This is a genomic window from Streptomyces lavendulae subsp. lavendulae, from assembly GCF_002803845.1.
Classification (GTDB): Bacteria; Actinomycetota; Actinomycetes; order Streptomycetales; family Streptomycetaceae; genus Streptomyces; species Streptomyces lavendulae.
Window position 1 is genome coordinate 1,375,746 of sequence record NZ_CP024985.1, and the last position, 56,577, is coordinate 1,432,322.

Annotated in this window: 48 protein-coding genes and 4 pseudogenes (2 of these 52 running past the window's edge); 20 read left to right on the forward strand and 32 right to left on the reverse strand. The window is 72.6% G+C overall.

Annotated features, from left to right (window positions below):
• Positions 1-801: the end of an excinuclease ABC subunit UvrA gene (locus tag SLAV_RS06165; protein WP_078950756.1), read on the forward strand. Its footprint begins 1,632 nt before the window's first position; the window shows 801 of its 2,433 coding nt (coding positions 1,633-2,433); the start codon falls outside the window, past its left edge; its stop codon occupies positions 799-801.
• A 10-nt stretch (positions 802-811) separates the two neighbouring features.
• Here SLAV_RS06165 and SLAV_RS06170 read toward each other — a convergent pair whose 3' ends face one another.
• From SLAV_RS06170 to SLAV_RS06185, 4 genes are all read right to left on the reverse strand, one after another.
• The gene (locus SLAV_RS06170) at positions 812-1,465 is read right to left on the reverse strand and encodes a hypothetical protein (RefSeq protein ID WP_234333968.1); all 654 of its coding nucleotides are present in this window, start codon (positions 1,463-1,465) and stop codon (positions 812-814) included.
• 125 nt (positions 1,466-1,590) lie between these two features.
• Positions 1,591-2,331: a succinate dehydrogenase/fumarate reductase iron-sulfur subunit gene (locus SLAV_RS06175; RefSeq protein ID WP_030241604.1), complete on the reverse strand. Its 741-nt coding sequence runs from the start codon at positions 2,329-2,331 to the stop codon at positions 1,591-1,593.
• Complete coding sequence (locus SLAV_RS06180) at positions 2,328-4,280, reverse strand: fumarate reductase/succinate dehydrogenase flavoprotein subunit (RefSeq protein ID WP_030241607.1); 1,953 nt, start codon at positions 4,278-4,280, stop codon at positions 2,328-2,330. The genes SLAV_RS06175 and SLAV_RS06180 overlap by 4 nt, the downstream gene beginning before the upstream one ends.
• Before the next feature lie 2 nt (positions 4,281-4,282).
• Entirely contained in the window at positions 4,283-4,987 is a 705-nt protein-coding gene (locus tag SLAV_RS06185; RefSeq protein WP_030241609.1) for a succinate dehydrogenase, read from the reverse strand.
• Between the two features lie 95 nt (positions 4,988-5,082).
• Between SLAV_RS06185 and SLAV_RS06190 the strand changes: the two genes are divergently transcribed.
• Entirely contained in the window at positions 5,083-5,961 is an 879-nt protein-coding gene (locus SLAV_RS06190; protein ID WP_030241612.1) for a LysR family transcriptional regulator, read from the forward strand.
• Positions 5,962-6,004: 43 nt separating this feature from the next.
• Here SLAV_RS06190 and SLAV_RS06195 read toward each other — a convergent pair whose 3' ends face one another.
• Positions 6,005-6,655, reverse strand: a complete 651-nt coding sequence (locus tag SLAV_RS06195; RefSeq protein ID WP_030241615.1) for a TetR/AcrR family transcriptional regulator — start codon at positions 6,653-6,655, stop codon at positions 6,005-6,007.
• A gap of 105 nt (positions 6,656-6,760) precedes the next feature.
• On the opposite strand from SLAV_RS06195, the gene SLAV_RS06200 reads away from it, so the two are divergent.
• A complete protein-coding gene (locus SLAV_RS06200) occupies positions 6,761-7,831 on the forward strand; it encodes an FAD-dependent monooxygenase (protein ID WP_051841544.1) in 1,071 nt (356 codons plus the stop codon).
• A 94-nt stretch (positions 7,832-7,925) separates the two neighbouring features.
• Here SLAV_RS06200 and SLAV_RS06205 read toward each other — a convergent pair whose 3' ends face one another.
• From SLAV_RS06205 to SLAV_RS41760, 3 genes are all read right to left on the reverse strand, one after another.
• Positions 7,926-10,085: a putative bifunctional diguanylate cyclase/phosphodiesterase gene (locus SLAV_RS06205; protein WP_030241620.1), complete on the reverse strand. Its 2,160-nt coding sequence runs from the start codon at positions 10,083-10,085 to the stop codon at positions 7,926-7,928.
• A 149-nt stretch (positions 10,086-10,234) separates the two neighbouring features.
• Positions 10,235-11,065, reverse strand: a complete 831-nt coding sequence (locus tag SLAV_RS06210; protein ID WP_030241622.1) for an SAM-dependent methyltransferase — start codon at positions 11,063-11,065, stop codon at positions 10,235-10,237.
• Positions 11,066-11,457: 392 nt separating this feature from the next.
• On the reverse strand, positions 11,458-11,607 hold the full coding sequence (locus tag SLAV_RS41760; protein WP_208754733.1) for a hypothetical protein: 150 nt from the start codon (positions 11,605-11,607) through the stop codon (positions 11,458-11,460).
• Between the two features lie 312 nt (positions 11,608-11,919).
• Here SLAV_RS41760 and SLAV_RS43070 point away from each other — a divergent pair, with 312 nt between their 5' ends.
• The 3 genes from SLAV_RS43070 to SLAV_RS06225 all read left to right on the forward strand — a co-directional run bounded on the left by SLAV_RS43070 (position 11,920) and on the right by SLAV_RS06225 (position 13,806).
• A complete protein-coding gene (locus SLAV_RS43070) occupies positions 11,920-12,045 on the forward strand; it encodes a hypothetical protein (RefSeq protein ID WP_256462241.1) in 126 nt (41 codons plus the stop codon).
• Between the two features lie 67 nt (positions 12,046-12,112).
• Positions 12,113-12,883 (forward strand): bestrophin-like domain, encoded by a 771-nt coding sequence (locus tag SLAV_RS06220; RefSeq protein ID WP_030224189.1) that lies wholly within the window; start codon positions 12,113-12,115, stop codon positions 12,881-12,883.
• 188 nt (positions 12,884-13,071) lie between these two features.
• Positions 13,072-13,806 carry a hypothetical protein gene (locus tag SLAV_RS06225; protein ID WP_030224191.1) on the forward strand — a complete coding sequence of 245 codons (735 nt, stop codon included), beginning with the start codon at positions 13,072-13,074 and terminating at the stop codon, positions 13,804-13,806.
• Positions 13,807-13,901: 95 nt separating this feature from the next.
• Here the strand turns inward: SLAV_RS06225 and SLAV_RS06230 are convergent, their stop codons facing one another.
• The gene (locus tag SLAV_RS06230; RefSeq protein ID WP_030224194.1) at positions 13,902-14,402 is read right to left on the reverse strand and encodes a hypothetical protein; all 501 of its coding nucleotides are present in this window, start codon (positions 14,400-14,402) and stop codon (positions 13,902-13,904) included.
• A gap of 353 nt (positions 14,403-14,755) precedes the next feature.
• Here SLAV_RS06230 and SLAV_RS06235 point away from each other — a divergent pair, with 353 nt between their 5' ends.
• Positions 14,756-15,421 carry a class F sortase gene (locus SLAV_RS06235; RefSeq protein WP_030224195.1) on the forward strand — a complete coding sequence of 222 codons (666 nt, stop codon included), beginning with the start codon at positions 14,756-14,758 and terminating at the stop codon, positions 15,419-15,421.
• Positions 15,422-15,541: 120 nt separating this feature from the next.
• On the opposite strand, the gene SLAV_RS06240 is transcribed toward SLAV_RS06235, so the two are convergent.
• Both SLAV_RS06240 and lysX read right to left on the reverse strand, forming a co-directional pair.
• Complete coding sequence (locus SLAV_RS06240) at positions 15,542-16,426, reverse strand: polysaccharide deacetylase family protein (RefSeq protein ID WP_030224198.1); 885 nt, start codon at positions 16,424-16,426, stop codon at positions 15,542-15,544.
• Between the two features lie 91 nt (positions 16,427-16,517).
• Positions 16,518-19,820: a bifunctional lysylphosphatidylglycerol synthetase/lysine--tRNA ligase LysX gene (gene lysX / locus SLAV_RS06245; protein WP_030224200.1), complete on the reverse strand. Its 3,303-nt coding sequence runs from the start codon at positions 19,818-19,820 to the stop codon at positions 16,518-16,520.
• A gap of 60 nt (positions 19,821-19,880) precedes the next feature.
• On the opposite strand from lysX, the gene SLAV_RS06250 reads away from it, so the two are divergent.
• A complete protein-coding gene (locus SLAV_RS06250; RefSeq protein ID WP_030224203.1) occupies positions 19,881-20,342 on the forward strand; it encodes a universal stress protein in 462 nt (153 codons plus the stop codon).
• Positions 20,343-20,478: 136 nt separating this feature from the next.
• On the opposite strand, the gene SLAV_RS06260 is transcribed toward SLAV_RS06250, so the two are convergent.
• Positions 20,479-21,693, reverse strand: a complete 1,215-nt coding sequence (locus SLAV_RS06260) for a CapA family protein (protein ID WP_030224205.1) — start codon at positions 21,691-21,693, stop codon at positions 20,479-20,481.
• A 266-nt stretch (positions 21,694-21,959) separates the two neighbouring features.
• On the opposite strand from SLAV_RS06260, the gene SLAV_RS06265 reads away from it, so the two are divergent.
• The 4 genes and pseudogenes from SLAV_RS06265 to SLAV_RS06280 form a co-directional block, all read left to right on the forward strand.
• Entirely contained in the window at positions 21,960-22,493 is a 534-nt protein-coding gene (locus SLAV_RS06265; protein ID WP_030224207.1) for a sigma-70 family RNA polymerase sigma factor, read from the forward strand.
• A 256-nt stretch (positions 22,494-22,749) separates the two neighbouring features.
• Positions 22,750-23,214 (forward strand): hypothetical protein, encoded by a 465-nt coding sequence (locus SLAV_RS06270; RefSeq protein ID WP_051840050.1) that lies wholly within the window; start codon positions 22,750-22,752, stop codon positions 23,212-23,214.
• A 79-nt stretch (positions 23,215-23,293) separates the two neighbouring features.
• On the forward strand, positions 23,294-24,718 hold the full coding sequence (locus SLAV_RS06275) for a hypothetical protein (protein WP_234333328.1): 1,425 nt from the start codon (positions 23,294-23,296) through the stop codon (positions 24,716-24,718).
• Between the two features lie 82 nt (positions 24,719-24,800).
• A pseudogene (locus SLAV_RS06280) lies at positions 24,801-25,424 on the forward strand (helix-turn-helix domain-containing protein); the annotation flags it as partial.
• A 19-nt stretch (positions 25,425-25,443) separates the two neighbouring features.
• On the opposite strand, the gene SLAV_RS06285 reads toward SLAV_RS06280, so the two are convergent.
• From SLAV_RS06285 to SLAV_RS06305, 5 genes are all read right to left on the reverse strand, one after another.
• On the reverse strand, positions 25,444-26,511 hold the full coding sequence (locus SLAV_RS06285; RefSeq protein WP_234333329.1) for a pentapeptide repeat-containing protein: 1,068 nt from the start codon (positions 26,509-26,511) through the stop codon (positions 25,444-25,446).
• Between the two features lie 153 nt (positions 26,512-26,664).
• A complete protein-coding gene (locus SLAV_RS06290) occupies positions 26,665-27,060 on the reverse strand; it encodes a hypothetical protein (RefSeq protein ID WP_030224217.1) in 396 nt (131 codons plus the stop codon).
• A gap of 27 nt (positions 27,061-27,087) precedes the next feature.
• On the reverse strand, positions 27,088-27,948 hold the full coding sequence (locus SLAV_RS06295) for an Fpg/Nei family DNA glycosylase (RefSeq protein WP_030224220.1): 861 nt from the start codon (positions 27,946-27,948) through the stop codon (positions 27,088-27,090).
• Between the two features lie 98 nt (positions 27,949-28,046).
• Positions 28,047-30,107 (reverse strand): SpoIIE family protein phosphatase, encoded by a 2,061-nt coding sequence (locus SLAV_RS06300; protein ID WP_030224223.1) that lies wholly within the window; start codon positions 30,105-30,107, stop codon positions 28,047-28,049.
• A 7-nt stretch (positions 30,108-30,114) separates the two neighbouring features.
• Positions 30,115-31,818, reverse strand: coding sequence for a DUF6777 domain-containing protein (locus SLAV_RS06305; RefSeq protein ID WP_051840052.1), 1,704 nt, complete (start codon positions 31,816-31,818; stop codon positions 30,115-30,117).
• 151 nt (positions 31,819-31,969) lie between these two features.
• Between SLAV_RS06305 and SLAV_RS06310 the strand changes: the two genes are divergently transcribed.
• The 3 genes from SLAV_RS06310 to SLAV_RS06320 are packed head-to-tail and all read left to right on the forward strand — an operon-like array spanning position 31,970 to position 34,891.
• Positions 31,970-32,872 (forward strand): YndJ family protein, encoded by a 903-nt coding sequence (locus SLAV_RS06310; protein WP_037686021.1) that lies wholly within the window; start codon positions 31,970-31,972, stop codon positions 32,870-32,872.
• A gap of 25 nt (positions 32,873-32,897) precedes the next feature.
• A complete protein-coding gene (locus SLAV_RS06315) occupies positions 32,898-33,440 on the forward strand; it encodes a DUF1990 domain-containing protein (protein ID WP_030224232.1) in 543 nt (180 codons plus the stop codon).
• A gap of 11 nt (positions 33,441-33,451) precedes the next feature.
• Entirely contained in the window at positions 33,452-34,891 is a 1,440-nt protein-coding gene (locus SLAV_RS06320) for a lipase maturation factor family protein (RefSeq protein WP_030224235.1), read from the forward strand.
• Here SLAV_RS06320 and SLAV_RS06325 read toward each other — a convergent pair.
• On the reverse strand, positions 34,877-35,854 hold the full coding sequence (locus tag SLAV_RS06325; protein WP_030224238.1) for an NAD-dependent epimerase/dehydratase family protein: 978 nt from the start codon (positions 35,852-35,854) through the stop codon (positions 34,877-34,879). The genes SLAV_RS06320 and SLAV_RS06325 overlap by 15 nt on opposite strands.
• 171 nt (positions 35,855-36,025) lie before the next feature.
• Complete coding sequence (locus SLAV_RS06330; protein ID WP_167456775.1) at positions 36,026-36,196, reverse strand: hypothetical protein; 171 nt, start codon at positions 36,194-36,196, stop codon at positions 36,026-36,028.
• 332 nt (positions 36,197-36,528) lie between these two features.
• Between SLAV_RS06330 and SLAV_RS06335 the strand changes: the two genes are divergently transcribed.
• Positions 36,529-36,927 (forward strand): hypothetical protein, encoded by a 399-nt coding sequence (locus tag SLAV_RS06335; RefSeq protein WP_030224242.1) that lies wholly within the window; start codon positions 36,529-36,531, stop codon positions 36,925-36,927.
• Between the two features lie 93 nt (positions 36,928-37,020).
• Here the strand turns inward: SLAV_RS06335 and SLAV_RS06340 are convergent, their stop codons facing one another.
• Positions 37,021-38,496 carry an SDR family NAD(P)-dependent oxidoreductase gene (locus SLAV_RS06340; RefSeq protein WP_030224253.1) on the reverse strand — a complete coding sequence of 492 codons (1,476 nt, stop codon included), beginning with the start codon at positions 38,494-38,496 and terminating at the stop codon, positions 37,021-37,023.
• A 292-nt stretch (positions 38,497-38,788) separates the two neighbouring features.
• On the opposite strand from SLAV_RS06340, the pseudogene SLAV_RS41490 reads away from it, so the two are divergent.
• A pseudogene (locus SLAV_RS41490) lies at positions 38,789-39,523 on the forward strand (DMT family transporter); the annotation flags it as partial.
• A 102-nt stretch (positions 39,524-39,625) separates the two neighbouring features.
• Here SLAV_RS41490 and SLAV_RS06350 read toward each other — a convergent pair.
• From SLAV_RS06350 to SLAV_RS06375, 5 genes are all read right to left on the reverse strand, one after another.
• Positions 39,626-40,966 carry a transglycosylase family protein gene (locus SLAV_RS06350; protein WP_030224258.1) on the reverse strand — a complete coding sequence of 447 codons (1,341 nt, stop codon included), beginning with the start codon at positions 40,964-40,966 and terminating at the stop codon, positions 39,626-39,628.
• A gap of 394 nt (positions 40,967-41,360) precedes the next feature.
• Positions 41,361-42,014 (reverse strand): aspartate/glutamate racemase family protein, encoded by a 654-nt coding sequence (locus tag SLAV_RS06360; RefSeq protein ID WP_030224261.1) that lies wholly within the window; start codon positions 42,012-42,014, stop codon positions 41,361-41,363.
• Positions 42,008-42,349 carry a GNAT family N-acetyltransferase gene (locus SLAV_RS06365; RefSeq protein WP_030224264.1) on the reverse strand — a complete coding sequence of 114 codons (342 nt, stop codon included), beginning with the start codon at positions 42,347-42,349 and terminating at the stop codon, positions 42,008-42,010. The genes SLAV_RS06360 and SLAV_RS06365 overlap by 7 nt, the downstream gene beginning before the upstream one ends.
• A 14-nt stretch (positions 42,350-42,363) precedes the next feature.
• On the reverse strand, positions 42,364-42,783 hold the full coding sequence (panD, locus tag SLAV_RS06370; protein WP_030224266.1) for an aspartate 1-decarboxylase: 420 nt from the start codon (positions 42,781-42,783) through the stop codon (positions 42,364-42,366).
• A gap of 445 nt (positions 42,784-43,228) precedes the next feature.
• On the reverse strand, positions 43,229-48,544 hold the full coding sequence (locus SLAV_RS06375; RefSeq protein WP_158740419.1) for a sacsin N-terminal ATP-binding-like domain-containing protein: 5,316 nt from the start codon (positions 48,542-48,544) through the stop codon (positions 43,229-43,231).
• Between the two features lie 353 nt (positions 48,545-48,897).
• Between SLAV_RS06375 and SLAV_RS06380 the strand changes: the two genes are divergently transcribed.
• Positions 48,898-49,527, forward strand: a complete 630-nt coding sequence (locus SLAV_RS06380; RefSeq protein ID WP_051840054.1) for a hypothetical protein — start codon at positions 48,898-48,900, stop codon at positions 49,525-49,527.
• 488 nt (positions 49,528-50,015) lie between these two features.
• Here SLAV_RS06380 and SLAV_RS06385 read toward each other — a convergent pair whose 3' ends face one another.
• The 4 genes from SLAV_RS06385 to SLAV_RS06400 form a co-directional block, all read right to left on the reverse strand.
• On the reverse strand, positions 50,016-50,711 hold the full coding sequence (locus tag SLAV_RS06385) for a DUF6766 family protein (protein WP_030224277.1): 696 nt from the start codon (positions 50,709-50,711) through the stop codon (positions 50,016-50,018).
• A gap of 83 nt (positions 50,712-50,794) precedes the next feature.
• Complete coding sequence (locus tag SLAV_RS06390; RefSeq protein WP_234333330.1) at positions 50,795-51,172, reverse strand: hypothetical protein; 378 nt, start codon at positions 51,170-51,172, stop codon at positions 50,795-50,797.
• Between the two features lie 50 nt (positions 51,173-51,222).
• Complete coding sequence (locus tag SLAV_RS06395; RefSeq protein WP_051840056.1) at positions 51,223-51,537, reverse strand: hypothetical protein; 315 nt, start codon at positions 51,535-51,537, stop codon at positions 51,223-51,225.
• Between the two features lie 14 nt (positions 51,538-51,551).
• The gene (locus SLAV_RS06400) at positions 51,552-51,758 is read right to left on the reverse strand and encodes an early set domain-containing protein (RefSeq protein WP_234333331.1); all 207 of its coding nucleotides are present in this window, start codon (positions 51,756-51,758) and stop codon (positions 51,552-51,554) included.
• A gap of 416 nt (positions 51,759-52,174) precedes the next feature.
• Between SLAV_RS06400 and SLAV_RS06405 the strand changes: the two genes are divergently transcribed.
• Positions 52,175-52,492: a hypothetical protein gene (locus SLAV_RS06405; RefSeq protein ID WP_030224285.1), complete on the forward strand. Its 318-nt coding sequence runs from the start codon at positions 52,175-52,177 to the stop codon at positions 52,490-52,492.
• 299 nt (positions 52,493-52,791) lie between these two features.
• Positions 52,792-53,600: pseudogene (locus SLAV_RS06410) on the forward strand (SDR family oxidoreductase).
• A gap of 23 nt (positions 53,601-53,623) precedes the next feature.
• Here SLAV_RS06410 and SLAV_RS06415 read toward each other — a convergent pair.
• From SLAV_RS06415 to SLAV_RS06425, 3 genes and pseudogenes are all read right to left on the reverse strand, one after another.
• Positions 53,624-54,019, reverse strand: coding sequence for a GPR1/FUN34/YaaH family transporter (locus SLAV_RS06415; RefSeq protein ID WP_051840061.1), 396 nt, complete (start codon positions 54,017-54,019; stop codon positions 53,624-53,626).
• Positions 54,020-54,110: 91 nt separating this feature from the next.
• Positions 54,111-56,164: pseudogene (locus tag SLAV_RS06420) on the reverse strand (molybdopterin-dependent oxidoreductase); the annotation flags it as partial.
• A gap of 114 nt (positions 56,165-56,278) precedes the next feature.
• Positions 56,279-56,577, reverse strand: partial view of an NAD-dependent epimerase/dehydratase family protein gene (locus SLAV_RS06425; RefSeq protein WP_030224292.1) — the final stretch only. It continues 712 nt past the right edge of the window; only the last 299 of its 1,011 coding nucleotides appear in the window; the start codon falls outside the window, past its right edge; it ends in the stop codon at positions 56,279-56,281.

Consider the following 56,577-nt stretch of genomic DNA (forward strand, 5'->3'; position numbering starts at 1 on the left):
GCGGACTTCCCGGTGCGGCGACTGGTGGAGGTGGACCAGAAGCCGATCGGGCGGACGCCCCGCTCGAACCTGGCCACGTACACGGGGCTGTTCGACGTGGTGCGCAGGCTGTTCACGGCGCTGCCGGAGTCGAAGGCGCGCGGCTGGAAGGCGGGCCGGTTCTCCTTCAACGTGCCGGGCGGGCGCTGCGAGACCTGCCAGGGCGAGGGCTTCGTCTCCGTCGAGCTGCTCTTCCTGCCCAGTACGTACGCCCCCTGCCCGGTCTGCGCGGGCGCCCGGTACAACGCGGAGACGCTGGAGGTCCGGTACGCCGGGCTGGACATCGCGCAGGTCCTGGGGCTGACCGTGGAGGCGGCCGCCGCGTTCTTCGCCGATGTCCCGGCGGCGGCGCGCAGTCTGCGGGCGCTGGTGGACATCGGCCTGGGCTACCTGCGGCTGGGGCAGCCCGCGACGGAGCTCTCGGGCGGCGAGGCCCAGCGGATCAAGCTGGCGACGGAGCTGCAGCGGCTGCGCCGCGACCACACCCTGTACCTGCTGGACGAGCCGACGACGGGGCTGCACCCGGCCGATGTACGGGTGCTGCTGGGGCAGTTGCACGGGCTGGTGGACGCCGGGCACTCGGTGGTGGTCGTGGAACACGACATGGAGGTGGTGGCGGGCGCGGACTGGGTCGTCGACCTGGGTCCGGGCGGCGGAGCGGAGGGCGGCCGGGTCACGGCCTGCGGGCCGCCCGCGGAGGTCGCCGCCCGGGGCGAGGGCCGTACGGCCCGCTACCTGGCCCGCGCGCTGGGGGCGTCGTAGGCCGGGTGCCCTACGCGTCTCCCGGCAGCAGGTGCTGAGGGAGTTCGCGGAAGGCCCACTGGCCCCGGGTGCGGGTGAGGACCCAGACGAGGTCGTAGCGGTCGGGCCAGGCCGCGGGGAGGCCGCGGACCCGGTCCGCGCCGAGGGCGTGGAGCAGCCGGGGGATGCCGGTGTGCTCCCAGCAGACGAGGACGGGCATCCGGGCGGCCAGCACCTCGCGGGCCAGGTCCGCTTCGGCGCCGAGGGCGAATTCACCGCGTACGGGCATCCGCAGGGCGGTGGCCAGGGGCTCCAGGGTCTGTTTGCTCCGGGCGGGGGCGCTCGCCGGCCCGCCGGTCGCGAACAGCACGGCGGGCCGGGGCAGCCGGGCGCCGGCGGTCGGCGCGAACAGCCGGTGCAGCTCTTCGGCGCGGCGCACGCCCCGGCGGGCGAGGTCGCCGGGGTGTTCGACGCCGTCGTCGTCCTCGCCGGTGTCCCCGGCGTAGGGCTTCTCCGCGTGCCGCATCACCATGACGAGGGCGTCCTTGGGGGGCGGCTGGGGGCCGGGCGCCCCGCTGCGCGGGGTGTCCTCGGCGGCGCATCCGGCCGCCGCCAGGGGGGCGAGTGCGGCGGCGGCCAGCACGCTGCGTCGGCGCGGGCCGGACCCGGCGGGGGCTTGTGGCATGGGGTCCACTGAACCGCACGCCCCGGGTGCGCCCGGGGCAAGGCACGGCGTGGGGCCCCGACGAGCGCCCGGTCGGCCGATCGGATCAGCCGATCGGCCCACCGGTCGACCCGGGACGCGGGGCCTCAGCCCTTGCGGACCGCGCGGAGCCATTCCCTGTTCATCGCGGCGATCGACGGGAGCGGGATGCCCTTGGGGCAGGCCGTGGCGCATTCGCCGGTCAGGGTGCAGCCGCCGAAGCCCTCGTCGTCCATCCGGGCCACCATGTCCAGCACCCGCGTCTCGCGCTCGGGGGAACCCTGCGGGAGCACGTTGAGGTGGTTGATCTTGGCGGAGGTGAACAGCATCGCGGAGCCGTTGGGGCAGGCCGCCACGCAGGCGCCGCAGCCGATGCACTCGGCGTGCTCGAAGGCGGAGTCGGCGTCGGGCTTGGGCACGGCGGTGGCGTGCGCCTCGGGGGCGGATCCGGTCGGCGCCGTGATGTAGCCGCCGGCCTGGATGATCCGGTCGAAGGCGCTGCGGTCCACGACCAGGTCCTTGACCACCGGGAAGGCCGAGGCCCGCCACGGTTCGACGTCGATGGTGTCCCCGTCGGCGAAGGAACGCATGTGCAGCTGGCAGGTGGTGGTGCGCTCGGGTCCGTGGGCGTCGCCGTTGATGACGAGGCTGCACGCGCCGCAGATGCCCTCGCGGCAGTCGTGGTCGAAGGCGACCGGGTCCTCACCGCGCAGGATGAGGTCCTCGTTGAGGGTGTCGAGCATCTCCAGGAAGGACATGTCCTTCGAGATGCCGTCGACCTCGTACGAGGCCATGGCGCCGGGGGCGTCGGTGTTGCGCTGGCGCCAGACGCGCAGGGTGAGCTTCATGCGTAGCTCCGCTGGGTGGGGTGGACGTACTCGAAGACGAGGTCTTCCTTGTGTAGGACGGGGGCGGCCGCGGTACCGCGGTACTCCCAGGCGGCGGCGTAGCCGAACTCCTCGTCACGGCGGGCCGCTTCGCCGTCCGGGGTCTGGGACTCCTCGCGGAAGTGGCCGCCGCAGGACTCGGCGCGGTGGAGGGCGTCGAGGCACATCAGCTCGGCGAGTTCGAGGTAGTCGACGATGCGGTTGGCCTTCTCCAGCGACTGGTTGAACTCCTCGCCGCTGCCGGGGACCTTGATGCGCCGCCAGAACTCCTCGCGGATCTCCGGGATACGGGCCAGCGCCTTGCGCAGGCCCTCCTCGGTGCGGGCCATCCCGCAGTACTCCCACATGAGTTCACCGATCTCGCGGTGGAAGGAGTCGGGAGTGCGGTCCCCGTCGACGGCGAGCAGCTTGGCGAGGCAGTCGCGGGTCTCGCGGACGGCGGCGGCCGCCTCGGGGTGGCTGTCGTCGACCTCATCGTGGTGCGGGTGGCGGGCGAGGTAGTCGTTGATGGTCGAGGGGAGCACGAAGTAGCCGTCGCCGAGGCCCTGCATGAGGGCGGAGGCGCCGAGGCGGTTGGCGCCGTGGTCGGAGAAGTTGGCCTCGCCGATCGCGAACAGGCCGGGGACGGTGGTCTGGAGGTCGTAGTCGACCCACAGGCCGCCCATCGTGTAGTGCACGGCGGGGTAGATCCGCATCGGGACCTCGTACGGGTTCTCGGCGGTGATCCGCTCGTACATGTCGAAGAGGTTGCCGTACTTCTCGGCGACCTTGTCGCGGCCCATGCGGCGGATGGCGTCGGCGAAGTCGAGGTAGACGCCCTGCCCGCCGGGGCCGACGCCGCGGCCCTCGTCGCAGACGTTCTTCGCGGCGCGGGAGGCGATGTCGCGGGGTACGAGGTTGCCGAAGGAGGGGTAGATCCGCTCCAGGTAGTAGTCGCGCTCCGCTTCGGGGATCTCGGCGGCGGGGCGGGTGTCGCCCTTGGCCTTGGGGACCCAGATGCGGCCGTCGTTGCGCAGGGACTCGCTCATCAGGGTGAGCTTGGACTGGTGGTCGCCGGTGCGCGGGATGCAGGTGGGGTGGATCTGGGTGAAGCAGGGGTTGGCGAAGTACGCCCCGCGGCGGTGCGCCCGCCAGACGGCGGTCGCGTTGGAGTTCATGGCGTTGGTGGAGAGGTAGAAGACGTTGCCGTAGCCCCCGCTGGCCAGCACCACGGCGTCGGCGTAGTGGGTGGAGATCTTTCCGTTGACCAGGTCGCGGACGACGATGCCGCGGGCGACGCCGTCGACGGTGATCAGGTCGAGCATCTCGGTGCGGGCGTGCATCTCGACGTTCCCGGCGGCGATCTGCCGCGACAGGGCCTGGTAGGCACCGAGCAGCAGCTGCTGGCCGGTCTGGCCGCGGGCGTAGAAGGTGCGGGAGACCTGGACGCCGCCGAAGGAGCGGGTGTCGAGGAGGCCTCCGTACTCGCGGGCGAAGGGAACGCCCTGGGCCACGCACTGGTCGATGATCTCGACGGAGATCTGGGCGAGGCGGTGGACGTTGGACTCGCGGGCGCGGAAGTCCCCGCCCTTGACGGTGTCGTAGAACAGGCGGTGGACGGAGTCCCCGTCGTTGCGGTAGTTCTTCGCGGCGTTGATGCCGCCCTGCGCGGCGATGGAGTGCGCGCGGCGCGGGGAGTCCGAGAAGCAGAACTGGACGACGTGGTAGCCCTGCTCCGCGAGGGTGGCGCCGGCCGCGCCGCCCGCCAGGCCGGTGCCGACGACGATGACGCGGTGCTTGCGGCGGTTGGCGGGGTTGACGAGCTTGGCCTCGAAGCGGCGGCGGTCCCAGCGCTCGGCGATCGGGCCCCCGGGGGCCTTGGTGTCGGCGATCGGGTCGCCGGTGGTGTAGGCGGCGTACTCGGTGCTCATGGTCAGCTCACCATTCCGGTCATGACGGCGACGGGGACGGACACGAAGCCCGCGAAGAGGACGAGGGCCAGGGCGTCGGCCAGGAACTTCAGCGTCCGCTCGCGCCGGGCCGTGCCCGCGCCGAGGGTCTGGGCGGCGCTCCAGAAGCCGTGGCGGACGTGGAGGCCGAGGGCCGCCATCGCCACGATGTAGATGGTGTTCCCGTACCAGGTGGAGAAGGTGGCGAGGACGTTCTCGTAGGGGTGGCCGGCCCAGGCGCGCTCGTTGACGGTGAGGGTGGTGAGGTCGAGGAGGTGCCAGACGATGAAGAGGGCGAGGATGATCCCGCCCCAGCGCATCGTGCGGGTGGCGTAGCTCGCCCGCCGGCGCTTGTGGGCGTATTTCACCGGCCGCGCCTTGATGTCGCGCCGGCTGAGCTGGTAGGCGCACACGGCGTGGGCGACGACGGCGGCGACCAGGGCCACGCGCACGATCCACAGGGCCCACTCGTGGTGCAGGAAGGGGGATCCGAGGGTGCGCAGCCAGTGGGCGTAGCCGTTGAACTCGTCCGCCCCGAAGAAGATCTTGAGGTTGCCGAGCATGTGCACGACGAGGTAGCCGAGCATGATCAGGCCGGATACGGCCATCACGGACTTCTTGCCGACGGTGGAGTCCCAGATGGTGCGCGTGGTGGACGGCCGTCGATCCGTCCGCGTTGCCAGAGCCATGCCATTGACCGTAAGGACCAAAGTCCCGAAAGGTCCAAGACATGGTGGAGCTGATCGCGATAGGTATTGCCTATCGTGGGCGTTAGCCTGGTGGTATGCAGTTCCAGCAGCTCGTGTACTTCGTGGCCGTCGCCGAGACCCGGCACTTCACCCGCGCCGCCGAGCGCGAGCACGTGGCGCAGCCGTCGCTGTCGCAGCAGATCAAGGCGCTCGAACGGGAGCTGGGCGCCGAACTGTTCAGCCGCGCCCGGGGGAACATCGCGCTCACCGACGCGGGCGAGGCGCTGCTGCCGCTGGCCCGGCGGATCCTGGCCGACGCGGACACGGCGCGGCTGGAGGTGCAGGAGCTGGCGCAGCTGCGGCGCGGCCGGGTGCGGCTGGGCGCGACGCCGAGCGTGTGCACGGGCCTGCTGCCGGCGGTCCTGCGGGCCTTCCACACGGCGCACCCGGGGATCGAGCTGCTGATCGAGGAGAGCGGCTCGCTCGACCTCGTACGGGAACTGGCGCGGGGGGTGCTGGACCTGGCTCTGATCGCGCTGCCGCTGCCGCCCTCGGCGCCCGCGCTGACGACGGTGGAGCTGCTGACCGAGGACCTGGTGGTGGTCTCGTCGGCCGGTCTGCCGCCGCCGGCGGGCGGTCGGGAGCCGGCCATCGCGGACCTGCGCGACGAACCGATGGTCATGTTCCGCCACGGCTACGACCTGCGGGACCTGACGGTGGCGGCCTGCCGGGCGGCGGGCTTCGAGCCGGTGTTCACGGTGGAGGGCGGCGAGATGGACGCGGTACTGGGCTTCGTGCGGGCGGGTCTGGGCATCGCGGTGGTCCCGGCCATGGTCGTCGACACCGCCGGTCCGGGCCTGCGTGCCACCCGGCTCGCGGGCTCGCCGCTGCGCCGCACGATCGCGCTGGCCCACCGCACCGACGTGGCACCGCCGCGGGCGGCGCGCGAACTGAAGCGCATGCTCGTCGGCTGACCCGGGCCGCCGCCGGGCACGCCCGACGGGGCCTCCCGGCCCCTCAGCTCGGACGTCTGGGCGGGAGCAGGGTCCGGTCGAGGCCGTCGGCCAGCATGCCGAAGGCCTGGTCGGCCTCGGCCACGGCGGCCGGATGGACTTCGTCGACCGTGGCGCCCGCCGCGAGGCGGCGCCAGTTCTCCCTGCCGAGCTCGTGGCGGACCGCCACCAGGTGCGTGGCGGCGAGCCGGGCGGAGAGCGGCGGCACCGACTCCGCCTCCAGGGCGGCGGCGAGCAGTTCCACCTCGCGCGCCGTGTAGTGGGCGATCCGGGCCTCCAGGCTCGTGGTGGAGTAGAGGAGCCCCTGGAAGGCCAGCACGTTCTGGTGATCGCAGAGGCCGGTGATCGGGTCCCGCTCGGCGAGGGCCGCGAGGAAGTGCGCGTGCACCGCCCCCACAGGCGTGAGGCCCGCGGCCCGGTCGCGCACGATGCGGGCCACCTCGTCCTGATGGTCGGCGAAGCGGTCGAGCACCAGGTCCTCCTTGCTCGGGAAGTACCGGAACAGGGTGGGTTTGGACACCTCGGCCGCGGCGGCGACATCGGCCACGGACACGGCGTCGAAGCCGTTTTCCAGGAAGAGTTCCAGCGCCGTGGCCGCCAGCAGGCGACGCGTACGCAGCTTCTTGCTCTCGCGCAGACCCGTCGTGTTGTCCATGCGTCCACCGTACCACAGAATAATGACCGGGTTACTTTCGTTACCGGGTTGCTTTTTCTCTCCGGGGGCGCTTTCCTTGTGTCATCGACGAGGAGAGGACATCCGATGACCGACGTACTGATCGTGGGATCCGGCCCCACGGGACTGACCCTGGCGTGTGAACTCGCCCTGAGCGGAGCTGCCGTCCGCGTCGTCGAGGGGCGCGGCGCGCCGCACCGCGAGTCCCGCGGCAAGGGGCTCTGGCCGAGCAGCCTCGATGTCCTCCGGGGGCTGGGCGCCGCCGAGCCCCTGGAGGCCGTCGGGAGCAGCGAGGTGGTCCTGCGCAAGTACTTCGACGGGGCGCAGGTCAACGACACCCCCATGCCCGGCGGCGGCCTGCTGACAGGGCAGTGGCAGGTCGAAGGGGCACTGCGCGAGCGGCTCGCCGGCCTGGGCGTCCAGGTCGAGTACGGCTCCCCGCTCGCCGGGATCACCCAGGACGCGGCCGGGGTCCGTGCGGAGCTGGCGGACGGCACCGCGATCGGGGCCCGCTATCTCGCCGGGTGCGACGGCGGGCGCAGCACCACCCGCAAACTCCTCGGCATCCCCTTCGAAGGCACCGGGGAGGAGGAGCCCGCGATGGTCGTCGGCGACGTCCGGGCCCCGGGGCTCAGCCGGGACTTCTGGCACCAGTGGTTCACCTCGGAGGGCGGCGGGATACTGCTCTGCCCGATGCCGGGGACGGACACCTTCCAGCTGCAGGCCGCGCCCGAGCAGGACGAGCGGGGCGGAGTGCTTCCGGCATCGCTGGAGGGCTTCCAGCGGCTCTTCGACCGGCACGCCCGGATGCCGGGGATCCGGCTCGCGGACGCCACCTGGCTCTCCTCCTGGCGGGTCAGCGTCCGCATGGCCGCCCGGATGCGGGAGGGCCGGGCCTTCCTCGCCGGGGACGCCGCGCACGTCCACCCCATAGCCGGCGGGCTGGGCATGAACACCGGCATCCAGGACGCGGCCGCCCTCGGCCGCACCCTGATCGCGGCCCTGGACGGACAGGGCGGTGAGGAGGTGCTCGACGGGTACGGGGCGGAGCGCTTGCCGGTGGCCGCCGAGGTCCTGGCCGACACCGCACGGCGGTACGAGCGGGTCATGGCAGCCGTCCGCACGCCCGGCCGGGGAACGGAGGCAGGCCTGGACTGACCCACCGGCCCGGCAGCCCCGGCCCGGTGGCCCCGGCCTCACCGCCCCGGCCCGGCCCCGGCCGCCGCGGCGGCGCCGGGCGGCCGGGTGGGCGTCAGGAAGGCGTGGGCACGGCGTCCGAGAGGGAGAGGGCGTGGATGCGGTCCGGGGCTCCGGGGCGGGCGTAGTACCAGCCCTGGGCGGTGTCGCAGCCGAGGGCCCGGAGCTGGGCCGCCTGGGCGCCGGTCTCCACTCCCTCGACCGTCACCGCGAGTTCGAGGCTGTGGGCCAGGGCGACGATGCCTTCCACGATCTTGACGTCGACGGGGTTGGCCGGCTGCTGCTGCATCCCCTGGGTGAAGGAGCGGTCCAGCTTCAGCACGCTGACCGGGAGGCGGCGGAGGTTGGCCAGGTTCGAGTAGCCGGTGCCGAAATCGTCGAGGGCGATGTCCACGCCGAGGGCGGCGAGCCGGCGCAGCGGCTCCAGGAGTTCGTCGTCGGCCCCGATCAGCGCCGATTCGGTGACCTCCAGGCACAGGGAGCCCGGGGCCAGGCCCGAGCTCTCCAGCACGCGCACGGTGTCGGCGACCAGGCCCGGGTGGTGGAGCTGGGTCGGCGAGAGGTTGACGTTGACGCGCAGGGTCGCCCCGCCGTGCTGGCGCTGCCAGTTGCGGGCCTGGCGAACCGATTCCTCCAGGACCCAGCGGCCGAGCGGCACGATCAGTCCCGTCCGCTCCGCGAGCGGGATGAAGCGGTCCGGACCGAGGACCCCGTACTGCGGGTGCGACCAGCGCACCAGCGCCTCGGCGCCGTGCACGCTGCCGTCGTGCATGTGCACCAGCGGCTGGTACTCGATGAAGAACTCGCCGCGTTCCAGCGCGGCCGGCAGGGCGTTGGTCAGACCGTGCCGGGTGATGGCGCGGGCGTCGGCCTCCGCGTCGGCGAACTCGAAGCGGTTGCCCCCGGCCGCCTTGGCCCGGTACATGGTGATGTCGGCGCTGCGGAGCACCTCCGCCGCGGTGCGTTCGCCCGCCCGGCCCTCCACGATGCCGATGCTGCCGCGCACCGTCAGCTCCCGGCCCTCCAGCCGGATGGGGGTGGACAGCGCGGAGAGGATCCGCACCGCCAGGTCCGTCACCTTCTCCTCGCTGCCGGCGGCGGGCCCGGTGGTCAGGGCGACGAACTCGTCGCCGCCCAGGCGCGCGACCACCTCGCCCGGTCCGGTCGCGCAGCTCTGGAGCCGGTCGGCCACCTCCACCAGCAGCCGGTCGCCCGCCGAGTGGCCGAGGCTGTCGTTGACCGCCTTGAACCCGTCGAGGTCGAGGTAGCACAGGCCGAAGCGGCTGGTGGGCGCTCCGCCGAGGGCCTTCTCAAGCCGCTCGAAGAACAGCGTGCGGTTGGGCAGCCCGGTGAGCGCGTCGTGGGTGGCCTCGTAGCGCAGGCGCAGGTTGAGCAGACGGCGCTCGGTGGTGTCCTCCATCAGGGCCAGCTGGTACTGGGGGACGCCGTCGGCGTCGCGCAGCAGCGACACCGTCAGGTTGGTCCACAGGACGGTCCCGTCGTGCCGGTAGTAGGGCTTCTCCACCCGGTAGTGCTCGCGCTCTCCGCGCACCAGCTCCCCGTACATCCGCCAGACGTGCGGGGTGTCGTCGGGGTGTCCCCACTCGCTGACGTTGCGGCCCCGGACGTGGCCTTCGAGGCCGCCGAACATCTGGAGCAGGGTGTCGTTGACCTCCAGCACGTTGCCCTGCAGGTCGGCGATGCCGATCCCGACGGCCGCGCCCTCGAAGACCGCCCGGAAGCGTTCCTCGCTCGCGTGCAGGGCCTGCTGTGCGTCGATGCGGGCCGTCAGGGCGGAGCGGGCGATGGCCTCCTGCTCGCGCAGGGTCCGCTCGCGCAGGGCCCGGGCGTATCCGGCCGCGATGCCGTGCTGGAGCCTGGCGCAGCGGGAACGGTACTCCTCCGTCCCCTCCGTCCCGGAGCCGTCCGGCCCGCAGTAGAGCACCAGGTAGGACTCGACCACGCCCAGGGTGCCGGCGAGCGCCTCGGGGTCGGTGCAGTGCACGGCGACCAGTTCGGCGCCGACGCGCTGGGCGACGCCGGCGTCGAAGGGCCGGGCATGGAGGGCCTCGGTGAGGGTCCGGGTGAGGGGGACGAGGTGCCGTTCGAACTCGGGCCGGGTCAGCGAGGTCGCCGTGACGGGGAAGATGGCCCGCCCCCAGATCGTCGCGAAGCGGGCGATCCGGTCCTCCAGGCCGCTGCGCAGCTCGCGCAGCGGCGCCCGGCCCGAGTTCGGGCCGGGCGTTGCGAGGGGTGCCTGCGGGTCCCGCGCGTCCCGTGGGTCCTGCGGGGGCGTCGCCCGGCCGGTGTCCGATCCGCGGGACGGACTCGGGGTGGCGGGTGGCGGGGTCGGAGCGGGGAGTCTCACGTCTTGCGTCCCACGCCGCCGTAGCCGGAGAAGGCGTACGGGTCCTCCGGCGCCTCGCCCTCGGCGAGCGGACCGGTGCGGTCCGGACGCCAGTCGGGCATCGACACCAGGCCGGGTTCCAGCAGTTCGAAGCCGTCGAAGAAGCCGCTGATGGCGTCGTGGTCGCGCATGACCAGGGGGTTGCGGATGTCGCGGTAGACGCCGACCGTGCCGGAGGCGACCTCCTCGGTGAGCGGAATGCCCTCGTAGGAGGCGTGGGTGAGGATCAGCATGCTGCCGGGGGCCAGGGCTTCGCGCAGGTGCGCGACGGCGGCGTACGGCTCGTCGGCGTCCTCCAGGAAGTGCAGGACGGCGACCAGCAGCAGGGCCACGGGCCGGTCCAGGTCCAGCAGCCGGGTGGTCTCGGGGGCGGACAGGATGTCCTGCGGCTTGCGCAGGTCGGCGGCGACGACGCCGGAGCGCTCGTCACCGGCCAGGACGGCCTGACTGTGCGCCACGGCCACCGGGTCGTGGTCGACGTAGACCACGTGGGCCTCGGAGCTCGCGGCGTGGGCGATCTCGTGGACGTTGCCGAAGGTCGGGATGCCGGAGCCGATGTCGAGGAACTGCGTGATGCCCTCGGCGACCGCGTGGCGGACGGCGCGCCGCATGAACGCCCGGTTGGCCTGCATGATCTTGGGGAGCCCCGGCATGAATTCCATGGCCCGGCGGCCCGCCTGGCGGTCGACCTCGAAATTGTGGGAGCCGCCCAGGTAGTAATCGTAGATGCGGGACACGCTCGGCACCGATATGTCGATGCCTGGCGGGGCCCAGGCGGGGCGTTCCATCGGGGTCTCCAAGCCGTCGTCGTGCCGGTCCGTCCGGGGGGTGGGACGGGGGTCGGACTCCTGTCCGAGCCGAATGTACTGATCATTTGCCAACGGAGCGAGTGAAAGCGGAAATTGGCGGTCCGTTCTTGGTCACACACCAAAGGCACGTGCAGGTCCGGACACCCGTGGTGAAGAAACCGACAAATACCTTTTGGGATTTGACCGGATGATGATCCGAGACGTTGCGAAGCTGGCTCAAACCTCTACGGTGCCAACTCCGCCCGTTCAGGCGAACCGATTCCGTGCCCCGCGCGCGCGGGCGCGCGCGGCCGCATGCTCCCCGGGTGAACAGAGCCTGTGCCAGGCGCCTGCTGGCGGTTCCGGTCCTGCTGTGGGCGGCGCTGTCCGCCTCACCGGCCGTGGCCGATAGCTGCGCCTACGCGACGATCGACGCCGGGGACGGCCGGACCGTCCTGGAGGCCTTCGCGGCCGCCGGCGGCGGCGACCGGGGTGGCGGACATCACCACGACGGGCACGGCGGAGGACACGGGGGCGGCCACCACTGCCCGCCGCCTCCCCCGCCCTGCCCGCCGAAGCCGACCCCCACTCCGACCCCCACCCCGACCCCGACTCCGCCGAAGCCGACCCCGACCCCCACCCCGAAGCCGACTCCCCCGCCACCGCCGAAACCGACCCCTCCGAAGCCGGCCCCGACCCCGCCCGCACCGCCCCGGCCGGCCCCCGTACCGGTGCCCGCACCGCCCCCGCCGCCACCTCCGCCCCGGGTGTACCGGGCGCCCGCACCGCCCCCGCCGGCCCCCCGGCCGACGCCCACCCCCTCGGCGACGCCGACGCCGACGCCGAAGAAGCACGTGCCCCGCCCCGCGTACCGGTCCACCGTCCGCAAGCCGGCCGAGCACCACATCTCGCCGGTGACCTTCACCCTCATGACAGCGGCCCCCGCCGTGCTCGCGATCGTCGCCCTGCGCCCCCGCTAGTCCCCTTCCGGAACGCGCACGGACCGACCGCCCGCGCGATCCGCCGATTCACCGATTGGGAGTCATCTTGTCGGAATGGCTCGTCCTGTCCCTCGCGATGGCAGCGGCCTGCGCCGTGGTCCTGGCCATCGTCTTCTTCCAGCACCGCAGGATCGGCGAGGACGACGATCCCAACGAGACCCCGGACGTCATCGAGTACATGACGATGATGATCGGGGTGATCTACGCGATCGTCCTGGGCCTGGCGATCGCGGGCGTCTGGGAGGGCCGCGGGGCCGCCCAGGAGTACGTCCGCCAGGAGGCCCAGGCCCTGCACGAGATCAGCGTCCGCTCGGAGGTCTACCCGGAACCCGTGCGCAAGAAGATCCGCGCCGACGTCGACGCCTACGTGACGTACGTGGTCGACACGGAATGGGAGCAGATGGCCGCACACGGCACCCTCACCGACAGGAGCGGAGAACTGCTCGAACGCGTGCGCCGGGACGTGACGGACTACGAACCGCAGACCGACCACGAAGGACAGGCCTACCAACCCCTGGTGGACCAGGTCGGGGCGGTCGACGACGCCCGCAACACACGCGGGCTGAGTGCCGGGGCCACCATGCCGGGGGTGGTCTGGTTCGGACTGATCGCCGGGGCCCTGGTGACGGTCGGACTGGTCTTCACCCTCCAGATCCGCCGGTCCTTCCGCGAGTTGCTGCTGGCGGGCCTGTTCAGCGCGCTGATCGCCTTCCTGCTCTTCCTGATCTGGGACTTCGACGCCCCCTTCGGCCGGGGGATCGCGGCCACCGCCGAACCGTTCCTCGCACAGTTCCCGCACCTGGGCCTGAAGGACTAGGCCGCGTTCGCCGGGCCGAACCGGGGACGGGGTTCCCGTCCCCGGTTCGGCCTACCGGCGTGCCCCATTCGCCCGTTCCTGATCGCGGGTCACCGGTCCCGCACCTAGCGTGGCGGACATCGAGGTGCACGACCCCCCACGTGCGGAAACGCTGCGCGACTGCTCCTCGGGGAATCCGGAGGACCGCCATGGGCGCGATACGCAGCTCCGCCATCGCCCTGCTGAGCGCCGGCGCCACGGGAGCCGCGCTCGCGCTCTGCGCATCCGGCGCGCCCGCCGCACTCGCGGCCGAGGCGGCGCCCGTCACCTCCTTCGGCTTCGCCATCACCCCGTCGACGGTCGCACCCGGCGGACAGGCGGTGCTCTCCGTCAGCGGCTGCGGTGCCGCGTACGCCACCGCCTCCTCCGGGGTCTTCGACACCGTGAGCATCGCGCGGGGGCAGACCGCCCGGATCACGGTGGACCGTGACGCCAGGCGCGGAGCACTGTATTCCGTCTCCTTCACCTGCAACGGGGAGACCGGCTCCGCCGACCTCGTCATCGCCGGGGGCACGTCGAAGCCCACCACCAGCTCCACCAGCGGCCCGCGGCCCAGCCCGAGTACGCGTACCACCACCGCTCCGGCGCCCAGGCCCAAGCCGACGCCCACGCCGACGCCGACGCCGACGCGTACCGCCTCGCGCACCGCGGCCGCCGTCGCCCCGCGCGTCACCACCGCTCCCCCGGCGCCCCGCACCACGACGGCCACGGTTCCCCGCGGTGCCACCACCACCGCCGCCTCGCTCGGAGTGCGCGGCGGACTCGGCGGCAGCGTGGCCGGCACGGATCCCCTGGAACTCGGCGCGGGAGCCGTGCTCTTCCTCGGTGCCGCGGGCGGGGTGGCGTACACCCTGCGCAGGCGCGGCACCGCGCGCCACCACTGACGATCGCGAAGGGCCCGGAAGCCCGGGCGACCGCCGGTCGCCTCGGGTCCTGGTCGGGACCCGGGGCGACCGGCGGTCGACCGGCCGGGCCGACGTCAGGCCCGCGAGCCGACCGGGCGGCGGCGCCGGATCACGTGCACGCCCGCGCCGAGCGCCGCGACTCCGACGAGGCCGGCGCCGATGGCCGTCTCGGCGGTGGACGGGCCGAAGGAGCCGCCGATGCCGCCCTGGGCCCCGTTGCCCTCCAGGATCGTGAAGCGGTGGGTGGCGACCAGGCTGTTGTCGTGGCACTTGACCGAGAGGGTGTGGTGTCCGGGCGAGGCGTGGTTGAAGATCCGGACGGTCGCGAAGCCGATGGAGCCGGCCGACAGGTTGGTCTGCGGAAAGTTGCCGTGCGACCAGACCGTACCGCCGTGGCCGCAGCCGGCCGCACTGACCTGCATCGAGGCGCCCTGGTGCACGGAGTACGGGTTGACCGTCACGTTGCTGGGCCCGTTCCCGCTACCCTGCGGGGGGTTCGCGGCGGCGAACGTGGCACTGAGCCCGATCGCGGCGCAGGCGGCCGCGGTCACGGTGAGAGCGCGGAAAGCACGCATGGTGGAACCTCCAACGGGAAGCGCCCCGGGAGCGGTGGCCCGGGCAGATCGACGAGAACGCCTCCCATCACGAACCCTCGGGGCGGCACGCAACCAGCGCATTTCCGCCTTTGGGCCGCCCGGTTGAGCGACACGCCGATGCGCGGTCCGATCATCTGACGGATCCGCAGGTCACGAGCCGTCAGGCATTTATGTGACGATTACCTGGATGGGCGCACCCCTTACGGCCGCACCACCCGTTCGCCCTTCCCCGATCGCCGTCTCGCCGACGCGGCCTTAACGTGCGGGAAGAAGGGCGTACCGGGGAGGGACTGGAACGCGGGTCGGGACCCCCGCGTCGGGAAGGGAGAGCCATGACCGAGGACGAGAGCGAGCAGAGACCGAGAAGACGCTCCCCCTGGGGCGTACTCGCGCTGGTCATGCTCAGCGGCCTCGCCATGATGCGGAACGGCGCGAACGTCGAGGACGGACCGCCGCAGCCGACGGCGGCGGCGGCCGTCGCGGTGCACGCCGACCAGCTGCCGGCGCGTCCGCCGACACCGCCGTCGGACATGGAGGTGCTGGAGCACTCGTCGGTGCAGCGCATCCGGATTCCCACGATCAACGTGGACGCGCCGGTGATGACGGTCGGCCTGGACGCGCAGGGCTGGATCGACGCCCCGCCGCCGCAGGACCGCAACCTGGCGGGCTGGTACCTCAACGGCATCTCGCCGGGCCAGCAGGGCTCCGCCGTGATCGTGGGCCACGTGGACAACGCGCAGGGACCGGCGGTCTTCTACGGCCTGGGCTCGCTCAAGCCGGGCCACCGCATCGAGGTGGAGCGCTACGACGGCCGCACGGCCGTGTTCGAGGTGTACGGGGTCGAGGTGTTCGCCAAGGACGCCTTCCCCGGCGCCCGCGTGTACGGGGACACCGGGCACCCGGAGCTCCGGGTGATCACCTGCGGTGGCGGCTACTCGAAGGCCAAGGGCTACGACGGCAACGTGGTCGTCTTCGCCCGCATGGTGGAGGCCCGCTGAGGAATCGTTCCTCCGACCCCTCTGCCCCCTCCGCCCCTTGCGCCCCGCCCCGGTCCGCCGCTCCGGCGGACCGGGGCGGCGGACCGTGACCGCGGGGGACGCCGGCGCCGGCGCGGCCGCTCAGCGGGACGGCAGCGTCGGCAGCGTCATGCGGTAGCCCCGGGCGAGGAGTTGGGGCAGGTACGTCGCGAGGGCCTGGACGCTCTGCGAGCGGTCGCCGCCGGCGTCGTGGTTGAGCACGATCGCCCCGGGCGCGGCGCCGTCCAGCGCGCGGGAGACGATGGCCCCGGTACCGGGCTCCTTCCAGTCGAGGGTGTCCACGGTCCAGGCCATGGGCTCCATCCCCAGGTCGGCGCCGATCTCGAAGGCGGCCCGGTTCCAGGCCCCGTACGGTGCCCGGAACCACACCGGCGGCTCCCCCACGCAGCTCTGGACCACCTCGCTCGTACGCCCGATCTCCGACTCCAGGGCGCCGCGGCCCAGCGAGGGGATCAGCGGGTGCGTCCAGGTGTGGTTGCCGATGACGTGCCCCTCGGAGGCCATCCGGCGCAGCAGGTCGCGGTTGTCGGTGGCCATCTCCCCGCACACGAAGAACATCGCACGGACCCCGTGGCGGGAGAGGGTGTCGAGGATGGCCGGGGTGTAGCGGGGGTCCGGGCCGTCGTCGAAGGTGAGGACCATCGCCCTGCCGGACCGCTCCTGCTCGGGCAGTTCCAGGATGGGCCGGGTCCGGACGGCGGGCTTCGCCGCGGGCGGCCGGACGGGGGACTCGGCGGTCATCGGCCGCAGGCGGTAGGACTTCTCGGGGAGGCCCGCGCCCAGTCCGCGCGGGCCTGCGGCGCCCACCGCGCCGGGGCCCGCGGCCGGGGCGGGACCGGCGGGGGAGCGCGGCGCGGGGGTATCGGTCTCGCCGCCCGTGAGCATCGCGGAGGCGGTGGCGACTCCGAGGAAGACGGCGGCGCGCAGGAGCACGCGTCGCCCTACTGTCGGCTCGTCATTTTTCATTATTACTACGTATCAACGACATCGCCGAAGAAGTCGAGAGGCGCGGACGCGCCCCGCCCCCCTCACCCGCTCGGACCAGCCGCCCCGCCGGTCAGCTCCGGCGCACCAAGGGGAACGGCAGCGTCTCGCGGATCGTCAGACCCGTGAGGAACATGACCAGCCGGTCGACGCCGATGCCCAGGCCGCCGGTAGGCGGCATCGCGTACTCCAGGGCGTCGAGGAAGTCCTCGTCGAGCTCCATCGCCTCCGGGTCGCCCCCCGCCGCGAGCAGGGACTGGGCGGTCAGGCGGCGGCGCTGCTCGACCGGGTCGGTCAGTTCCGAGTAGGCGGTGCCCAGTTCGGTGCCGAAGGCCACCAGGTCCCAGCGTTCCGCCAGCCGCGGGTCCCTGCGGTGCTGGCGGGTGAGCGGGGAGACGTCGGTCGGGAAGTCCTTGTAGAAGGTGGGGAGTTTCGTGCGCTCCTCCACGAGCCGCTCGTACATCTCCAGGACCACGTCGCCCCGGGTGTCCTCCGGCCCGTGCGGGACTCCGGCGCGGTCGCACAGCCGGCGCAGGACCGGCTCCTCGGTGTCGGCGTCGACCTCCTCCCCGAGGGCCTCGCTGATCGCCCCGTACATGGTCTTGACCGGCCAGGTGCCGGAGATGTCGTGGACGACGAGCTTGCCGTCCGCGTCGGCCTTGTGGGCGATCGGCGAGCCGAAGGCGGCGGTGGCGGCGCCCTGGATGAGTTCGCGGGTGAGGTCGAGCATCACGTCGTAGTCGGCGAAGGCCTGGTAGGCCTCCAGCATCGTGAACTCCGGGTTGTGCTTGTAGGAGACCCCCTCGTTGCGGAAGGTACGGCCCATCTCGAAGACCTTCTCCATGCCGCCGACGCACAGCCGTTTGAGGTACAGCTCGGGCGCGATGCGCAGGTACAGGTCCAGGTCGTAGGCGTTGATGTGGGTGCGGAAGGGCCGGGCGTTGGCCCCGCCGTGGATCTGCTGGAGCATCGGGGTCTCGACCTCCAGGTAGCCCCGGTCCAGCAGCCCCTGGCGCAGGGCCTGCACGGCGCTGGAGCGGGCGCGCACCACGTCCCGCGCGCCGGGGCTGGCGACCAGGTCGAGGTAGCGCCGCCGGACCCGGGCCTCCGGGTCCGCCAGGCCCTTGCGCTTGTCGGGGAGCGGGCGCAGGCACTTGCCGGTGAGCTGCCAGGAGGCGACCACCACGGAGAGTTCGCCGCCGCGGCTGGCGCCGACCTCGCCGCTGGCTACCACGTGGTCGCCGAAGTCGGCCTGGGAGGTGAAGGACTCCAGGACCTCGGGCCCGCTCTCGTCCCGGGTGAACATCAGCTGGGTGTCGCCGGTCCAGTCGCGCAGGACGGCGAAGACCACCCCGCCGAGGTCGCGCACCACCATCACCCGTCCGGCCAGGGTCACCTGTTCGCCGGTGCGGGTTCCGGCCGGGTAGCCGGGGTGGGCGGCCTTGAGCGCGGCGACGGTGTGGGTCCGCTGCCGGATGCCGACGGGGTACGGGTCGGTGCCCGCGGCCCGGATCCGGTCGAGCTTGGCGTGGCGGACCCGCACCTGGTCGGGCAGCCGGTCCTCGCGGGCCGCCTCACCCTCCTCCCCTACGAGGTCCAGGCCCAGGGAGTCGATGGAGGGCAGCCCGGCGGTGTTGGCGGGGGCGGTGAGGCCCTTGGGGTGGCCGTTGCCCCACAGGGTGCGCAGGCTCGGCACGGAGACGAAGCCCTCGGCGATGCCGGAGGCGAGGCTGACCCGGGCGAGCGAGCCGGCGTCCTGGTAGCAGAGGAAGCGGGGGAACCACTCGGGCCCGTACTTCACGTTGGAGCGGTACAGGGCCTCCAGCTGCCACCAGCGGGAGAAGAAGAGCAGCAGCTTGCGCCACATCTTCAGGACGGGGCCGGCGCCGATCCGGCCGCCCTCCTCGAAGGCGGAGCGGAACACGGCGAAGTTGAGCGAGATCCGCCGCACGCCCAGGCCGGGGGCGGCGGCGCACAGTTCGGCGACCATGAACTCCATCACCCCGTTGGGGGCGGCGCGGTCGCGGCGCATCAGGTCGAGGGAGATGCCGTCCCTGCCCCAGGGGACGAAGGACAGCAGGGCGATCAGCTCCCCCTCGGCGTCGAAGGCCTCCACGAGCAGGCAGTCGCCGTCGGCGCGGTCGCCGAGCCGGTCCAGGGCCATGGAGAAGCCGCGTTCGGTCTCGGTGTCGCGCCATTTGTCGGCGCTGTCCACGATCATCTGCATCTCGTCCTCGGAGAGGGCCGAGTGGCGGCGGATGACCGTGGTGGCCCCGGTGCGCCGGACCCGGTTGACGGCCTGCCGGGTGACCCGCATGTCCCGGCCGTCGAGGTCGAAGTGGGCGACGTGCAGGATCGCCTCGTCGCCGAGCTGGAGGGCGCTCAGACCGGAGCGGGCGTACGCGGTCGCGCCGCCCTCGGAGGCGCCCATGACGGCGGGCTGCCAGCCGTAGCGGCGGGCCACCCCCAGCCAGGCGTCGATGGCGGGGGTCCAGGCGGCGGGATCGCCGACCGGGTCGCCGCTGGCGAGGCAGACACCGGCCTCGACGCGGTAGGTGACGGCGGCCTTCCCGTTCGGGGCGAAGACGACGGCCTTGTCGCGCCGGGTGGCGAAGTAGCCGAGGGAGTCGGCCCGCCCGTACGCGCCGAGCAGGGCGCGGATGCGCGGCTCCTCGTCCCCGTGCAGGGCCGCCGTCAGCCGCTGGGAGCGGAAGAGGGTGGCGGCGGCGTTCAGCAGGGCGAGGGCGCCGAAGAGGCCGAGGAGGAAGTACAGCGGGCGGGGCGGGTGCCCCTCGAACTGTCGGGCGGAGAAGAGGCCGCCGAAGACCTGCTTGGCGGCCCAGTCCAGCCACTGCCCCTTGGGCAGGGTGCCGGGGAAGAGGGCGACCAGGCCCCAGCCGAGGAGCACGGCGGCGAGCATCCCGAGGCCCAGCACCAGCATCGCCCGCCAGACGGCGCCGGGGCGGGAGGCGGCGTAGAACTCCTTGCGGGAGGCGATCAGGATCACGAAGGCCGCGACGGCGAGGGCCATCGAGGTGCCGCCGATCCACAGTTCCCCGTCCGCGATGATCAGTACGTCGACGAGGACCAGCAGGGCCAGATAGGTGACGACGATCCACCAGGCGATCTTCTTGCGCATGCCGAGGGCGGCGGCCAGGAGGAAGAGGAAGACGGCGTACGCGAGGTTCGCGCTGACCGGCACCACGAAGTCGTCGAGGAAGTCGACCACGGCCCGCAGCAGCCTGCGCAGCGTCGGGGAGAGCGACAGCAGCGCGCAGAGCAGCCCGAGCGTTCCGAAGAACGCCCCGAAGGCGTCCGGGACGCGGTTCAGGAAGCGGTTGCGGGTCCCCCGCGTCTCCTCCAGCGTGGCACTCATGCTTGGCACTGTAGGGAGCCGTACGCCGCTCCGCGCGCCGAACCCCATAACCTCGGGAGGGTGACAGAGCATGTGAACACGGGTTTCGAGCGCGGTACGGACGGTCCGAAGGTGATCCTCGCCGGGATCGACGGATCGGAGTCCTCGCTCCGGGCAGCGGCCTACGCGGCGGGGCTGGCCCGGCGGCAGAACGCGCTGCTGGCGCTGGTCTACGTCCAGCCGGTGATGGCCGCCGGGGCCTCGCTCGGGGCGCCGGTGGGAGAGGCGACCGGGGAGATCGCGGAGGGGCTCATCGCCGAGGTCCGCGCCTCCGCGGAGCGCCTCAAGGGGATCTTCGAGGTCCGCTGGCAGTTCCACACCTTCCGCGGCGACCCGTACCAGGGGCTTGTCAGCGCCGCCGGGGAACTGAAGGCGGACGCGGTGGTGGTCGGCGCGTCGGAACGGGCCGGGCACCGCATCGTCGGCTCGGTGGCGGTCCGGCTGGTAAAGGCGGGACGGTGGCCGGTCACGGTGGTGCCGTGAGCCGCCGGCGCGCCGGCGGTACGGACGCGCCGGGCGGTGCGGGCGGTGGCGGCGGTGCGGGCGCGCCGGGCGGTGGCGGCGGTGCGGGCGCGCCGGCCGTGGCGACGGTACGGGCGGACGGCGCGGGTCCGGTGCCTCAGCGGGCGCGCGTGAGGCCGTCCTTGGCCGCGCCCCGGCTCAGGACGGCCTCGGTGACGGCCTCCTGCGCGGTCTCGTACTCGCTCTGTCCGGGCTCCTCGGCCAGGGCGGCCGGGAGGTTGACGATCCGCCCGGTGGAGAGGTCCATCATCTGGGGGATGAACTCCGCCTTGGTGACCTGCCAGCGCCCGCCGGGCGCGGTGGGCGGGGCGAAGGTGAAACGGCCGATGGAGCCGTAGTTGCCGCGCATGTCGCGCGCGCCGGAGTGGTTGAACATCTCCCCCGCGACCTGGTCGCCCATCCCGTAGACGATCCAGCCGCCCCCGACCTTCTCGTAGGCCTGCGGGATGTGGGCGTGCGTGCCCAGGATCATGTCCACGTCGGGACGGCCGCCGGTCCGCGAGGCGGTCAGGGTCTTGCCGAGCGACAGCTGCGTCTCGTCCGGTTCGGTCTGCCATTCCGTGCCCCAGTGCAGGCTGACCAGCACCACGTCGGCGCCCGCCTTCCGGGCGAGCCGCGCGTCGGCGATGATCTTGTCCGGCTCCATCAGGTTGACCGCCCACGGCTGTCCGTCGGGCATCGGGTAGCCGTTGGTGTCGTACGTGTACGCGAGGTGCGCGACCTTGGCGGAGCCCGCGGTGTAGAAGGTGGTCCGGGCCGCCTCCGCCGCCGTGCGCGCGGAGCCCGCGTGGCCGAGGCCGACCTTGTCGAAGCGGTCCAGGGTGCGCTTCAGCCCGTCGGCGCCGTCGTCGAGGGTGTGGTTCGAGGCGGTGGAGCAGCCGTCGTAGCCGGCGTCCTTGAGGGCGTCGGCCACGGCGGGAGGGGAGACGAAGGCGGGGTAGCCGCTGAAGGGGCCGGCGTCCTCGCCGTAGGTGGTCTCCATGTGGCACAGGGCCAGGTCGGCCGCCGAGACCACCGGTTTGACTCCGGAGAACATGGGCCGGAAGTCGTACCCGTCGCCGCCCGCGTCGGCCGCCGCGCGCTGGATGATCGAGGTGTGCGGCAGCACGTCGCCGCTCGCGACCAGGGTGAAGCCCTTGGGGGTGCCGGGGGCGGCCGGGGCGGTGGGCCCGGTGCTGCCCTGCGGGGCTCCGGCGGGCCGGGAGCCGAGACGTGCAGGGGCCGGTTCGCTGCCGGTGGAGCAGCCGGCCGCCGCCGCGGACAGGAGGAGGGCCGACAACAGGGCCAGGGCCCGCCGGGTGCCTTTGGTCATCTATCCCAGCCTTCATTTGTAGGACTGTCGGATAATCCGAAATCCATAAGAGAAGACTGATCAAGTCAAGGATCGGTGCCGTCCGGCGACGCGTTCTCACCCCGACGGCCCAGGGCCGTTCGCCGTGCCGTTCGACCGTTCGTCGCCCGCCACGGCCGCCCACCGGACGACCCGGGTGCTTGGGCGCAACGGCGGCGCAGGACGGTTCCCGGGCGGCTCCCCGCAGGTCAGGGTGAAGGCAACCCAGCGACCGGAAGGAGCCACTCGTGCCGCCCACCCCCACACTCCAGCGCACGGAACCCGAGGCGCTCGCCGAACTCCAGCGCGAACACGGGCGGGCCCTGTTCGGTTTCCTGCTCGGCCTGACGGCCGGAGACGCACAGCGGGCCGAAGACCTCGTCCAGGAGACCCTCGTACGGGTCTGGCAGCACCCGGAGGTGCTCCGCACCGGGCACGAGTCCATGCGGCCCTGGCTGTTCACCGTCGCGCGCCGGCTCGCGATCGACGCCCGCCGGGCCCGGCTGTCCCGGCCGCAGGAGGTCGACCCCGACGGACTGGAGCAGGCGCCCGCGCCCGAGGACGCGGTGGCGGGCTCGGTCACCGCGATCGACGTCCGGCGGGCGGTCGGCAGCCTGGGGCAGGAGCACCGGGACGTACTGCTGCAGGTCTACTTCCGGGACCGCTCCGTGGCGGAAGCGGCAGCGGAGCTCGGCATTCCGGCCGGAACGGTCAAATCCCGTACGTACTATGCCCTGCGCGCCCTGCGGAAAGGGCTCCAGGGGTACGGACTGGGCGCCTGAACCGGCGGGCCCGGCACACCGGAACGCTTGAGCGCCGCCGGAGAAACACTCAGGGAACGCCCTCCGGGCACACGAACCGGACACGGACCGCATCGAAATCGGCACCAGTCCGTTCAAGTTGAGTAAACATCCCCCGCTCCGCGAGTCCGCCGGTGAAGGCTCGGGGGGACGACGGGACGCTCGACGCGCGGGAGAAGGTGGAACGGTGCAGCCCGAGGGTTTGAACGGCACCAGTGACGGCGGACTGGCAGTGCCCATGGCGTGGCTCTACGCGGAGTACATCGCCGACGAGCTGCTGCGCACGGGACGCCTGATCCCGGTGAGCACACTGGAGTTCCGGGCCGGACGGGACACGCTCGCGCTGACGATCTACCTCTCGGACGCGGCCGGTGAGCTCTCCGGGATCCGGGTGGTCTCACAGCTGGAGGAGTGGCTCTCGCTGACGGCGTACGGGCACCCGTGGCGCGACTGGGTCCACACCCGGTTCCTCGCGCTCGGGGAGGAGGCCCGGGAGCGCGGCCGCGGCGACGACCCCGACCTGGAGCTGGCCCGGGCGGCCTGGCGCTGGCTGGACCGCACCGAGCTGTTCGCCACGAACCTCGACCCGGGCCGTCTCGGCCACGGCGACACCGCGGCGGGCCTGGACGAGAACGCCCGCGTCTGGACCCCCGCCTGGCAGCTGGGCCTGCCCCTGGGGCACCTGGCGATGCACCTGTTCTGAGCCCGCCCCCGGGGCCCGGGGCCGGCCCGCGCCGGGCACCGGGACCGCCGGTGTCGGGGGCGGGTGCAACACTGCGACCGTGATCAACGAGACGGCCGCCGGCCACCCCGACGCCCCCACCGGCCTCCTGCCTCCGGCGGCGCGGGCCGAGCTCGCCCGCACCGCCTGGGCGGAGCTGCCGCACCGGTGCAGCGGCCGGCACGGCGTGCCCGACACACCGGACGTCCTCGCGGGGGTGCTCTCCGCCGACCCGGCCCACCGGGTGCGTGCGGTCGGGAACCTGTACCGGCTGCTCCTCGACCGGGACGGGCTGTTCCCGGCGACCGCCCCCGCCGCCCTGGTCCTCGCCGCCCTCCTCGACGATCCGCGCACCCTCGCCGAGGACCGCTGGGAACGCAGGCCGGGCCGTCGGCCGCTGCGCGCGGAACTGCTGAACTGGCTGGCCTCGTTCGCCGACATCGCCCGTCGGGGCGTCGAGGACGGCATCGACTCGGCCCGGGACCCGGCCGCCGCCCGTGCGGCACGGCCGGCGCTCCGGGCCCGCGTCGCGGTCTTCTGCGAGGACGACGATCCGCGGGTGCGCGAGGCCGCGCTCGCGGCCACCGCCCTCCTGCTCGCCGACCCCGCCCTCGCCCCTTCCGCGCCCCGGTACGCTCCCGCCGTCCGCGCCCTCCTGGCCACGAGCCCGGACTCGTACCACCGGTGGATCGCCCGGGAACGGCTGGCCGCCTGGGGCGAGGACGTCGCGGACCTCGTCGCCGCGGAGGAAGGGCGTCGCGCCGCCCTGGCCCGGGCGCAGGCGGAAGACCCGTTCGGGGAGGACCAGGAGCGGGCGGTCCGCTGGCTGGCCGAGCAGCGCGAGGACACCGCCGCCCTCGAACCGGCCGGCCTCGGGCACGGGGACCGTACGGTACCCGCGCCGCAGGACCCGCCCGGTCCGGCACCCGAACCCCCGGTGGCCGTCCCCGGGAGCATGGCCGGATACCGGGGCCCGTGGCGGCTCGCCCGGGCGGAGGAACGCGCCGAGTGGACGTTCACCCCGTACGTCGGGGTCGGCCCGCTGCACTTCGGGATGACCCTGGACGAGATCACCACCGCCCTCGGGGAACACCCGGCCGCCTCGTCCCACACCCATGACGGCACGCACCGGCGGCTCGAATCCGCCGACTTCACCACGAGCGGGATCAGGGCCCTCTTCCGGGACGACCGCCTGGGGTGCGTGGCCGTGAACGCGCTCGGCGGACCCCAGGTCAGACTGGACGGAGCCCCGCTGACGGGTTGCGCGCCCTCCCGGGTGGAGGACTGGCTGGTCCACCGCACGGAGCGGACCCGGCCCGGCAGCCTGAGGTACAGCCCCGCCGGCGATCCGGTCTTCGCCGGCCTCGGCCTGGCGATCCGGGGCCAGCGGGCCGGCGACCTCGTCCTGACCCGGCCGCTCTTCCTGCACCACGACTGGCTCGACCTGTGGCACGCGCTGCCCGCGGCCGAGTGGAACCACCCCTAGTGCTGTGACCGCGAACCTTCGCCGGGTTGCTCGTTGTGCTGGTTGGAAGTGACGGCGCTTCCAACCAGCATGGGGAAGCGGGATGGCGCAACCGGTCAGGGTTCGCAGGCTGACCGAGCAGAAGGGGCAGAAGGTCCAGAGGATCGTGCGGCGGGGCAGTACCAGCTCGGTGCGGTTTCGGCGGGCGATGATGCCGATGGCCTCGGCGGGCGGCAGCACGGTCCCGGTCATCGCGCGTCTGGTCCAGGCGGACGAGGACACAGGCCGCGACGTGATCCACCGCTTCAACGAGATCGGACTCGCATGCCTGAACCCTCAGTGGGCGGGAGGCCGTCCCCGCCTGCTCAGTCGTGACGATGAGGACTTCGTCGTCCAGACGGCCACCACCCGGCCGACCCAGGTCGGCAAGCCTTTCACGCGCTGGTCGATCCGCAAGCTCGCCGATCACCCACGGCGCAACATCGCCCGCCCGATCCGGATAGGCCGCGAGGCCCTGCGGTGCTTACCGGCCCGCCGGGGGATCTCCTTCCAGCGCACGAAAACCTGGAAGGAGTCCCCGGATATGGCCTTCGACGCCAAGCTGGAGCGAATCGAGTACGCGATCAACGAGCGGCCCGACCGCACGTTCGCCTTCGACGAACTCGGCCCGTTGGGCATCCGCCCGACAGCCGGTTCCTGCTGGGCCGAGGAAACCCGTCCCGACCGTGACTACCTCGATTGAAGCATCAGGCCGAATGCAGGGGTGGGACGTTCCTCGCGAGCGCGGCGGCTTGCAGCAGGATGCTCGGCTCGGCGCCGGGGTCCTCGACCATGACGACGCCGGCCGCCTGGATGTCGAAGCCTGCCGGCCAGATGGTGACGTCGCTTGCCAGTGCGCCCTCCAGCTTCGCCCCTGTCAGGTCGGCACTGGTGAGGTCGGTTCCTCGGAGGTCAGCCAGTCTCAGATCCGCGCCGGTGAACTTGGCGCCATGGCCCCGCGCCTTGCGCAGATTCGCCTCCCGCAGGTCGGCCCCCGAGAAGTCAGCCTCGCGGAGGTCGGCCCTGACCATGCGAGCGCCGCGCAGGTCGGCTTCGATGCAGCGGCTCTGGTGGAGAATCGACGTCCCGAGCTCCACGTGTCGCATGTTGGCCGCGATCAGCGATGCCCTGGTCAGGTTGACCTGGTAGATGCTCGCCGCTTCCAGGCAGGCGCCGTCGAAGTTGATGTGGTGCAGCCACAGTCCGTCGCAGTCGGCCCGACGCAGGTCGGTATAGCTGACGTTGAGCCAGTCGGGCTGGCGTTCCTGGCACAGGACTCCGAGGCCGGTGAGCGCCACCTGGGCATCCGGGGCACGGGTCTCCAGCGGAGGCACGGAGTTGATCGAGGCTTCCGCCGCTGGCGCGTCTTGCGCTTGCGGGGGCCATGGCAGGTGAGTCCGGAGGAACGCGGCCTTGATCGAGATGACCGCCTCCCGGTCGTGAGCCGAATGGTCCGCGATCCGCCACAGCGCGTAGAGGCCGCCGATCCGCACGTCCGTCTTCTCGCTGCCGAGCTGGTCGACCGCCCGGCCGAAGCGGTCGGTGATGTGTCCCTCCCGGGTGGCGTTCAGCCCTTCCTGGTTGACCCTCAACTGCCGCCAGGTGGCGTACGCGCCGAAGAGGACGACAGCGCCACCGACCGCCTGCACGAGCGTCGTGCGTACGTTGTTCACAGCTGTGAGCCGTTCAGCGGCCGAGATCCCGGCCCCGCCGAGATCGCGCTCGACCACCAGCCCTGGTAGCACGACGACCACTACGGCCAGCGCGGCGAGCACGGCCAGCCCCGCCGCCACCACGAAGAGGGCGGAACCGACCCGACGCCGCCGAGAGCCGCCCGGCAGGCGCCGCCTATGAGTAGATCCCCCCGCATCCATGCCCACATGATCCCAGGGCGGCCCGGAAGCCGGGGTACCTTTCCGGTCAGAGCACTAGGCCGTCGGCGGGGGTTCCGCCGGATCGGTGATCAGGCCGGTGAAGGCGGCCTCGTTGCGCTCCGCCCGGGCCACGTACCAGCGGGCGATCAGCCACATCACCGGGTACGCCACCACGCCGAGCGCGACCCAGACCACCGGGCCCGCGACCGCCCGGGACAGCAGGAAGCCCAGCGGCAGCAGCCCGAGGAGCAGGGCCAGCAGGGCCAGGGCCACCACTGCGGCCCGGAGCTGGCTGCGCATCAGGGCCCTTACGTAGGTGGCGCCCAGGGTGGTCTGCTCGGAGATCTCCGAGCGCGCCGGGGTGTGCGCCGGAGGCCTGCGGCGCGCGCCCCGGGGAACCCCCGTGACGATCTCGCGCCGGGGCTGCGGGCGCTGCTGGTCCTGGGCCATGGTGCCGGAGTCTACGCAGCGGGCGGGCTACTTGAGGAGACGCGAGAGCCTGCGGTCGGCGAGCGGCTTGCCGCCCGTCTGGCAGGTGGGGCAGTACTGGAGCGAGGAGTCGGCGAAGGACACCGAGCGGACGGTGTCCCCGCACACCGGGCACGGCTCCCCCGCCCGGCCGTGGACCTGCAGCCCGCTCTTCTTCTCGGCCTTGAGCTGCCCGGCGGCCACGCCGCGGGCCCGCTCCACGGCCGTGCGGAGCGTGTCCTCGACCGCCCGGTAGAGGTGGGTGACCTGGTCCTCGTCGAAGGAGGCGGCCAGTTTGAAGGGGGAGACGCGGGCCGTGTGCAGGATCTCGTCGCTGTAGGCGTTGCCGATGCCCGCGATGACGCTCTGGTCGCGCAGCACGCCCTTGATCTGCCGGCGCTCCCCCGCCAGGAGCGCCGCGAAGGCGTCCCGGTCGAAGCCCTCCGCGAGCGGGTCGGGGCCGAGCCGGGCGATGCCGGGGACCTCCCGGGGGTCGCGCACGACGTACACGGCGAGGCGCTTCTGGGTGCCCGCCTCGGTGAGGTCGAAGCCGCCGCCCTCCTCCAGTTCGACGCGGAGCGCGAGCGGCCCCTTGCCGGGACCGGGCGGCCGGGCCGGAAAGGTGTCGTGCCAGCGCAGCCAGCCGGCTCGGGCCAGGTGGGTGACCAGGTGGAGGTCGCCGACGCCGAGGTCGAGGAACTTGCCGTACCGGGCGACGGGTCCGGCCCGCCCGCCTTCGAGGGCCGTGAGCGGGGGATCGTAGGTCTTGAGCACGCTGACGGCCAGCGGGAGGACGCGTCGCACCACCCGCCCGGTGAGGCGTTCTTCGAGGAAGCCCCGCAGGGCCTCGACCTCCGGCAGTTCGGGCATCCTCCCAGCCTGCCCCGGCGCACGGCCGAGCGCGAACCGACGGCCCGCGGCCGGGACCGGAGGCCGCAGCCGGGCCCGGGGCCGGGCCCGGGGCCGGGTCAGTCCATGACGAACTCGCACCAGACGCACTTGCCGCTGCCGCGCGGCTCCACTCCCCAGACGTCCGCCAGCCGGTCGACCAGCATCAGCCCCCGCCCCGAGACGCCCGAGTCCCCGGCCTCGCGGCGGCGCGGGAGGGCACTGGAGCGGTCCTCCACCTCCACCCGCAGCCGTCGCTGGGTGCCCGTCAGGACGCGCAGGGTCACGATCGCGGGGCCGTCCGTGTGCATCAGGGCGTTCACGATCAGTTCGTCCGCGACGAGTTCGATCTCGTCGGCCCGGCCCCGCGCGCCCCACGCCCGCACGGCCGCGCCGATCATGTGCCGGGCGGCGACGAGCGCCTCGGGGTCCCCGGGGGCCACGTGCTGCTGGAGCCGGCCGCCGCCCTGGGGGACGTCGTCGCCCCGCCGGCGGAGCAGGATCAGGGCCATGTCGTCGTCGCCCCGGTCGTCGACGACCTCGCACAGCCGGTCGGCGAGCAGCTGGAGGTCGCCCGGACCGCCGCGGACCAGGTCGGCGAGGAAGCGGATGCCGTCGTCCAGGTCGGCGCCGGGCTGCTCCACCAGTCCGTCGGTGCACATCAGGAGCGTCTCCCCCGGATCCAGTTCCACCGTGGCGACCGGGTACTCCAGGCGGCCGAACTCGGCGGACAGCCCGAGCGGCATCCCGCCCTCCACGGGCAGCCGGCGGCAGTCGCCGTCCCGGGTGCGCAGCAGCGGGTCGATGTGGCCGGCGCGCACGATCTGCAGGACCCCGGTGGTCAGGTCGGCTTCCGCGTAGGTGCAGGTGGCGAAGCGGTCGGTGTCGAGTTCGTGGAGGAAGACCGAGGCGCGGGCCATCACGGTGGCCGGGGAGTGCCCTTCGGCGGCGTAGGCGCGCAGCACGATGCGCAGTTGTCCCATCACGGCCGCAGCGTGCGTGTCGTGCCCCTGGACGTCGCCTATGACGGCGCCGACGCGTCCTCCCGGCAGCGGGATGACGTCGTACCAGTCCCCGCCGATGTCCTGGCCCATCCGGGCGGACCGGTAACGGACGGCGATCTGCGCTCCGGGTACGGAGGGGATCCGGCGGGGCAGCATGGCCTGCTGGAGGCCTTCCGCGAGGTCGTGCTCCTGTTCGAGCAGCATCGCGCGCTGGAGGCTCTGCGCGATGCTGCTGCCGAGTGCCACCAGGAGGTTGCGTTCGTCCTGGGTGAAGCCGTCCTTGTCCTGGTAGAGGAGGCCGATCGCGCCGATGGGCCGGGCCTGGGCGATGAGCGGCAGGTAGGCGGCGGCCGAGATGTCCATCGAGGAGATCCGCGCCCAGAGGCCGGGGTAGCCCTCTGCGAACTCCTGCGCCGAGTCGAGGAAGCGCGGCTGGAGCGAGCGCACGACCTCGCTCATCGGGTACTGCTCGTCGATGCGCGTGTAGCGGGTTCCCGGTACGAAGCTGCCGGGCGGCCCTTCGGCCACCAGGTGGATCCGGCCCGCCTCGACGAGGCCCATGACCATGCCCATGGAGCCGAGCCGTTCCAGGCCGTGGGCGTCGCCGAGGGCGTCGATGACGTCCTTGACGGTGCGGGCGTGCGCGAGGGCGGCGGTGGTGCTCTCGACCACGGAGGTCTGGCGGCGGCGTTCGTCGTCGAGGCCGAGGCGCTCGGCCGAGTGGCTGAGCTCCTCGGTCGCGTCGCGGACGATGCCGATGATCCGGTACGGGCGCCCCGCGTCGTCGCGCATGACGCGCCCCTGGGTGTGCGTCCAGCGGAGCCGGCCGTCGTGGCAGCGGATGCGGAAGTAGGCGCCGTAGCTGTCGAGCCCGCCCTTGAGAGCGCTGGAGACGAGGGCGTCGAGGCGGGCGCTCTCGGCGGGCGGGACGCGGGGGCCCAGTGACTCGGGCCGCCCGTCGTACGCGTCGGGGGTGGTGTCGAAGACGTCGAGGGCGGCCGCGTCCAGGTGCATGAGCCCGGTGACCAGGTCCCAGTCGAAACTGCCCATCCGGTTCAGTGAGAGCGACCGGTCCGGGTGTGCGGGCCAGTCCTCCGGTGGAGATGCGGTGCTCGACACCGGTCCACCATGACACAGGGGCCGGTCAGGCGCTCTCCAGATCGGGGGCGGAGCCGGTGGGCGCCTGCTGCTGGTCCGGGAACCCGAAGGGGTCGGCCGGCCCGGCCGGGTCGTGCGTCTGCGGGTCGTCCGGGGAGAGGGGCGCCAACGGGTCGGCCTGGGGCTGGGCGGGCTGGGCGGGCAGGTCCTGGAAGGGGTCCGGCGGGAGGGCGCCTCCGCCGGGCCGGTCGGCGGGCACGTCGGCGGGTACCTCGGCCGGGGGCTTCTGCGGGGTGGCGGGCGTGTTCGGGGCGCTGTCGGCGCCCCGGCCGGGGACGCACGGGGCCGCGGAGGGGGCGGAGGGGGCGAAGGGGTCCGCCGGGTCCCCCGGGGCGGCGGGCAGTCCGGGGGGCCCGGCGGGCGGACCGAGGGGCGGGGCCGTCTCGTCGACCGGTCCGGCGGGCAGGTCCAGGGGAGGCGCCGTCTCCGCAAGCGGGGGCGCCGTCTCGTCCAGGGGCGCCGTTTCCTTCAGGGGAGGCGCCGTCTCGTTCAGCGGGGGTGCCGTCTCGTCCAGGGGCCCGGCCGACGGGCCGAGGAGGGGTGCGGCGGCGTTCGGAGGCCCGGCCGGCAGGTCGAGCGGGGGTGCGGTCTCCGCCAGCGGGGGCGCGGTCTCCGCCAGCGGGGGTGCCGTCTCGGCGAGGGGCCCGGTGAGCGGGGCGGCCGGCTCCCCGGGAGGACCTGCGGCCGGGCCGCCCGGGAGGTCGGACGGATTCCCGGAGGGCGGCGGTCCGGAAGGGGTGCCGGGCGGGGGCGCCGACGGCGGGGTGGACGGGGCCTTCGGCGGGGTGGTCCGGGCCAGGCTGTTCGGGTCCGGACCGGCGCAGGGGTCGGAGGGCGAGGGCGGGGTCGCGGGACCGTTCGGGATGCCCTCGGCCGGGTCGTAGGGGGGCAGCACCCGGGGGACCTTGTCCTGGGCACCGTCGTCGCCCGACTTGCGTTCGATCCAGGTGTTGTCGGCGATGTTCACGATCACCAGGCTGTTGATCGCCTGGGCGGTGGGTTCGATGACGATGACCTGGTTGGCGTGGTAGCCGTTCCACTGGTCGCCCTTGAGCAGCGGGCTCCCCTTCGCCCCGAGCGGTGCGGCCAGCGGGTTCCCGCAGGCGCAGCGGACCCGGGGCATGCCGTGGTCGTCGACGAGGACGGCCGTCCCGGCCTGGAGGACGGCCTGGTAGCCGTCGGCCCGGCCGTCGCGGAAGGAGTGGTTGGTGATCCGGGTGTCCGCGCGCAGGACCACCGGGGTGAGTCCGCGCAGGAACTCGGGGATCTTCTCCCGCTCGACGCCGGCGACCTCGGCGAAGGCCCGGGACTTGGCGTCGTCCGCGGTCAGGAGGGTGACCTGGCGTTCGACGTCGCAGCTGCCGAGCCGGTTCGTCCCGCCGTACAGGCCGGGGGTGGCGGCGCCGACCGTACGGATGCCACGGCCGCTCGCGTTGGGCAGCGGCGGCTGGACGGGCGCCGACTCGGCGGTGGCCGACGAAGGGGTGAAGGGGTCGGCGCCGGGGGTGCCGACGGGCTGGAGGGCGAGCTCCATCCGGTCGGCGGCGGCGCCCTTGGTCTGTTCGGGGGCCGAACCCGAGCAGCCGGCGGCGAGGAGGCCGACGACCGCCAAGAGGGCCGCGCAGGCCGGTACGTGACGGCGCGGCGCCTGACGGGGTGTCGGTGCGGGCACGTCATTCACGTCGTTCACGCTGCTCTCCCTTTTCGCCCCGGTTGCTCCTCTCTTGTCTGCCGCATCTCGCCCACCACCGCAACCGGAGCACCCGTCAGGTCGTATTGAACATGTTCAACGAATCCCGTAGGGTCGCGACTGCGGATTGAACGCGTTCAAAGGAGGGGTCGTGACCGTGCTCGTGAACCTGATCGTCGCCCTGGGGGCGGTCTGCGCCGTCCCCCTGGGCCTGCGCCTGATCGACCCCGTCGGACTGCGCCGCGCGGCCCGGCTCTGGCCCCTCGCGGCCGTGCCGGGGGCGCTGTGCCTCTGGCTCCCGCGCGGGCCGGCGGCCACCGCGCTCGCCCTGCTCTACGCGGCCGCCGCCCTGGCCCTGGCGGCCACGGCCGGGGCCCGGCTGCGGCAGGGGCTCGCCGGGACCCGGCCCGGGGGGAGGCGGCTGCCGGACCCGGCCGGGGCGGCCGTGCTCACCGCCCTGGTCTCGCCCTCGGTCGCCGCCACCGCCCTGGTCGCGGAGCGGGCCGGTTACCCGCTCTTCGGCTTCGACCTGGACGTCCTGGCGCTGACCGTCCCGCACTTCCACTTCGCCGGGTTCACCGCCGCCCTGGTCGCCGGTCTGGTGTGCCGCTCGTCGGGGACGCGGCCGGCGCGCTGGGCCGCGTACAGCGTCCCGGCGGGGACCCTGCTGGTGCTGCTCGGATATTTCGTCGACGACTGGGCCGAACTGCTGGGCGCGGTGGTGCTGACGACGGGGATGTGGGCGGTGGCCCTGGTGACCTGGCGGGACCTGCGGCCCGCCGCGCGGGACCGGACCACCGCGGCGCTGCTGGGCGTGTCGGCGGCGGTGCTGGTGGCCGCCATGCTGCTCGCCCTGTGGTGGGCGGCGGGCGAGGCCACCGGGATCGTCCACCCCACCCTGACCTGGATGGCCGCCACCCACGGGCTGGGCAACGCGCTCGGGTTCGCCCTGTGCTCACTGCTGGCGTGGCGCCGGCTGACCGCCCCGCCCGTCCCGTCCTCTTCTTCCGCCCCGCCCGTCGCCCCCGCCCCGGCGCCCGCACCCCGCCCCTGAAGCCCGACCGAACGGAGAACACGCCATGACCCGCCTGATCAGCGCCGGCCGGGACACCGTCAACTACCCCGACCGGGGTGCGACGGCCCGCCGGCCCCTGCCCGCCGGATACAACCACCTGCACCAGCGCACCCGGATCGGCCGGGGCCGGGCCGTCTTCGAGGCCGCCGGGACCGCGGTCACCACCTTCCACGCCCACCGGGCCTCGGGCGTGCGCGTCCGTACGCCCGGGGGCGAGGGCACCGCCGTGCGGCCGGGCCTGCGCGCGGAGGTGGGGCTCGGCCTGGGACCGCTGCGGATCACCGCCCCCTGCCAGGTGATCTGGACCGCGTACGAGCCCACCCGCGTCGGCTTCGCGTACGGCACCCTGGCCGGGCACCCCGAGTGCGGGGAGGAGTCCTTCCTGGTGGAGATCGACGCCGACGGCGCGGTGTGGTTCACGGTGACCGCCTTCAGTCGCCCGAACCGCTGGTACACCCGGCTCGCGGGTCCCGTGGTCCCCCTCCTCCAGCACGGCTACGCGCGGTGGCTGGGCCGCCACCTGCGCGCCCTGGCCTCGGGCGCCTGATACTGGAGGGGATGGACTGGTTCACGGCGCCCGGGTACTGGCTGGGCCGGCTGGTCTTCCAGCGGGCCCTGGCGGGCGTCTACGTCTTCGCGTTCCTCGGGGCCGCCCTGCAGTTCCGGGCCCTGATCGGGACGCGCGGCATGCTGCCCGTCCCGGACTACCTGCGCTACGTGCCCTTCCGCCACGCCCCGAGCCTCTTCCAACTGCGCTACTCCGACGGGCTCTTCGCCGGCTGCGCCTGGGCCGGGGCGGCCCTCGCGGCGGCACTGGCCGCGGGCGCGGGCGACCTCGTGCCGCTGGGCGCGGCCATGGGGATGTGGGCGGTGCTGTGGCTGCTCTACCTGTCGATCGTGAACGTGGGGCAGACCTGGTACTCCTTCGGCTGGGAGTCGCTGCTGCTGGAGGTCGGATTCCTGGCCGTCTTCCTCGGCAACGCCCGGACCGGGCCGCCCGTGCTGGTGCTGTGGCTGCTGCGGTGGGTGCTGTTCCGGGTGGAGTTCGGCGCCGGGCTGATCAAGATGCGCGGCGACGCCTGCTGGCGCGAGCTCACCTGCCTCTACCACCACCACGAGACCCAGCCGATGCCCGGCCCGCTCAGCTGGTTCTTCCACCGTCTGCCGCGCCCCGTCCACCGGGTGGAGTGCGCGGCGAACCACGTGACCCAACTGGTTTTCCCGGTGATGCTGTTCACCCCGCAGCCGGTGGCCTCGTTCGCGGCGTGCGCCATGGTGGCCACCCAGCTGTGGCTGGTGCTGTCCGGCAACTTCGCCTGGCTGAACTGGCTGACGATCACCCTCGCGCTCTCCGCCGTCGACTTCGGCGCGCTCACGGGTCCCCCGCCCGCGGCCGCGTCGGGCGGGGCACCGGTCTGGTACGCCGTCCTCGTCTGCGCGGTGACCGTGCTGGTGCTGGTGCTCAGCCGGCATCCGGTGGCCAACATGATCTCGCCGCGCCAGGTGATGAACCGGTCCTTCGACCCCCTCCACCTGGTCAACACCTACGGGGCGTTCGGCACCGTCGGGCGGATCCGCGACGAGGTCGTGGTCGAGGGGACCGCCGACGAGGTGCCCCGCGAGGACGGCGCCTGGCGGGAGTACGGCTTCAAGGGCAAGCCGGGCGATCCGCTCCGGATGCCGCGCCAGTTCGCCCCGTACCACCTGCGGCTGGACTGGCTGATGTGGTTCGCGGCCCTCTCCCCCGGTTACGCCCGGGACTGGTTCGGGCCGTTCGTCGAGCGGCTGCTGGCGGGCGACCGGGACACGCTGCGGCTGATCCGCCACAACCCCTTCCCGGACGCCCCGCCGCGGTTCGTACGGGCCCGGCTGTACCGGTACCGGTTCACCACCTGGCGGGAGCTCCGCGAGACGGGCGCCTGGTGGCACCGCAGGCCGGTGCGCGAGTACCTGCCGCCGACCCGGCTCGCCGGAGCCCGTGCCTCAGAGCCCGAGTAGGGCCGCCTCCCGCTCCGCGGAGAGGCCCGGCGCGGGCCGGTCGGAGCGCTGGGGGGCGACACCGCCGAGCGAGTTCAGCCAGGCCCAGGTGTCCGCGGCCGTCTCCTCCACGGGGCGGCACTTCAGGCCCGTCTCCAGGGCCCGGGTGGCGTCGCCGCCGAACATGTGGGTGTGCGCTTCGCCCTCCGGGATCCAGACGGGCAGTTCGGTCCACGGCTGGATCCCGGCCTCCTCGATCAGGGCCTGGTCGGTCCAGCGCGGTTCCAGGGGTACGCCGGTGGCGGCGGCGCAGGCCTCCAGGAGGCTGCCCATGGTGGCGTGGCCGAGCGGGGAGATCAGGTCGTAGGCGCCGCCGAGGCCGGCCCGCGCCGCGTCGAGGGTCCAGTGCGCGAGGTCGCGCACGTCGATGTACTGGAGCGGGAGTCCGGGGCGTCCGGGGGCGAGGAGGGGGCCGCCGCGCGCGACCCGGTTCAGCCACCAGGGCAGCCGGCCGACGTTCTCGTAGGGGCCGAGGATCAGCCCGGCGCGCACGAGCAGCGCGCGCTCCCCGAAGGCGTCGACGGCGGCGATCTCGGCGCCCCTCTTGTCCTCGGCGTAGGCGACGGAGTCCGCGTCGGGAGACCCCTCGACCAGCGGGGCGTCCGGGCTCGCGGGCGCGGGGTAGGCGTAGACCGAACGGGTGGAGACGTACGCGTACCGGCCGGCCCGGCCGGCCAGCAGGTGGGCGCTGTCGCGGACCGCGGTGGGGGCGCCGCCCCAGGTGTCGACGACCAGGTCCCACTCCCCCTCGGCGAGGGAGTCCAGACCGCCCGGGAGCGTACGGTCCCCGTGGAGGGCGGAGGTTCCCGGCGGGGGCGCGTGGTGGCCCCGGTGGAAGACGGTGACCTCCCAGCCCCGTTCCAGGGCGTCTTCGGTGATCGCGCGCCCGACGAATTCGGTCCCACCCAGCATCAGCAGCTTCATGGGGACGACCTTGCCGGGGCGGGCGCGCCGCGGGAAGTGGTGATCGCCCACAGCGATGACGCTCACGGCGTAGGCCGGACGGGAACCGTGCGGAGAGGGGGACACGGAACGGCCCCGCGACGTGCCGCGCCCCCGTCACCCTCGGGTGCGGGGGCGCGGCAGACTCCGGCTCTAGTCGATGCCGGGCAGGATGTGCGGCTCCGCCAGGTCGTCCTCGTAGCCGGCCAGCCGGATGGGTGCGGAGCGGGCCCAGACCTCAAGGCTGCCGAGTTCGTCGGACCGCGTGCTCGCCCTCCATCCCGTGCGCTCCATGGTCGGGTCGGTCTTGGTCATCTCAGTCACCGCGCACTCCCTTGTGTCGCGTAACCCGGCGGGCTCGTCCGCGCGCCGGAATAGGGATATAGAAGGTCTTCCGGACGCGGTGGCGCCATGGTGGAGCGGGGCCCGGGTGAGGCTCCTTGCGCTTCAGGGTACACATATGAGCGGGGGCCCGCTCGATGGAACGGTAAAATCCGCGCTGGACCGCTTGTTTTCTCCCCGAGTTCAGGAAGTCGCCCACCGGCGTGTCCGCCGGGACTGATCTGCTCGGGTGCGGAGGCACGCGAGCGGCGACGACAGAGGGAGTCACGGTGGCGAGGTCAGGCGTACCCGCGTTCGGCAGTGTCGACGAGCTGATGGACCTTCTGCACGCCCATCACGAGGCCCCGGACGCTTCGGACCGCGACCTCGGACTACAGACTGCGGCGCTCCTGCGCCGCTCGCATCCCTTCGACAAGGAACTCCAAGTGGCCGGACTGGTCCACGGCCTGGGCCGGCTGCTGTCCCGGGAGGCCTGTCTCGGGGCGCCCGCGGACCCGGCGGAGCGCACGGCGGAGGCGGTCCGTCCGCTGCTGGGCGACCGGGTGGCCCGGCTCCTGCGGCCGCCCGCCCCGGGCTCTGCGGGCGCCGATCCGGAGGCGGAGACGCTGCGCCAGGCGGCCCGTGCGGGCCGGGCGGCGGGGCTGGACGCCGGGGTGGTGGAGGACTGGCGCCCGGTGCTCGAACTCGTCGCCGCCGGGGCCTATCAACTCTGAGGCGCGATGCGCCCGAACGGGTGAGGAGGGGGTGGACGACCCGTGCCGTCCACCCCCTCCTCACCCCGTACCGCCGCGAACGCGGCGGCGGTCCTACCAGTTGGCGGGGGCGTAGTCCTTCAGGAAGACTCCGTAGAGGTCCTCGCCCGCCTCGCCCCGGACGACCGGGTCGTAGACGCGGGCCGCGCCGTCCACCAGGTCGAGCGGGGCGTGGAAGCCCTCCTCGGCCAGGCGCAGCTTGTCGAAGTGCGGGCGCTCGTCGGTGATCCAGCCGGTGTCGACCGAGGTCATCAGGATGCGGTCGGTCTGGAACATCTCCTGGCCGCTGGTCCGCGTCACCATGTTCATCGCCGCCTTGGCGGCGTTGGTGTTCGGGTGCCCCGCGCCCTTGTAGCCGCGGCTGAAGACGCCTTCCATCGCGGAGACGTTGACCACGTACGCACGCCCGCTGGACGCCTTGCGGGCGGCCTCGGCCATCGCCGGCCGCAGCGCGCTGATCAGGATGAACGGCGAGGTGTAGTTGCAGAGCTGGGTCTCCAGCAGCTCCACCGGGGAGATCTGGTCGATGGTCTGCACCCAGGTGTTGGACTCGACGACGTCCGGCAGCAGGCCGCCCGCGTCGATGGCCGTGCCCGCGAGGTGCCGCTCCAGGCTGGCGTTGCCGGCGACCAGGGCGAGGTCGGCGACCTTCTGCGCCTCCAGCCCGCTCACGCCGACGGGCAGCGCCGTCAGTCCGTCGACCGCGCCGGAGTTGAAGGCGCCGATGACGTGGTGGGCGGGGAGCTCGCCGGCCGGCAGCGGGGCGCTCTCCCCCTCGACCAGGGCGGCGTAGGCGGTGGGCAGCCGGCGCACGGTCTGCGTCGCGTTGTTGATCAGGATGTCCAGCGGTCCGGCCCCCGCGACCTGCTCGGCCAGCGCCACGGACTGGGCCGGGTCGCGCAGGTCGATGCCGACGACCTCCAGGCGGTGCATCCAGTCCGCGGAGTCCTCCATCGCCTTGAAGCGGCGGATGGCGTCCTTGGGGAAACGGGTGGTGATCGTGGTGTGGGCGCCGTCGCGCAGCAGCCGCAGGGCGATGTACATGCCGATCTTGGCCCGGCCGCCGGTGAGCAGCGCGCGCTTGCCGGACAGGTCGGCGCGGACCTCGCGCTTGGCCCGGTTCTGGGCGGCGCAGCCCGGGCAGAGCTGGTGGTAGAAGTAGTCGACCTCGACGTACCGGGTCTTGCAGACGTAGCAGGAGCGCGGGCGCTGGAGTATTCCGGCGATCCGGCCGGCTTCGGTGACCGAGGAGGGCAGGATGCCCTCGGTCTCGTCGTCGATGCGCTCGGCGGAGCCGGTCGCGGTCGCCTCGGTGACGGCCTTGTCGTTGGCGGTCTTGGCGGCGCGGCGCTCCTGGCGGCGGCGCTGCTTGACCGTGCGGTAGAGACCGGCGGTGGCACGGCGTACGGTGATGGCGTCCGGGTGGTCGACGTCGAGCTTGTCGAGCTCGTCGAGCACGCTGAGGCAGAGGGCCAGCCGCTCGGGGTCGATGCCCGGCCCGTATGCGTGGTTGTCTTCGGTCACCGTCATGGCCGCTGCCGTTCCCTGTTCGCTCGTCCGCGTCCGCCTGCTGCGGAGGTCCCAAAACCGCCACTGTACGGAGCCGACACGCCCGGGACCAAACCCGAATCCGCGCGCCTCACCCACCGCGAGCCCCCTGTCACGGTACGGATGGATTCGTCACGCTCCGTACGCTCCGTGACACGGCCGCCGGAATGTGGTGGGTACTCCTTCCGGTGTATGCCAGGAGGATGACCCGCCCGCCGATCATGGAGCCCGTTGGCGGATGAAGAGCGGCCCCGGGTGGGGCATCGTGGAATGCATGAGCGCCCTGGCCCTGTCGGTCCTCCTCTGCCTGGTCTCCGCCGTCGCGTACGCGAGCGGTGCGATCGTCCAGGAGCACGTCGCGGCGAGCTCGCCGGACGGCTCCTGCGCACCGCTGCGCCGGGCCGGCTGGTGGGTGGCGGTCGCCCTGAACGGGCTCGGCGCCCTGCTGCACGTACTGGCGCTCGCGTACGGGCCGCTGAGCCTGGTCCAGCCACTGGGCGCGCTGACCATCGTCTTCGCCCTCCCGATGGCGGCCGTCTTCGTGGGACGCCGGGCGGGCGCGGCGGCCTGGCGCGGGGCCGTCCTGGCCACCGTCGGCCTGGCCGGGCTCCTCGCCCTGACCGGCGGGGACGCCTCGGGCCGGGAGGCCCTGGCCGGCACGGAACGGACCCTGCTGCTGTCGGTGACGGCGGGCGCCGCGGCGGTGCTGATCATGGCGGCCCGGCGGGCGCACCGGGCGGTGCTGCGCAGCGTGCTGCTGGCGGCGGCCGCGGGTACGTCCTTCGGGATGGCCTCCGTGTTCACGAAGTCGGTCGCGGAGGGCTTCGAGGCGGGCGCGTCGGCCGGGCTGTGGCCGGACCTGGCGGCGATCGCCGTACTGGCGGCCGGCGGCCTGCTGCTCTCGCAGGCCGCGTACCGGGGTGCCGGGCTGACCGCGCCGCTGGCCACGGTGACCGTCGTCAATCCGGCGGTGGCCGCGGCGGTGGGCATCTCGTTGTTCGACGAGGGCTTCCGCTACGGCACCGCCGGAGCCGTGGCCGCGCTGACGAGCGCCGTGGTGGCGGCGGCGGGCCTGGTGCTGCTCACGGCCGTGCCGCCGCACGTGCGGGGGTCAGATGCCGACGCCCTTGCCGCGGAGGTACTTGAGGGGGTCGATGTCGGAGCCGTAGCCGGGGGCGGTGCGCATCTCGAAGTGCAGGTGGGGCCCGCTGGTGTTGCCGGTCGAGCCGGAGCGGCCGATCCGCTGGCCGCCGGAGACCTGCTGGCCGGCCTTCACGCCGAGCGCGGAGAGGTGGGCGTACTGGGAGTACCGGCCGTCGGCGTGCTTGATGACGACCTGGTACCCGTAGGCTCCCGCCCAGCCCGCCGACTCCACCGTGCCCGGACCCACGGCCTTGATGGTGGTGCCGGTCGGCACCGGGAAGTCGACGCCCGTGTGGTAGCCGCTGGACCAGGAGGATCCCGCGACGCGGTAGGCCGTTCCGAGGGCGGCGTCGACGGGGGCGGTGAAGCCGCCCGAGGCGGGCTTCTGCTCCGCTGAGGGCTTCTCGGCCGGCTTCGGGGCCGGCTTCTCCGCCGGCTTCTCGGCCGGCTTCTCGGCCGGCTTCTCCACTGGTTTGGCCTGGCCCGCGGGCTCCACGGGTTTGACCGGCTCGGCGGTGCGCGGCGGCTTCTCCGGGTTCTGCGCGGGCGGCGCCGCCGGAGCGGTGGTCACGCGGAGCGTGAGCCGCTGCCCCGGGAAGATCATGTCGGGGTTGCCGCCGACCGTGCTCCGGTTGGTCTCGTAGAGGGCCTGCCAGCCGCCCTCCACGTGCTGTTCGACGGCGATCGTCGAGAGCGAGTCCCCGGGCGCGACGACGTACGGGTTCGGCAGCACCGAGGTGCCGGTCGGGCGGGGCATGGTGACGGGCGTCCCGGTGGTGGCCTTGGTCGCCTGGAGCCGGTCCATGGGCGCCTGCGTCCGCGCGGGCTCGGGCCGGTCCTGCTCGGCCGGGGCCGGCCTGGACCGGGACGGCTCGGACGGGGACGGCACGGGCTTCGGCGAGGCCGTCCCCGCGGTGGCGGGCGCCGGACCGCTGCGGCTGAGTCCGGACTGCGGACCACAGACGGGCCAGGCGTGCGGGCCCTGCCCCCTGAGCACCTTCTCCGCGACCGCGATCTGCTGGTCCTTGGTCGCCAGGTCGGCGCGTGCGGCGAAGGCGGTGCCGCCGAAGTCCCGCCAGGTGCTCTGGCTGAACTGGAGCCCGCCGAAGTAACCGTTACCGGTGTTGATCTTCCAGTTGCCGGTCGCCTCGCACTCGGCAACCTTGTTCCAGGTGTCCACGGAGGCGGCGTGCGCGGCCCCCGCCCCGATGAGCGGGAGCGCGATGCCCGCGCCGCCCGCGGTGACGGCGAGCGAGGCCCGGTTGATGCTGCTCGGCTGGTACCGGCGGTGCCGGCCCCGTACACCCATGGGAGCCCCCTTGAAGACATCAGGAACCGCACAACCTAACGTCGCCCCACATCGCTGACAAGGGCCACAACCAGCCGCCCTGAGGCTGGAGTTGGGCACACGTCGAACAGTGGGACGGCGTTCGCGCGGACTGACGTACGGGGTCACCCGCCGGGGGGCCCGCCGGGTCCCTCAGCCGAGCGGGCCCGGCTGCGGGACCGGAGCGGGGCCTGGCGGCGCGGGCACCGGATCGGGCTCGGGGAACGGCGCCGGAACCGGCGGCACCGGCCGCGGCACGGGCCCGGGGTCCGGGAGCGGCGGGAACGGGGCCGGAATCGGGTCGGGCTCGGGCGGCGGGGGCTGCGTCTGCTCTGCTTTTCGCTCCATGAGTCCCACTTTCCCCCGATCCCTTCCGCTATGCCCCCGGGAATGCGGAGACGGTGTCCGCTCCGCGCAGCCGCAGGGCCGCGGCCAGGCCGGGGCCGGGGCTGGAGAGGACGGGCACACGGGTGCGGGCGAGCGGGGCGGCCCCGGCCATGGAGGCCTGGGCCAGGACGATGACGTCGGCGTCCGTGACGGCGTCCACCGCCTCGGCCACCAGCGCGAGGTGACCGGCGGCGTCCCCGGCCGCGAAGAGGTCCCAGGCCCCCTCCACGAGCCGCGTACGGACGGACACCGGCCGGCCGGCGGACTCCTCGGCCAGCAGTTCCCCGGTCGGCGCGAGGGTCGACCGGAGGGTGGCCAGTACGGCGATCCGCGGGCCGGTACGGACGGCCTCGGCCGCCATCGGCCGGTCCACCCGGAGCACCGGGACGCCGAGGGCGGGTGCCAGGGCCTCGGCGACCGCCCCGAGGGTCGAGCAGGTGACCAGCACGGGCCCGCCCGCGCCCCCGAGCAGCCCGCGCAGCTCCCCGGCCACCGCCTGCGGGCCGTGGGCGCGGGCCCGCTCCAGCAGTTCCGGGCGCACCAGGTGCCGCAGTACGGCCCCCGGGTGGTCCCGGTCGCGCAGCGCGTCGAAGACCGGGACGTGCACCCCGGAGGTGTGGAGCAGCGTCAGCGCGGTCACCACTGGCCGGAGTCGGCGTCCAGCTGCGCCTTCGCCGCCTCGACGACAGCGGCCGGGGGCACGGGTGCCCGGTCGGGGTGCTTGGCGGCCCAGCTCGCCGCGTAGGGGCAGAGCGGGACGACCGGCACGCCCTCGGAAGCGGCGATCCCGTAGAAGGTCCCCACCAGGTCCCCGGCGATCCCGCGGCCCTCGTGGCCCGGCTCGACCACCGTGTGGACCGCGACCAGCGCGTGCGGCTCGGCATCGAGGACGAAGTAGGCGATGAAACCGACCACCGCCCCGTCCTCGACGGCCAGCAGCCGCCCGGCCTCGCGCTCGTCCAGCAGCTCGATCGCCATGTCCCCGACTCCCCTCAGACAGCCACCGCGTGGGGGCTGCGCTCCTGGTCCGTGCCCGGTACCGGGGCGGACGGGTCCGACCCCAGCTCGATGATCCTGTTGTCCGCGTCCACGTGGACCACGCGGGGCGAGAACGTCCGCGCCTGCGCGTCCTCGATCTGCGCGTAGCTGATCAGGATGACCAGGTCCCCGGGGTGCACCAGGTGCGCGGCGGCCCCGTTGATCCCGATGACGCCCGAACCGCGCTCGCCTTCGATGACGTACGTCTCCAGCCGCGCGCCGTTCGTGATGTCGACGATGTGCACGAGCTCCCCCGGCAGCAGGTCCGCCGCGTCGAGGAGATCGGCGTCGATCGTCACGGAACCGACGTAGTGCAGGTCGGCCTGGGTGACGGTGGCCCGATGGATCTTGGACTTGAACATGGTGCGCAGCATTTTGAACTCCTAGAAGACGGCTCCCTGCCAGCTTTCTGCAGGTCAAGGGCGGTTTTCACTTTACACTGACACGCGTCGGATCGAAGATTAAAAGGAACATCGATTCCCGCTAGCGAGAACGCACATTGCCTGCACTTCCGTGCGAACCAGGCTGTCGTCACGCAGCCGAGCAGGCGCTTGCGCGAACAACCGTCTCGGAATGTCGGGGGACGGATGCTGAGCAGATGCTGACTTACTTGACGAAGCGTCAGACACGTGGGGGGCGCAGGACGAGTCGCTCCCCTGGTGCACCTAAGACTTGGTCATCGAGCAGCTGGTCGCCCGGGGAGGCGGGCTGCCCTTCCCCTTCCGGGCCAGTTGCCGTGCCGACGTGTCCCGCTCTTCGACCTGCCCCCAGGGGGCGTGCCGCGTGCCGCTCAGGATGGGGCAGCTCGACCTCGTTCGTCTATGGGGAGGGTTCGGACCCCGGCGGCAGTTCAAACCGGAGGCGCATGGCCGTCCCGACGATGCGGTAGCAGGCGAGGCCGGGCGCGCTGAACGGGTTGGGGAGAGGGGTGATGCGTCGGTGGGTGCTGTCGAGGACGTGGGAGACGTAGACGATGGTGTACGTCTCGTCCGGGCGAAGGTGACTTGCTCGTTCGACTTCGGACTCGCCGAGTTCGAACTCGCCCCGGTCCCCGGTCGAGGCCTTCACCTCGTACAGGAAGGTGTGATCCCCGTCGTGGATGAGGAAGTCGTAGCCGAGGCTGTCGTCGCCCGAGCCGTCGGCGAAGACGTAATGGCGTAGCCCGGACTTCCAGGATTCCTCGCGGGGGACGCCGTACTGCCGCTGCAACCAGGCGGCCACTGCCACCTCTCCTGCGAGTCCGACAGCCCTGTCCTTCTGGGTGTCTCGGGGGACGGCTCGGTATCCCCCGCCGCGGCTGACTACCGCGGAGGTGGTTCGCTGTCTCGGGAGTGCGGGTGCCGACGGTGTGCCGGGCTGCGGGGAGGCGGAGAGTTGGTCGGGGGTGAGGTCGGCGGCGATCTGACGCGCGAGATCGCGCAGATCGTCCGGGCCGATCGGGAGCGCGCGACCGTTGAGGAGGAGCGATGGGCCCGGGGTGGCGGGGAGAGGGGTGCCACTGCTGGATAGGCTCGGTTTGAGGGGTGGGGGGTCGTTCAGGCCCAGGTCGGCCACCCGGTCCGTGGCGGCCATGCCTTCGGGCCAGTGGCCGTGGGTCTGGAGCCAAGCAATCAGTGCACGGACGCCGATCGGTTCGAAGTCGAGCAGGCCTTCGGCGTCCATCGCCGACGCGACCTCGGTGGCCGACGGCAGCAAGGGGCCCTCGCGGCCCTGGCGGCTGAGCCATACCTCCATCCGGGCGCGCAGGCGGGGAAGGAGCGCGTGAACGGCGTCGAGGCCCCCTTCGTGGATCTCGGCCACCGGACGCGGCGGGTGCTGTCGGGCCGGTGCCGGAGGCAGGTGGGTGGCGGTCCATGCCTCGGCATGGGCGTCGAGCCGGTCGGAGGTGAGATCCCAGTGGACGAATCCCCACTGGGGGTCCGGCTCCAGTCCGGGAAGCGACCGCAGCCGGATGTACTCCGTGAGGGGGGCGCCAGCCTTGTACGTCGTCAGGTAAGCGTCACGGACGCGGTCGGCTAGTCGGGCCCGGTTCTCCTGCAACCAGGCGTGGAACTGCCGTTGGTGGGTCTCCGAGTTGTCGACGGTCGGCAGGCCCAGCGTCCCCCAGGCCCGGTTGGCCTCGGACAGGGGCACTCCCAGGGCGGACAGCTTCCGCTGCCAGTCGTTGTCGTCCACGAGCCCCAGGAGGTGGTCGGCCCGGTCGAGATCGAGCCGGGCCACGAGCCAGTCGTGGAGTTCGCCGCGGTCGTGGAGGTCCTCCTGTCCCCGCCGTAGTTCCTCGGCGAGGTCGGGGTCTGCGCAGGCGAGCAGGGGGACGAGTCGGGCGCTGCCGGAGCGGATCGAGGCACGGTCTGCGAGGACGGCCTCCAGTCGTTGCGGTGGGATGCCGACCACGGCGGCGATGTCTGCGTCGGTGACGTCCGTGACGGCACGGCCGCGGCGCTCCAGTTCGATCAGTGCCAGCCGTACCGACGTAGCCAGATATGGGGCGCCGACCAAGGTGCTCAGGGCGGTGGAGGCGGTCTGAAGCACGTGCCAGTCGGAGGATCGCTGCGCGCACACGACCACGACGCAGGGTTTCTCCGGGTCGTCGTGCAGGAGGGAGCGGTCGTCGCCGGGGTCGTCGAGGGTATGCCCGGCTATGTGCGTGACCGTGGTCCGGGCGGACACGGCACCGCAGATCTCCAGTCGACGTCGTACCTGGTGTGAGGAGGGGACCTCGGGCCGGGAGGAACGGTCGTCGTCGAATTCCACGAGCGCGGCTAGGAGGGTGTGCAGCCAAGGCCCGGCCAGGGTGAGCAACGGTACGCGGGGTGCGTCGGCGATTGGCAGCAGGTCCACGCGGATGTCGACCTCCGCCTCGCTCGTCCTGCGGACCGAGTGGCATCCCTGTGCCGCCAGATGGACGTGGACGCGTCGCCCCAGCGCCCGGTCGTCGAGGGGGAGGACTGCCACGGGCGCCTGCTCGAGCAGCCTGCGGTTCTGTGTTCCCGCCACATCGGGCACGTAGACCGGTTCGGCCTCTGGTCCGGTCGGGAGGACGTCCAGTGTGCCGGCCCTGCTCACGAGGAGTTCGGGCAGGTGTCCGGGATGACGGCCAGGGTCAGTCTCAGTCGAGGGAAGCAGATCCGCCCAGGCCTGTTCGTAGGCCCTGCCCAGCAGGTGGCCGAGGCGGCCCTGCCGAAGCCGGGGCATACGGCGCAGCAAGACGGGCAGGTGGCGCAGCCGGTCGCCGGCGGTCTCCGGGTCCTCCCAGCGGCGTACTCCGAGCAGGCGCAGGCGCCTGAGAACGCGATCCGACTGTCGCAGACGCAGGGCGGCGGAGGTGACATTGAGGAAGGTGGGCGGCGCCTCCGCAGCGCCCCACCACCACGCCTGGCCCGACGTGGTGAAAGCGGGGGCGTCTTCGTCGTCTCCCGTCTGGGGAATCCACGGCGCTCGGCTCAAGAAGGCCGCCAGCGGGGTGGGCCACGGTGTGCCCTGCCGGTCGGAGCCGCCCGCGAAGCGGAACTCGAGGGCGTCGGCGGGCCAGGTGTCCAGGCCGTGGATGATCAGCTCCGCGTAGAGGCGGCGGCTCTCCTCGTCGAACGCGGCGTACTCCCACTGGCCGGGGAGCATGGCCACCCTCTTGCGGGTGGGGCGGTACTCGACGGTCTGGTAGAGATCGTCGCGACGCTTGGGCCAGCGCTCGGCGGTCGACCGCCACTGGTCCCGCTCGTCCGAGTTCAGGCTCAGCGCCCACAGTCCAGGAAAAGCGGGCGGGTAGTTGAGATGCTGCCCCTTCACCGCCTGGGACGTTGCGACGTAGGTCGGTAGCAGGCCGTGGCGGACGCCCTGCTGATCGAGAAATCGCCGCAGGGTCTGTGCGTCGATCCGGGTGCCGACACAGATCGCCTCAGCGGGGCGGACAACCCGGTCGGCCGCGGCGGCCAGAGCACTGGAGGCCCCCTCGGTGCGCTCGAGGAAGCGCGGCAGCGTCCGGTCGATCCCGCTGTGCGAGCCCGTCCAGCCGTCGCCGAACATGGCCTCCGTCGCGCGCATCCAGCCATTGCGGCCCGGCACCAACAGTCCTTTGATCACGGGGCCCTTGCCGTTCCGGTCCAGGGACGACGCCCACAGGGCGCAGGCGAACAGCAGGTGCTCGCGCAGGGCTTCGTCGTCCTCTCGGTTCTTGCCCATGGCTTCGCCCAGCACGTCCAGGAGGGCTTGCGGGCTGTACTCACGCACCAGCCCCTGTTCCTCCAGCCAGGTGCGACCGCGGGACCGACGGCTTGTACTCCTTCCCGTCCAGGCGATCTCCGTGTGGACGAAGGAGATGCAGTCTGCGAGGCCGGGCGGAAGGCCGGGCAGCGCTGACGACGGCCCGTCCGAGCGGCGGAAGAACAGTCCTGGGTCCCCTGCCGGAGCCGGCTTCCCCTCGGCCGTGAGGACGATTTTCCTGCCCTTCAGCTCCTCCCCGGTGCGGGGGAAGCAAACCGAGAGGTCGTGGTAATAGTCCGCCCACTTTCCCGCGTCGAAATGCCCCTGGGCGAGGGCCGAGGCGACGCTCTCCGCCCAGCCGGCGAGCACGGTGGCAGGCGGGAGGAGCCCCAGTCCACGGACTGTACCCAGCGCGACCAACCGCTCGGCTCGCCGGGCATGGAGCTGTGGGTCAATGACCTGCCGGACCCCGGCGGCTGCCACGGCCTGCGGTGTGAACACGCGGGCTTGGTCGGGGCGGTGCCACAGGTAGCCGTGGCGGTACGAGGTGCGCGCGCCCGCGGGGTGCAGTACCGGCATGAACGGCACATCGTCGAACTCGCGGTCCCGTGCCTTGAAAGCCAGCTCCAGGCGTCGGACCTGGTTAGGCTCCCAGCACATCAGGTCGACTAGAGCACCTGCGGGCATGGTGACGCGCCCCTCGTCAACCAGTACGGCCGCCTGCGCACAGGCCTCGGCCGCGGTGTCGAGCAGCAGGTCGTTCCACTGCGTGGACTCCGCCATGGTGCGTCGGCTCACATCCGTGTGGAAGGGAGCGTTGACGAACCCGCGTACCGGGCATGTCCGTTGTGCCCCCATTGGCAGGAACGTGTACAGCCTTCCGCGCTCCAGCGGCTCGCCCGCGGGCACCGCAACGCTGACCACCGCCGAGTCGCCCAGTGCCTGCCAGCCGTCCTTCAGCGGTCCGGACACCAGGCCCGCAGCGATGGCCCCGTGCGCGCGCTCACGGTCCACGACGGCCGTCACCATGATCAGGCGGGTACGACGGCGCAGTGTAATCTGCTGGATCTTCAGGCCGCGCGAGGTGAAAAGCGCGTCCACCTTGCGTTTGTAGACGCTCGGGCGCCCCCGGCCACCCACCCGGTGGGTCACGGACACCTTGCCGAGACGGTCGAGAAAGAGCTCGAACGGTGCTCTGTCATCAGCCAGTTCGCGCAGCTGGCGTACCGCCTCCAGCCTCGCCTCGGCCGACCGCAGAGGGAGCCGGACCACGGTCACCAGTCTGCGTCGACGGAAGGACGCCACTGCGGCCGGGACGTCGTCCACCGGCACGGGGACCTTCAACGAAGAGAGGTTTGTGCGCAGTTGGCCAGCAGCCTCCGGGCGGCCGGACGCAATCTGGTCCGCCAGCCAGTCGAAGTCCTCGTCCCGGGCGAATCGGAAACAGAACCCGTCGAAGGCCTTGGATGCGGAACCCACGACGCTGTACAGCTCGGGGGCGGAGGTGAGCTGAAGCACGCTCTTGAAGCCGACACCCTTGTGACCGATACCCTCGTCGGGTCGCTTGCTCGACAGACCGATGCTGCACAGCGCCTCGAAGTTCTTGTACCCGAGGGGTCTGCCGCCGTTCGCCACGTAGAGCACGCCGTGCTCGCCCTCGTCCTCGTCAAGGACGATCTCGACGCGGCCGTCGCCGTGCCGGGCGGGGTGCGCGTCATGAGCATTTTGAAGGAGCTCGACCAACACGCGCCCCTTGTACTCGGGCGAGAGCATCTGCTCCGTGACTTCTTTGAGTTCGCGAGCGGCGCGGCGTCCGCGCTTGAGGTCGGAGAGACACCCCTCGGCTTCCATGACCGCCGTCGCGACGACCCGTTTCCGCCTGGCCGAATTGCCGAGGCCCGTGGACCGCCTCGCTCGCCTCTGTCCGTCGGTCACTCTTCCCCCATGAAGCTCCCTGGAAGTACCGATGCCGACGATAGAGGTGACCACGGACATTCGGACGCACATCTGACGCCCTCGCCCATGCGGGGTGCCTACCGAGTCGGTTCCAGCCTCAGCACACCCCCGCCGCGCTGCGGGCCGGCTGGGCTCTCACCAGCCGTGACGCCGGGCCGCGATCCGGCTGCCGCTTCGCCGAGGTCTGGAAGCCCGGCGAGCCGTCGTCGGCCATCCCGATCGCCTGCAAAGGCAACCACAGCAACGCCGCCACCTCGCACACCCAGCTGGCGTCCGCCTCCGCCCATGTCGAGGCAGTCCATATCGGCGCATGGAACGAGACGCCGGTCCTGGTGTTCAGTACGGAGCTTCCGACCGAGGGCCCCCTCACGGTGCGCGCCTTGCAGGCACGGGGAACCGGAGGCCGACTGAACGGCGCGCCGGACACCCCCGACAACCATCTCGATCAACCCGTCGACGACGAGAACATCTACCCGGGAATCCAGCGGCCCTCCCAGGGCGACGAACCGCCAGTGCCCGAGCCAGGGTTCCACGTCCAGCCCGAGCACTATCCGTGGTTTCGGCGCGTCCTCGCCCGAACCGCCGCCGCCGGCCTGACGGCCTTCGCAGGAGACGGCACAGCCACCGCGCAGTACCTCACCAAGAGGCAAGGTCAGCGACACTTCACGGGCCTGATCCATGCCGCCACCGACAGCGTCCAAGACGCGTACGTCCAGCTCTATGGCATCGACTTCGTCGGCACCGATCACGTCTTCCGTCTCAACAGGACCCGGGTCGAGGCGTTCTCCGGAGTCGCGAAGGACCTTCTCCACCATCTCGAGAACGGCCAGTTGGAGCGGTACCGCACCGCGGTCCACGCCCAACGGAAGGCATGGCCCCTTCTCGGATGGGACTCGAAGTGGAACGGCCCTGTCTCCATCCATCAAGACGGCTCCGTACTCGCGATGCGCGTACTGACCTGACCCTGCCCGGGCAGGTGTGACGGTGTCGCGCCCGGGTCCATGCGGGCGCGGCACCCGGCCATCGCCGCTGGCATGAGGGGGAGCGGAAGGGCTCCGATGCAGACGAGTGTTGGCAGGTCACGAGGCCCATCAGTCAGGCGTCATGTCGCTCCTCTTGCCCGGCCAGCTGCACTCGTAGCCGCTCAGCCTCGGCCTCGGCCCAGCGCAGTCGGCGCTCCAAGACAGCGCGAGCCTGCGGCGGGATTTCGGGCTTCGGCGCCTCATTGCGTGGAACGAGCCAGCCCACGCGCTGATACGCGACAATCGCGCGAGCGTGGGGACACGTATGGCAAGACCGTTCCGGCCTCGGACGCGGCCAGCCTGCCTCCAGCATCCGGCGGGTGTGCTCACGTTGGTGTTCGGATTGAAGCATCGGGTCTGAATCCCAGACCTGCTCGAATTCCTCGATCATCTGTTTCACCCTTGTGGGCCTGGCCGTCCGGGGCTGGTCAGCCTTCGATGCCAGTGGTGGTGTGGGCGGCCCCGACCGGTTTGGATTCAGGGGAGCCGCGCTGGCGGAGGTAGATGGACAGGACCACCATGGCGGCGACGGCGAGGAGTTCGGACTGCCAGTTCTGCAGGGTCCGGTTCCAGAAGTCGGGGGTGGCCACATATCCGGCCCAGCTGACGGGGTCCTCGAGTTGGCGGAGCTGCTGGTCGTTGTAGGCGGCGGTGCCGGTGATGGACTGGGCCAGCCAGGAGAGCACGAACAGGGTGCCCATGACGGTGCCCAGGGAGCGGGCGTAGAGGGTCTGGCGCCAGTCCTTGGTACCCGCCCAGCGCGGCGAGTCGGGGCGCGCGTGGTCGCCCATGCGCTGCTCCCGCTCGCCTTCATTGCCTGCTTTGTGGACCTTCTTGGACTCCGGGGAGCCTCGCTGGACGAGGTAGACCGTGCCGAAGATATAGAGGAAGAACTGCAGGAACTCCGATTGCCAGTTCTCGGTTACGTCCACGGCGAAGTCGGATGACATCAGGTATTCGCCGAAGCTGAGCGGCTGGAGGCCGTCGACCGTCATCTGTTCGTTGAACTCGGCGTGCCCGGCGATGGCCTGGCAGACGAGCACCACCAGGAAGGCGATGCCGAAGGCGAGGGTCAGGCTGTTCTCCCGCCAGAACCCTCTGCGCGGTTCGCGGCTGTCGGTCATCGCTGGAGCACCCCGATGGTGATGAAGTAGCCGAGCCCGCCCAGGATGACCACCAGGGTGGCGACGAACAGGATCCGCACGCCTCATGCCCCCTTGATCAGACAGTCGTAGGGCTGGCCGGGCCGCGGTGTGCAGCCGGCGGCCACGACCTTCCAGCCTCCGGTGAACAGCGACAGGAACAGGGTGTCGCCCGTCATACGCACCATCGCCTGCCGCCCGTACGCCTCTTCCTCTTGGATACCGCGCGTCCTGGGCAACTCCTGCGACGCGAACGCGGCGGGACAGGCCTTCTGCTCGTCCTGCTCCAGCTGTTTGCGGGTCTGCGGAGCCAGTAGCCCGCAGGCTCGGACGTGGTCGCCGGCCGCGACGGCGGCTTCGAAGGCGGCTCCTGCCGCGGCTGCGGCGTTCTGTCGTGCCGCAGGGGCCCCGCACCCGGCCGCTGCGAGCACCGCGGCAGCCACCAGGACCAGTCTGCCGCAGGGGCGGCCGGCTGTCCGGTGCCGTGATCGGGTCACTTCGAGTCGGAGCTGGGAACGGCCAGGGGATCGCGCGGTGCCTGCTTCTTCCCGGCCTCCAGCTCACCGCCCAGCTCCGTGAGCCTGTTGCGGCCCATCGCCGATGCTCTCCAGGACGTGGTCCGTCGTGTCGGGTGCGGCTCGCGGGCGAAGAACTTCTCTTCGATCCAGGCGTGGACGGTGAGCTCCTCGATCACCTCGTCGGCGATCCGGCGGCGTTCGGCCGTGTCATCGTCGGAGGTCTTCTCGAATCGCTTGAACAGCTTCTCGACAGTCTTGTGGTCTTCGCGCAGCAGCACGATCGCGTCCATGCGGGCACTCCTCGTCAGGTGTTGACGCGGCTGTTGGTGCCGTCATGGCCGTCGGCCTCGTCGTCGTCGAACCAGTAGTCGCCGGCCGCCAGGTACCGGAAGGAGTGGCCTTTGTGCGTGGGCAGGACCACCGTGGCCGCGCGCATGCCGTCGCCCCGGACCTGGAGCGGGTGCGCGGCGGGGTCCCAGTGGTTGACGAGTGCTGGCGGAGGCCCGAGCACCCTCGCACAGTGCTCCTCGCCCCGGTCCCGCACACGCCGCCGGAAGGGAGACGGTCACTCACCCGGAGGCAGGGGCGAAGCCCCGCCGGTCCCGGCGCCGCGTGGCCGCCTTTCCGCATCGCCTGTCGATCACCCCGCCTTCACCAACCGCGCACCCGGCACGATCCGCACGGCGCAGTACGCTGCTCATCTCCGCCTCTCTTTCGTGTGCCGGAGGGCCTCGATGCCCCCTTCGGAGAGGAGCACACGACTACTCACAGGGAGCTCGCCTCATTTCGTGCCGCTACCCGGCTTCTCGTCCGGCACCGGCGGCTCCACGCATCCGACGGTCCCCGGATCTGACGGCAGCAGCGACCCGCGCCCGCTCGTCTGAGTACTTCCGTTCGCCTCCGCCACCACCGAGGCACCCTCAGAACATGACCGACAATGAGATCAAGCTCAAGGCCATTGCCGCCCTGACGGCTCTGCGCGCCGACGTCGACGAGAGCCTCGTCTCGGAACTGCTGGAAGAGGTCATTCCAGACCAGTTCACGGTCTCTGCGGGAGCGGGTCCCGAAGAGGTCGGCCTGGCCGTACTGAGCCAGCTGTCCGAACCGCTGAGCGCCCTGGTCAGCGGATTCATCACCGCCTTCGAGGCAGTCGCGGACGCCTACGACGGGTCGGGCGCCGAGCCTCACACCGAAGAGATCCTCCAGCAATTGGCACTCCGGCTGGCCAGCGACGATCTGGGGTGAGGCGACCTCCGTGCTCCCAGGGATACTGCTCCTGCCGTCAGGGCACGGCGGGCGACGTCTCGCGAGCCGGGTGTCCAGGTCATGTTCGGGACAGTGCCCTGCGGCCACGAACAGTCGTCGGATGCGCACTCGTAGGTGCGCTCTACCAATCGCCTTGACGAACGGTTTCTAACCTCTGCCGACGAGACCTGCACGGTTTCCCGGGATCTCCCCAGGGCAGGCGGGGAGCACGGATCAGTCGAAGGCTCCGGTTCGGGCAGACCCGGCTGCCCGGTCGAGGCGACGGTGAGGTGACGGACATGGTCAGTCCAGCAGGCTTCACGCCGGGGACCGCAGCGGTCACCGGCTCGGATTCGGGAATCGGCCGGGCCGTGGCCGTCCGGTTCTCCCGGTCGGGCATCGACATGGGCATCACCTGACACACGGACGAACGAGGGGCGCACGACACCGCCGAGGAGGTCCGGTCCTACGGGCGCCGCGCGGTGCTTTCCCGCCTCGACCTCACTGCGCTGCCGGATGCGCGGACGTCATCGACGAACTGGCGGAAGAACTCGTGGGTCTGGACATCCTCGTCAACAACGCCGGCACCGGAACGGCGACACCTTTCGTCGACCTGTCCCTGGACACCGTGCGGGAGGTGTTGGACGTCGATCTCGTCGGGCCCTTGCTCTGCGGGCAGCGCGCCGCCCGCCGGATTCTCTGGCAGGGCCGGGGTGGCCGGATCGTCAACATCACCTCGGTCCACGAGCACCAGCCGCGTGTGGGCGCGGGCTCCTACTGCGCGGCCAAGGCCGGACTGGGGCTGCTCACGCAGGTGATGGCCCTGGAACTCGCCGAATACGGGATCACGGTGAACGCCGTCGCCCCGGGCGAGATCGCCACCCCCATGACCGGCAACGCGGACGCGGATGTCCACGCGGTGAGCAGGCCGGGCGTGCCCCTGGGGCGCCCCGGGGACGCCCGGGAGGTCGCCGAAGTCGTCGCCTTCCTTGCCGGCCCCGACGCCTCGTACGTGACCGGCGCGTCGTGGGCGGTGGACGGCAGCATGCTCCGCATGGGGCCCATGGCCGGTTCCCACGTGGACCACGACCGGTGGCGCAGGACATGACCGTACGCATGTCGCGAGTGCTGTCACAGCAGCGGGCGGATCCCCGGCTCCTCCGTGGCCCCGCTGCCGGATCCGTACCGGCCCACGGGCAGGACGGGACGGCCGTGGGTGTCTTCGAGCGCGAAGGCGGTCGCACCGTAGAGGGCAAGGAGGGTGAGGGCCAGCCCCGTCGCGCCGGCCGCGTCCTCCCAGGAAGGGGAGCGCGTGAGCTGGTGGATTCCGGTCAGAGCCATCCGCAGGGTCGCGCAGCCGATGACGGCGGAGGCCGCGAGATTGCTCCGGCCGGAGGCGGCGAGCGGCACGAGCAGGGCAACCGCCGCGGTGAGGAGGAACAGCCCCAGCGTGTGCCGGGCCTCCGGCGCGGGTCCGGCGGCGAGCAGTACTCCCTGGACCAGCCAGCTCGCGGCGAGGACGGCCATGGCCGTGGCGAAGGCGGTGTCCCGGCCACGGAAGCCGAGCAGCGCCGCGACGAGCTGGAGCGGGAAGGCGAAGGCACGAGCGCCACCGCATGGCGTTCGCCAGTTCGGGCACGCGGCCGGTGCGGGTACGCGTGTGGAACTGGTAGAGCGTGCGGCCGGTGGTGAGCCACAGCGGATGTGCGGTATCGGGCTGTTCGGCCGGTGGGACGTACGGCGCGGTGCGGGGGACGGCCTTGCCGTCCGGGTTCAGCGACCGGTAGGCGGCCTCGTCGTGCGGCGTTCCGGTGAGGAGGTCCTTCCCGTAGCTCTCGCAGTCCTCGGGGCGGCTGCGGAAGTGTAGAGGCGGTCCGTGCCGCCAGGACGGTCGGTGGTACAGGGCCACTGGATGCCGCCCCGCGCGCGGAGCAGGGCGTAGCTCAGTCCGCTGTAGTCGCAGGGGCGGCCGCGGCTGCACTCCTAACACGCTTCGAAGACCGTTTCCGGGTTCCGCCAGGGGATCAGCGGTGCGTTCGAGGCGTCCCGGAGGTCCACGCGGCGGGCGAAGTCCAGGAAGATGTCGAGGTCGGGGCGGGCCTCGCCGGGCGGGTCCACGGCCGTGAGGGAGAGGTGGACGGTGCGGTCGGCGTTGGTGAAGGTGCCGGTCTTCTCGCCCCATCCGGCGGCGGGCAGGACGACGTCGGCGAAGGCGGTCGTCTCCGTGGGAAACAGGTCCTGCACGACGAGGAAGAGCCGGTCCTGCCCGAGTACGGCGCGGATGCGGTCCAGTTCGGGGAGGGACACGGCCGGATTGGTGCCGGAGACCCACAACATGCGCAGGGAGCCTTCCTCGGCGAGGCGGATCATCTGCAGGGCGTGCGTGGGCGGCCCGTCGTGCGGGATGCGGTCGGGCGGTACGTTCCAGAGCTTCGCCACGTGCCGGGGGTTGGCCCAGTTGCGGAAGCCGGGGAGGTCTCCGTCGGCCCCGCATTCGCGGGAGTTCTGGGCGGTGGGCTGGCCGTTCATCTGCAGGACTCCGCATCCGGACCGTCCCAGCATGCCGCGGATCAGGTGCAGGTTGTTGACCTGGACCGCGGCGGCGGTCGCCTGGTGGGACTGGCAGAAGCCCTGCAGGACCGTGGACAGCAGCCGGTCCGCCTGGCCGAGCAGCCGGGCTGCCACCCGGATCTGCTCGGCGGGCACACCGGTCGCCTCGGCAGCGGCCTCGGCCGGCAAACGGGCCACGTGCCGGGCGAGGTCGTCGAAGCCGACGACGTGTGCGTAGATGTACCGCGGGTCGGTCCAGCCGCCTGCGATCACCTCGTGCAGGAGCCCGTTCATGAGGGCGAGGTTGGTGCCGGGTCTGGGCTGGAGATGGATGGTGGAAGCCTCGGACACGGGACCGGGACGGGGATCGACGCAGAGCAGAACGGGCGGATCCGCTCCCGCGATGCGGTCCAAGATCCGGCTCCACAGGACGGCCTGGGTCTCGGCCACGTTGTGGCCGAACAGGGCGACGGTGTCGGCGTGGTCGATGTCGGCGTACGAGCCGGGCTGGCCGTCACAGCCGAAGGACTCCTTCAGCGCCTCTGCGGCGGTGGCCGTGCACAGCCGGGTGCTCCCGTCGAGGTGCTTGGTACCCAGTCCGCCGCGAGCCAGTACGGCCAGCGCATAGTACTCCTCCAGGAACAGCTGCCCGCTGGTGTAGAAACCGATCGAGTCGGGGCCCGGCCCGTCCAGGAGCGCGCGGGCGCGGTCGGTGATGCGGGCCATCGCAGTGTCCCAGTCGCTCTCCCGCAGGACGCCGTCCTCCTTCACCAGGGGCCGCGTCAGGCGGTCCGGGGAGGCGAGGGCCTGCCAGCCGTAGAGGTCCTTGGGATCGAGCCGCCCCCGGTTGACCCGGTCGCCGGCCACGCCCCGGACGCCGACCAGCCGGCCGTCCCGGACCGCCAGCTCCATCGCGTCGCCGTTGGAATGGAGGTTGGAGGCGGTCGGGTACCAGGCGTCGACGCGAACGGCGCCGTCGCCGCTGCCGGGATCCGGACGGACGTACGAGTCGACGCGATCCGGCCAGGTGTCGCCCCGCCCCTAGGGGGTACGGCGCCCCCAGGGCTCCGCGAGGGGGCCGGGGGCGTGCTCGGGAGGAACAGAACCTTGTGTCTCTGTCATGGCAGGCGCCTGCCCCCCGCCTCGTACCGGCATGCTCGTGCCGGGTGCCGGATGCCGGCCGCGCGGACCGTCGCGTAGCCCGCCTCAGTCGGACGGCGGGGGGCCAGGTCCCGGTCAGTGCCGGGCGGCGGCCAGGGGTGCCGTGTCGAGCCCGGCGCCATCGCCGAGTCCCACCAGGAACTCCTCGAATGCCTCGGTGGAGGTACGGGATGGGGTCCAGCCCAGTTCCTCGCGCGCCCGGCCGGCGTCGAGCAGCGGCAGCCGGAGCACCGCGTCCAGGAGACCGGGCGCGGCCGGTACGAGGTGGAGTCGCCAGGCGGCGGCGAGCGCGGCCCGGGCCGCTCCGGCGGGAAGCGGGATCGTACGGGCGTGCCGCATGCGGGCAAGGGATGCGCTGTCGAGGACCGGGTCGG

Excerpts from the sequence above, each read along its gene's own strand:
- SLAV_RS06340 (WP_030224253.1), bottom strand. The coding sequence starts at position 38,496 with ATGACGGTGACCGAAGACAACCACGCATACGGGCCGGGCATCGACCCC.
- SLAV_RS06225 (WP_030224191.1), top strand. The coding sequence starts at position 13,072 with ATGGGCGCGATACGCAGCTCCGCCATCGCCCTGCTGAGCGCCGGCGCC.
- panD (WP_030224266.1), bottom strand. The coding sequence starts at position 42,783 with ATGCTGCGCACCATGTTCAAGTCCAAGATCCATCGGGCCACCGTCACC.
- SLAV_RS06185 (WP_030241609.1), bottom strand. The coding sequence starts at position 4,987 with ATGGCTCTGGCAACGCGGACGGATCGACGGCCGTCCACCACGCGCACC.
- SLAV_RS06235 (WP_030224195.1), top strand. The coding sequence starts at position 14,756 with ATGACCGAGGACGAGAGCGAGCAGAGACCGAGAAGACGCTCCCCCTGG.
- SLAV_RS06195 (WP_030241615.1), bottom strand. The coding sequence starts at position 6,655 with ATGGACAACACGACGGGTCTGCGCGAGAGCAAGAAGCTGCGTACGCGT.
- SLAV_RS06335 (WP_030224242.1), top strand. The coding sequence starts at position 36,529 with ATGGACCTTCTGCACGCCCATCACGAGGCCCCGGACGCTTCGGACCGC.
- SLAV_RS06295 (WP_030224220.1), bottom strand. The coding sequence starts at position 27,948 with ATGCCCGAACTGCCGGAGGTCGAGGCCCTGCGGGGCTTCCTCGAAGAA.
- SLAV_RS06210 (WP_030241622.1), bottom strand. The coding sequence starts at position 11,065 with ATGGAACGCCCCGCCTGGGCCCCGCCAGGCATCGACATATCGGTGCCG.
- SLAV_RS06200 (WP_051841544.1), top strand. The coding sequence starts at position 6,761 with ATGACCGACGTACTGATCGTGGGATCCGGCCCCACGGGACTGACCCTG.
- SLAV_RS06315 (WP_030224232.1), top strand. The coding sequence starts at position 32,898 with ATGACCCGCCTGATCAGCGCCGGCCGGGACACCGTCAACTACCCCGAC.
- SLAV_RS06395 (WP_051840056.1), bottom strand. The coding sequence starts at position 51,537 with ATGGACGCGATCGTGCTGCTGCGCGAAGACCACAAGACTGTCGAGAAG.
- SLAV_RS06175 (WP_030241604.1), bottom strand. The coding sequence starts at position 2,331 with ATGAAGCTCACCCTGCGCGTCTGGCGCCAGCGCAACACCGACGCCCCC.
- SLAV_RS06405 (WP_030224285.1), top strand. The coding sequence starts at position 52,175 with ATGACCGACAATGAGATCAAGCTCAAGGCCATTGCCGCCCTGACGGCT.
- SLAV_RS06260 (WP_030224205.1), bottom strand. The coding sequence starts at position 21,693 with ATGACCAAAGGCACCCGGCGGGCCCTGGCCCTGTTGTCGGCCCTCCTC.
- SLAV_RS06240 (WP_030224198.1), bottom strand. The coding sequence starts at position 16,426 with ATGAAAAATGACGAGCCGACAGTAGGGCGACGCGTGCTCCTGCGCGCC.
- SLAV_RS06415 (WP_051840061.1), bottom strand. The coding sequence starts at position 54,019 with ATGGCCGTCCTCGCCGCGAGCTGGCTGGTCCAGGGAGTACTGCTCGCC.
- SLAV_RS06320 (WP_030224235.1), top strand. The coding sequence starts at position 33,452 with ATGGACTGGTTCACGGCGCCCGGGTACTGGCTGGGCCGGCTGGTCTTC.
- SLAV_RS06170 (WP_234333968.1), bottom strand. The coding sequence starts at position 1,465 with ATGCCACAAGCCCCCGCCGGGTCCGGCCCGCGCCGACGCAGCGTGCTG.
- SLAV_RS06190 (WP_030241612.1), top strand. The coding sequence starts at position 5,083 with ATGCAGTTCCAGCAGCTCGTGTACTTCGTGGCCGTCGCCGAGACCCGG.
- lysX (WP_030224200.1), bottom strand. The coding sequence starts at position 19,820 with ATGAGTGCCACGCTGGAGGAGACGCGGGGGACCCGCAACCGCTTCCTG.
- SLAV_RS06365 (WP_030224264.1), bottom strand. The coding sequence starts at position 42,349 with ATGGCGATCGAGCTGCTGGACGAGCGCGAGGCCGGGCGGCTGCTGGCC.
- SLAV_RS06270 (WP_051840050.1), top strand. The coding sequence starts at position 22,750 with ATGGCGTGGCTCTACGCGGAGTACATCGCCGACGAGCTGCTGCGCACG.
- SLAV_RS06385 (WP_030224277.1), bottom strand. The coding sequence starts at position 50,711 with ATGACCGACAGCCGCGAACCGCGCAGAGGGTTCTGGCGGGAGAACAGC.
- SLAV_RS06180 (WP_030241607.1), bottom strand. The coding sequence starts at position 4,280 with ATGAGCACCGAGTACGCCGCCTACACCACCGGCGACCCGATCGCCGAC.
- SLAV_RS06230 (WP_030224194.1), bottom strand. The coding sequence starts at position 14,402 with ATGCGTGCTTTCCGCGCTCTCACCGTGACCGCGGCCGCCTGCGCCGCG.
- SLAV_RS06290 (WP_030224217.1), bottom strand. The coding sequence starts at position 27,060 with ATGGCCCAGGACCAGCAGCGCCCGCAGCCCCGGCGCGAGATCGTCACG.
- SLAV_RS06350 (WP_030224258.1), bottom strand. The coding sequence starts at position 40,966 with ATGGGTGTACGGGGCCGGCACCGCCGGTACCAGCCGAGCAGCATCAAC.
- SLAV_RS06325 (WP_030224238.1), bottom strand. The coding sequence starts at position 35,854 with ATGAAGCTGCTGATGCTGGGTGGGACCGAATTCGTCGGGCGCGCGATC.